This is a genomic window from Pseudomonas sp. P4_C1, assembly GCF_056402155.1.
Genome location: NZ_JBFUHY010000017.1, coordinates 1 through 56570, shown reverse-complemented (window position 1 = coordinate 56570; position 56570 = coordinate 1). Strand labels below are relative to the sequence as shown.

The window sequence follows — 56570 nt, the reverse complement described above, 5'->3', positions numbered from 1 at the left end:
TTCGGCCTGAGCATGGCCGAGTCGCGCCAACTCTCGGACTTCGGCGTGGTCAGCCTGCTGCTCAGCCACCAGCGCACCCTGCGCGATGCCTTGCAGGTCGTGGTGGATTATCGGCACCTGATGAACGACTCGCTGGCGATCTTCATCGAAGAGGCCGGCAAGATGGTGATCATTCGCGAAGAGGTGGTCACCGAAACGCCCATGCCCAGCCGCCAGGCCACGGAGCTGGCCATCGGCGTGATGTTCCGGTTGTGCTCGGCCCTGCTCGGCTCGCACTGGCACCCCTACAGCGTCAACTTCATGCACCAGCCACCGGACAACCTGCACCTGCATCGCCGCTTGTTCGGCTGCAACCTGGAGTTCGGCAGCGAGTTCAACGGCATCGTCTGCCCGGACGTCAGCCTCGACATGACCAACCCCAACGCCGACCCGGCCATGGCCCGCTACGCCCAGGGCTACCTCGACTCGCTGCAGAACCACGAAGGCGCCTCGATGCTGTTCGAGGTGCGCAAGGCCATCTACCTGCTGCTGCCCATGGGGCGCGCCACCATCGAACAGGTCGCCCAGAGCCAGGGCATGAACGTGCGTACCCTGCAACGCCGCCTCAAGGACGACGGCTGCGCCTTCAACGACGTGATCAACGACGTGCGCCGCGACCTGGTGCTGCGCTACCTGGACAACCCGAACTACTCCCTCAGCCGCATTGCCGACATGCTTGGCTACTCGATGGCGAGTTCGTTTACGCGATGGTTTATCAGCCAGTTTGGAATGCCGCCGGCGACGTGGCGGGCGCAGAAACAGGCGGGGGCGAAGTCGTCCTGACAGCCCGGCAAAAAAAAACGGCGACTGCTGGCACAGTCACCGAAAGCGCGAAATTAAAATGCAATCCCTGTAGGAGCGAGCCTGCTCGCGATGAGGGAGTGTCAGTCGACATCAATGCTGAATCTCGGACCGCTATCGCGAGCAGGCTCACTCCTACAGGTTTTGTGTCTGGCTGAAGACTAGAGCCCCCAGCGCAGCAACAACAGCACCAGCACCACCAGGAACACCGTCTCCCCCACCATCAGCAGAATCGGTTTGATCCCGACCGCCGCCAGCTCCTTGAGGCGGGTCTTCATGCCCAGGGCACTGATGGAAATCACCAGGCACCAGCGCGACAGTTCGTTGACCGATCCCTGCACCGCAGGCGCTATCCAGCCGGTGCTGTTGATGCAGGCCAGAATCAGAAAGCCGACGGCGAACCACGGCAACAGCGGCGGGCGCTTGCCGGTCGGATCGGCGCCTTGCATGCGGGTGATCATCGCCGCGGTGACGATCACTGGCAGCAGCATGGCAACGCGCATCAGCTTGACCACTGTGGCCGTGTCGCCGGTCTCGGTCGACATGCTGTAGCCGGCGCCGACCACTTGGGCCACGTCGTGGATCGTGGCGCCGAGGAATACGCCTGCGACCTGCGGCGACAACTCCAGCCAGTTGGCGATCATCGGGTAGACGATCATCGCCATCGTCGACAACGCCGAAACACCGATGACGGTGAACAGTGTGGCGCGTTCTTTCTGCGGATGGTTCGGCAGCGCCGCCGCCAGTGCCAGGGCCGCCGAGGCGCCGCAGATGGCCGTCGCGCCGCCGGTGAGCATGCCGAACAGGCGCTGGAAACCCAGGGCCTTGGCCGCGACCACCGAAACGCTGATGGTCACCACCACCAGAATCACTACCAGGGCTATCGGCTTCCAGCCCAGCGCCGCCATCTGCTCCAGGGTGATGCGCATGCCCAGCAGCGCCACGCCGATGCGCAGCACCGTGCGCGCAGTGAACTCGATACCGGCCTTGCACGGGCCGTCATCGGCGAGAAAATTCAGGGCCATGCCCAGCAGCAAGGCGAACAGCATGACCGGCGCACCGTAGTGCTCGGACAGGAACGACGCGGCGGCCGCCACGATCAGGCTGACGATAAGCCCCGGTGCCAGTTCGCGCGTGCGACTGTGGATACGGGTGAGAGCAATGGCGCTCATGGCGCGGACTCCTCGGATGCGATGACGATAAACGCCTGGCCGTCGATGTTCTCGACCGGGTAGTTGGTGACTTTGACCTGGGTGGAATTGAGCATGTAGCCGCTGCGCAAATCGAAGCGCAGGCCATGGGCGCAGCATTGAATCACCCGGCCCTCAAGGCGCCCGCCACACAGCGAGGCGCCCTGATGCGGGCAGCTGTCGTCGATGGCAAACAGCTGCCCGTCGACGTTGAACAGCGCCAGGCTTTTGTCATCGAATTCGAACAGCGCCCGGCCACCGGCCTGCGGGTGTTTGCCGGCAGGTACGGGAATGCGCCGGGTCATGCTGGCTGCCGCTCGCGGTCACTTTCCTTGAGGGCTTCGTTCATGGCCCCGAGCAGCGCCTGGGCAGGTTGCGCACCGATCACCGTCAGGCGACCGTCGAACTGAAAGCTCGGCACGCCACTGGTCGCGCCGGGGGATCCTGCAAATGGCGTGGCGTCGCCCTTCAGGCAATCGAGCACTTCGTTCGTGTCGACGCCGCAGGAGCGGGCAATGGCCAGCAAGGTCTCACGGCAACCGAGGTTTTCGCGTCTCAGGAAATAAGCGGCGAACAGGCGTTCGAGCAACATTTCACGCTGACTGGCATTGCCCAGTGCGCTGGCACGCTCGAACAAACGATGGGCGTCCGCGGTGTTGGGCATCGTCTCGATACGGCTGAGGTCGATGGCCAGTCCAACCGCCCCGGCAGCTTGCTGTACCTGGTTCTGACGCATGGCCACCGCGTCGGCATTGCCCAGGYGCTTGCGGTAGAAATCGGCGAAGGGTTCACCTTGTACCGGTATCTGAGGCAGCAACTGCACCCCGTGCCACGCCGTGGTGATCTGCACATCCGGGTGGCGGCTGCGAAACTGCACCTGCGCATGCTCCAGTTGGCGTTTGCCGATCAGGCACCAGGGGCAGATAAAATCGAAAAACACATCAATACGTAAACGACGACTCACAACTTCACCTCTATCCCGGCTTCACGGACAGGGTCAGGCACGCTCTGACCCTGAAGGCGGGCAATATCTTTGTGGTAATGACACTTGGCATAAAAGAACACCGCCGCCGCCGCGAGGCTGACCAGTGGCACCAGTTGAAACGCGGCATGCAGACCGATGAGGTCGGACACACGGCCAGTCAGGAACGGCCCGGGGGCCAGCCCCAGCAGGTTATTGGCCAGGGTCAGCGTGGCGAACGCCGTACCGTGGACGGAGTAATGGGTCAGGTTGGCAACCATCGCACCGGCGGGGCCAGTGGTGCCGGTGGCAATCGCCATGCCCAGACAGATCAGCGCCAGTTGCACAGGCCCTGCCGATAATGCGAACGCTGCCGACAGCAGCAGGCAACTGCCCAGGCAAAAACCAATGGCCAGGCTGACCTTGCGCTCCGGCGAGTTCCGACACAGGCGGTCGCTGAGCATGCCGCACAGGATCATCCCCGCGCCGCTGCACAACACGATGATCGCCGCCACGCCACCGGCCTTGTCGGTAGGCATGTCGTAGTAGCGGTTGAGGTAGCTGGGAATCCACACCATCACCGTGCCGCCGACGAACAACTGCAAGCCGCTGGCGACGTAGGTCGCTACCACCGAGCGGCTGGACCACAGCGTGCGCAGCGGACGCTTGACCGCGGCGGCCGTCTTGTTCGCAATCTGCGCGGCACGTTGTGGCGCAATGCGCGCTTCCTTGACGATGAGCGGATAGAGCACCGCCAGAAACAGGCCAAACAGCGACATGCCGGCGAACGACCAGCGCCAGCCCAGCTTGGCGGCAATCGCACCGCCCAAAGCCATGCCCAACACCGAACCGAACATGCCGCCGGCCATGAAGGCACTGGCCAGGGTGGCGCGCATGTGTTTGGGGAACACCGAGATCACCACGGCGATGCCCACGCTGCCGTAGGCGGCTTCGCCGACGCCGACCATGAATCGCGCGATGAACATCTGCTGGTAGTCCTGCGCCAGCGCGCAACCCAGGGTCGCCACGCTCCACAGGAACGCCATCAGCGCCAGGCTCTTGACCCGGCCGAAACGGTCGGCCATCAACGACAGGGGAAACGTCAGCAGGCCGACCATCAGGGCAACGATGCCGCTGAGCAGACCGAGCTGTCCGTCGCTCAACGCCCACTCAGTCTTGAGCAGCGGGAACACCGCGTTCAGTACCTGACGCGACATGTAATCGGAAATCAACAGGCCGAACGTCAGTGCAAAGACGATCCAGGCATATTGGCGCGCAACGCCGACTCCGCTGGAGTCGTCATCGTCAGCGGCGATTGGGTGAAAGGCCATGCAGCCTCCTCAAGAGCTTTGTTTTATTTTTGTTATCAAGCGTGTAACGGTCAGGCGGACGAGAGGTCACGGCCTCTCGTCCCGACCCTCGGTCAGCCGCGTTGCGGCACGCCTTTCTGCCCGGCCTTGCGGTTGGGGGCCATGCCGTTGGCCAACAGGGTTTCTTCGATGGTTTCGTACTGCACGCCGATGCGGTAGATCTCGCGGGCTTCTTTGCCGGTGGCGATTTCACGTCCCAGCTCATGGGCAATGCGCACGGTTTGCTGGATCTGTGCAACCGAGCCGAAACGATCGCCCTTGTGGTCAATGATAGTGTCTTCATTGCCTACGCGCGGGTGCATGCCCATGGCCATCGACATGGTGTTGAACGGCATGACGTTCTTGAGCAGCGATTCGGAGGTCACAGTAGAACCGTCCGGCGCGCGGTGGAGGAAGTTGAAGAAGTTGAACGGATTCGGACCATCGAAACCGCCGCCGATGCCGATCCAGGTCAGGTTCAACGGACCTTTGTAGACGCCCCTGCGCACCAGACGCTCAAGGGTTTCCAAGGCATGCATGCCGGTCAGCTGGAAGTGCGGCTGGATGCCGTTGTCCATCAGACGCTTGAGGTGCTCGGCAACCCAGGCCGGGCCAGCCGGTACGGTCATCTCGCTGTAGGCAGCCTGGATCATCGGGTTGGCCAGGGAGGTGCCTTCCAGGTATTCCGGATACAGCAGCTCCATGATGTTCATTTGCGTGGTGTTGATCGCGACCGTGACCTGATCCGGTTTCGGCGTCAGCTCGGCCAGCATGTGGCGGGTGTCGTCGGACAGCCACTTGGCCGCTTCGCCATCGCTTTCCGGAGCGAAGGAAATCGAACCGCCGACCTGGATGATCATGTCCGGCACGGCTTCACGTACACCGGCGATCAGCTCGTTGAACTTCGACAGGCGCTTGGAGCCCTTGCCGTCCAGCTCGCGCACATGCAGGTGCAATACGGTGGCCCCGGCTTCGTAGCATTCGACCGCTTTCTGGACTTGCTCATCCATGGTCAACGGGATGTCTTCCGGGAAGTCTTCGGGCATCCACTCCGGGCCGTACGGGGCCACGGTAATGACTACCTTTTCCATGTTTTCCGGGTGCAGGGAATCGTCGAAGAATTGCATGGTTACTCCAGTTCTTATGCCAGTTCTTATGATTGTTCCGTCCACCCGGGGTCGTGCCGGGTAGACGTGTTTACGAGTGCGAATGCTGCGAGTGCGGATGCCGGTGGCGTTCGATCAGAACGTCTTGTCGCCGATGATCCCGGCGCGTTCCATCTTGCGATGGCACGGCGGGTAATCCATGACGGCGTAGTGCTGGGTACTGCGGTTGTCCCAGATGGCGATGCTGTTGGGCTTCCAGCGCCAGCGCACCTGATACTCGGGGATGTACGCCTGGCTGATCAGGTAGCGCAGCAAATCACCGGCGCCGGGGTTGGCGTCCTGGCCGAAGCGCACCCGCTCAGGGGTGTGGTAGTTGCTGAAGTGGGTGGTGAACGCGTTGACGAACAGCACCTTCTCGCCGGTTTCCGGATGGGTGCGCACCACCGGGTGTTCGGCGTCCGGATACATCGCTTTGAGCGCCAGGCGTTTTTCAATCGGCATGGCGGCACCGAAGCTCGCTTCGATGCTGTGGCGGGCACGCAGATCGGCGATCTTGACCTTCACGTCTTCCGGCAAGTTCGCATAGGCCTGGACCATGTTGGCCCACATGGTGTCACCGCCGACCGGCGGGCATTCCACGCAACGCAGCACGCAACCCATCGGCGGTGCTTCACGCCAGGTGGCGTCGCTGTGCCAGGCGTTTTCGTAGCGGTCTGCCGGCTGGTCCGGTCTCTTGTAGATCTGCACCAGCCCCGGATGATCCGGATCGCTGCCGGCCACCGGATGATCCTCCAGCTCGCCGAAGCGTCGGGCGAAGGCAACATGCTCGGCGCGGGTGATGTCCTGATCGCGCAGGAACACCACGCGGTGCTTGAGCAACTGGGCGCGGATCTCGGCAAACAGGCCGTCGTCATGGACTGCGTCGGCGAGATTGACGCCGATCAGTTCGGCGCCGATGGAGCAGGTCAATTGTTCGACTTTCATGGCTGGCCGCTCCTTAAACGACGAAAATCGATGAGCCGGTAGTCTTGCGCGATTCAAGGTCGCGATGGGCCTGCACGGCGTCCTGCAACGCGTAGTGCTGGTTGATCTCGATCTTGATCCGACCGCTGCCGACGTGGTCGAACAGCTCACCGGCCAGGGCGGCTTTTTCCGCAGGGTCGCTGATGTAGTTGGCCAGGGCCGGACGGGTCAGGAACAGCGAGCCTTTCATCGCCAGCATCACCGGGTCGAACGCCGGGATCGGGCCGGACGCGGTACCCACGCAGACCATCAGGCCACGGGGTTTCAATGAATCCAGCGAACCCATGAAGGTGTTCTTGCCAACGCTGTCGAACACCACGTTGACACCCACACCGTCGGTCAATTCGCGAACGCGAGCGGCGACGTCTTCATGGCTGTAATTGATCGTATGGTCGCAACCGTGAGCCCGGGCGATTTCCGCCTTTTGCTCGGTCGACACCGTGCCGATCACGTTCAGGCCCAGCAACTTGGCCCACTGCGAAACGATCAGGCCGACACCGCCAGCGGCGGCATGCAACAGGATGCTGTCGCCCGGTTTGAAGTCGTAGATGCGGCGCATCAGGTACGAAGACGTCAGGCCACGCATGGTCATCGCGGCGGCGGTCTCGAAGCTGATGGTTTCCGGCAGCTTGATCAACGGCGCGGCCGGGATCAGGCGCTCGGTGCTGTAGGCGCCGAGGGTGTTGAGAAAACCGGTGTAGGTGACGCGATCGCCGACCTCGACGTTGGTGACCCCTTCACCAACGGCCTGGACTACCCCAGAGGCCTCGACGCCCATGCCGTTGGGCAGCGGGATCGCATAGGTACCGTTACGGAAATAGGTGTCGGCATAGTTCAGGCCGACTGCCACATGACGAAGCCGAACCTGGCCGGGACCGGGTTCGCCGACTTCGACGTCCTCATAACGCAGGACTTCGGGACCACCGGTTTCGTAGAAACGTACGGCTTTAGCCATTTTTCTTATTCTCCAATCTGCAATATGGGCGTGTTGCATCGAATTGCGTTGATTGGACTGTAGGACGAGGCCTGTCGGGACGCTTCTCATCAGACGACAATGGCTTTTCATTTGGTGACAGGCAGAAACAGGATCGCCCTGGCCGGCCCCGCCGCCACCTGCGCTATCATCGCCCGCCTCGATACCCCAAGAGTCTTGAACCTGGATGTCTGACACCCTGCCACTGCCCGACGATCACCAAGCCTTGCCCCCGGTCCTGGCCGGCCCGCTGCTGCGGCGTCTTGAGCCCACGCGGCTGGTGCTGTGGCTGGTGGGTTCCCGGGCGCTGGCGCTGACCTTGCGCTTGCAGGGCGTCGGCGATATTCGTCTGGATGCCGGGCAATGCACGGTGATTGCAGTGGGGGCTCATGCCTATGTGCACTTGATCGATGTGCAACTCGATTGCGCCCTGCCCCGGGACGAGTCGATCGACTATGACCTGCTGATCGATGGCACAGAAAAAGGCATTGCCGACTGGGCGCCGCATCTGCTGTATGGCGATGCCCATTGCCCGAACTTCGTCCTGCGCGCGCGGGTCGACCAGTTGCTGCACGGTTCTTGCCGCAAGCCGCATCACCCGGCGGCAGACGGCTTGCTCTGCGTCGACCGGTTGCTGGCGCAAAAGCACAACGCCAAGGATCGCCCGGCACTGCTGATGATGACGGGCGATCAGGTCTACGCCGACGATGTGGCGGGGCCGATGTTGCGGGCGATTCACGCCTTGATCGAGCGTCTGGGCCTGTTCGGGGAACAGCTCGAAGGCGCCGTGGTCAGCGACAGCGCCAGGCTCTACGAGCATCCGGCCAGTTACTACCACCGTGCCGATCTGCTGCCGGCACTGCAAAGCAATGAAACCCTGCGCGAGCGTTTTTTCGGCGGTGCGCGCAAGCCGATTTTTACCAGCAGCAGCGCCGACAACCATCTGGTGACCTTCGCCGAAGTCATGGCCATGTATTTGCTGGTCTGGTCGCCAACGCCCTGGACCTTGATCGCACCCCAGGCACCGACGCTGACGCCGGAAAGGCTCAAACGCTACGCCCTCGAACAGACGCGCATCGATGCCTTCAAGGCAGGTCTTGGYAACGTCGCCCGGGCACTGGCGCATCTGCCGACGCTGATGATTTTCGACGACCACGACATCACCGATGACTGGAACCTTAGCGCGCAATGGGAGGAAACGGCCTACGGCCACCCGTTCTCCCGGCGCATCATCGGCAACGCGCTGCTGGCGTACATGTTGTGCCAGGGCTGGGGCAACAATCCGGATGCGTTCCGTGCCCTGCTGAAAAAGGCTGGTGGGTTGAGCGCGAGCACACACCAGCGTCATCTCGACAGCACTGTTCAAGATGATTTGATCGGTGATCTGCTGAAGTTTCAGCACTGGCACTACGTGCTGCCAACCACCCCGGCCGTGGTGGTGATCGACACCCGCACCCGGCGCTGGCGCAGCGAGATGAACCTTAAGCAGCCTTCCGGCTTGCTCGACTGGGAATCCCTGAGTGAACTGCAACAGGAACTGCTGGACCACCCAAGTGCGATCATCGCTTCGCCAGCGCCGATCTTCGGCGTCAAGCTGATTGAAACCGTGCAGCGAGTATTCAGCTGGTGCGGTTATCCACTGCTGGTGGACGCGGAAAACTGGATGGCCCATCGCGGCGCGGCGCAGGTGATCCTGAATATTTTCCGGCACTCGCGCACACCGGGTAACTACGTGGTGCTGTCGGGCGATGTGCACTACTCCTTCGTCTACGAAGTGCTGATCCGCCACCACAAGGCCGGACCGCGCATCTGGCAGATCACCAGCAGCGGCATCAAGAACGAATTCCCGGCCACCCTGCTCGAGTGGTTCGACCGCCTCAACCGCTGGCTGTACTCACCACGCTCACCGTTGAACTGGCTGACCAAACGACGACGCATGCGCATCGTGCCGCATGTCCCGGAACACGCCGAAGCCGGTGAGCGGCTATGGAACTCGGCGGGGATCGGGCAGGTGTATTTCAATGACCTGGGGCAGCCGCAGACCATCTATCAGCACAACTCGAACGGCTCGCCGAAGACCCGGATGATTGCGCCAGAAGACAATGATTGAGGTAAAGAAGACACCACAAAAAACTGTGGGAGCGACGGTGCGGCGAGCAGGCTCGCACACACTGGATTTCTGGCGTGTACTTTTTCCAGATCCTGTGGGCCTGCCCGCGAAGTGGCCAGTTAAATATTGGGGGAATCCATTCTGTAACCCGCCCCCGGCGCACCTTCATGGAGTGCCACCTGAATGTTCGAATACAGGGCATTCGCCTCAGCAGTGGTGATTGATCGCGAACAATCACGCAGTACAACACGTAGTAGCACATTCTCCTGCCCCGGCAGCAATCCGAGGCGTTCGATGGCCTGCAGAGGCAGTTCTGTGAACGCCCAGCGCCCTTTGATCTGCATTTCCTCGATCCAGTCTGAACAATCGCCAGCTGCCTGCAACATCCTTTCAGTCAACACTTCCTCGCTCAGCCCCGGCGTTACCGCTAACGAAATATCACGAGTAATCGAAGGCAACCGAGAGACGGCGCGCCACGGATTCAGATCATGCATCTGTGCCTGTACTCGTTCGTTCTGATCACGTAGCAAACGAATATCCGGGATGCCTTTGCGCAGCATGGTCAAGCGATCCAATCCCATTCCCAGCGCCAGTCCTCCATGACGCAAAGGATCGATCTTCAGTCGCTCCAATAATGATTTGGCAATTCGACCGCACTCCAGAACCTCTACAGGGACGCCGTCATTCAACAGATTTACTTCGATCCCGCCCTCAGTGTAGTGATGCGGACTATCACTGTAGATCCAAGGCATATCAGGCACGGCAGATTTGAGGATATCGCCGACCAGGCAAAGCAAATGCTCATGCGTCGACAAATCAGGATCACCGAGCACCCAGATATCCATCTGATGCGGTTGCGCACAATGCCAACGATCCCGGCTGTCGCGACGAAAAGTGATACCAGGCGCGGCCAATAATATTGACTGCCCCGGTTGTCGTAGCTTGGCCGCTCGCTGAAGCGCAGACGGAATTTGGCTAGTGGTTTGCGTCCGTAACAGAGACCACTCGTCAACCCATCGTGTGTGTGCACTTCCAAGCGTAATCTCAGATGGGTCATAACCAAGCAATCCGTAGTTTTCTTCAGCGGAGACAATTCTCGGCCCCGTCTGCACTTGCGCTTGTGGCCAGCCTTTATCCGTTAACCCTTGAAGGACCTCCTTGAGCAATAATCGAATGGCGTGATCGGGTGTAGCGGGCTCTGTTAGATCAGCCAGTAACAAGGCTTGGTGTACGGATGTCTCTGTCAGATATTTCTTTGATTCCTGCACTACACAGCCCCTTATTAATAATTGAATGTAGGTCCCCCGTAAAAAGCCCCCCCATAGACCAAGCTAACGATTTCAGATCGTCCATCACAACAAAATTCGGTGGAACACTAAATTTTCAGAAGAGGACTACAGCCACTACTTACACAAATAACCAAGAACTTCTTACAAGACACATAACGAGCATAATTAATTCTAAGAAACTTAAAACCAACGGCGGTTGCAGGAGCTGAGTGCAATACGGTTATTGAATTGCAGCAGGGCCTAGAGACCTCAAGCTGACTGAGTTTGCTATTGGAGTAAACGACACAATCGCAAATAGCATTAACTACAAAATCAACTCTCAATTAAACGAAGGGATTAATGGCGCTCATATCGCAATTAGGGACGGTTCCTCTGGCTATCACATAGATTTCCTGAGCCCAGCAGTAAAGGTAAGCCTAACTCACAACTGAGCCAACCTGATCGCCCTCACTACAACCTTCCACATCACGGCAATGTCTAAAAACTGACACTATAAAATGGCTTACAGTAATGATGAGCAGTGACGCACGGCAAGTTACCGATGGACCTCAAGGCGCACAGGCCGGCGGATTCTGGTGTACCTGTAGGCTTGTCTGCGATAAGACCAGCACATCCAGCATCAATGCTGACTGAAGCACCGCTTTCGCGAGCAGGTTCACACCCACAATTGATCGGTGTCTCTCATGGACCTCACCCGAACTCTGATCATCGGTAATTCCGGTTCCGGCAAGAGCTGGCTGGCGCAGCGGCTGGCCGAGCAACTGCGTGTGCCCTGGACCGATCTTGACAGGATTCACTGGCTATCCGACGAACACAGCATCGCCCTCCCCCGAAATGAAGCATTGACCATGGCGCGGATCGCAGCCGAACAAGAGCGCTGGGTGATCGAAGGCGTGTATGGCTGGATCGCCTGCGAACTCCTGCCACAGGTGACTACGCTGATCTGGCTGAGCGTCGGGGACGAGGATTGCGTGGCCAACATTCGACAACGCGAGGCCGGGCGCAATGAGCAGGACCTGTTGCTGATCGCCTTGCTGGAGTGGGCGGGCAGTTATCACCAGCGGCAGGGGTCAAGTGGGTTTGCGGCGCATCAACGACTGTTCGAGGAGTTTTGCGGTGCGAAAATTCGTCTGCGGGATCGGAAGGAGATCGCGGCGCTGGTTCATCACTCGTAAATTTTCGCAGCTGTGGTCGGACAATCCTGATGGATGGCGTGTAGCTCAGAATGGGATTACATCAGTCACGGAAACGTCCTGAGGAACATTCGGCGATACTCGATACAAGCGTGGATGCACTTTCCACGTAACAACCACTCGTAGGTATCGCCTTGCCAACATGTACTCATTTCTGTACGTTCTCTGCATCAAGCGAGGACAATCACATGGAAACCATTAACTACACCAACGCTCGGGCACACCTGGCGCAAACCATGGACCGGGTGAATGAAGATCGCGCCCCGCTACTGGTAACGCGTCAGAAAGGCGAGCCGGTGGTGATGATGTCATTGGCCGAATACAACGCTCTCGAAGAGACGGCGTACCTGCTCCGCTCCCCCGCCAATGCCGAACGCCTGATCAAGTCCATCGCCAACCTGCGAGCGGGCAAAACCAAAACCAGGCAACTGATTGAAGAATGAATATCGAGTTCACCCCTGAAGCCTGGGACGATTATCTCTGGTTCCAGCAGAACGATAAGGCAGGGCTCAAACGTATCAATCTGTTGATCAAAGCTATTCAGCGTGAGCCTTTCGACGGCCTGGGAAAACCCGAACCGCTCAAGCATAACTTGAGCGGATTCTGGTCACGCCGGATTACGGCTGAGCATCGTCTGGTCTACGCCGTTGAAGACGGCGAAATACGCGTCGTGATGTGCAGATACCATTATTGAGATTGAGCAGAGCCTCAGCCCACTTTCACCACCCGACTCACCCCTCTGACAATCATCTCCACCTCCCGCTCATCAATGGTCAGCGGCGGTAGCAGGCGGATGGTTTTGCCCCGCGTGACGTTGATCAGCAAGCCGTGATCCCGGGCGGCGATCAGGCTCAGGTCGCGGATCGGTTGCTTGAGTTCGATGCCGATCATCAGGCCCTGGCCGCGGATTTGTGAGACGTGCGGGTTGCCCGCCAATTCTGTGCGCAATCTTTCGAGCAGACGTTCCCCCTGAAGCCGGGCGTTTTCCAGCAGCCCTTGTTCTTCAACGATATCCAGCACGGTGCAACCGACCCGGCAGGCCAACGGGTTACCGCCGAAGGTGCTGCCGTGGCTGCCCGGCGTGAAGAGTTCGGCCGCCTTGCCACGGGCCAGGCATGCGCCGATGGGCACGCCGTTGCCCAAGCCTTTGGCCAGGGTCATGACGTCCGGGACGATGCCTTCGTGCTGGAATGCGAACCACTGGCCGGTGCGGCCGATGCCGGTCTGGATTTCATCGAGCATCATCAGCCATGAGCGCCGGTTGCACAGTTCGCGCACCGCCTTGAGGTAGCCCGGTGGCGCCAGTTGCACGCCGCTTTCGCCCTGGATCGGCTCCATCAGGATCGCCACGATCCGCGAACCATGGGCCTGATGCACCTTGTCCAGCGCGTCGAGGTCGCCAAATGGCACTTTGACGAAATCCCCCGGCAGCTTGTTGAAACCCAAGCGCACCGCCGGGCCGTCGCTGGCCGACAAGGTGCCAAGGGTGCGGCCATGGAACGCGTTCTCCATGACCACCACCAGCGGCTGCTCGACGCCCTTGTGCCAGCCATGCAGCCGGGCGATTTTCAGTGCGGTTTCGTTGGCTTCGGCACCGGAATTGTTGAAAAACGCCCGGTCCATGCCCGCCAGCCGCGTCAGTTTCTGCGCCAGCCGTTGTTGCCAGTCGATGCTGTAGAGGTTCGACGTGTGCAGCAGCAACCCGGCCTGCTCAGTAATGGCGGCGACGATTTTCGGGTGGGAGTGGCCGACGTTGGTCACCGCCACGCCGGCGACCGCATCCAGGTATTCGCGACCGGCCTGATCCCACAGGCGAGTGCCCAGGCCCTTGTTGAAACTCAAGGCCAAGGGTTGGTAAGTGCTCATCAGGCAGGCGGCGGTCATGACATCAAGCTCCAGCAAGGGTCGGTGTTTTTGCAGTATGGTTAGCCACCAGAGCTGGATAAACACCGTAAAACTTCAATCATTTAAAAGCAGAGCTTGATAATGGATTTGTTCCAGGCAATGACCGTCTACGTCAAAGTGGTAGAGACCGGCAGCATGACCGCCGCCGCTTTGCAGTGCGAAATGTCCACGACCATGGTCGGCAATCACCTCAAGGCCCTGGAGCAACGGCTGGGTGTACGCCTGCTCAACCGCACGACGCGACGCCAGCGGCTGACCGAGTTCGGCGCCGCGTATTACCAGCGCTGTCTGGATGTGTTGGGGTTGGTGGCCGATTCCGAGCGCCTGGCCGAGCAGGCGCTGGACGAACCGAGCGGCATCTTGCGCATCACCGCGCCCTTGACCTTCGGTACCGAGCGCCTGGCGCCGGCACTGAGCGAGTTCAGCCGGCAAAACCCACGGGTGAAACTCGACGTGGTACTGACCAACCGACGCCCGGATCTGTTGGAAAACGGTCTGGACGTAGCGTTTCGCCTCGGCGCGCTGGAACCCTCCAGCCTGATCGCCCGCCCGCTGATCGACTACACGCTGACCATGTGCGCATCACCGGAGTACCTCGGCCGGCGCGGCACACCGCAGACACCTGAAGACCTGCGCCACCATGACTGCCTGTCCTTTGCCTATCCGGCCGGGGATGACTGGCAATCGGTGCAAAAGGAATGGCGCCTGGCCGGTCCCGAGGGCGAAGTCAGCGTGGGGGTCAGCGGGCCGATGCTGATCAACAGTTCGGCCGGACTGCATCAGGCAGCACGAACCGGCATGGGCATCGTGATGATGCCCGACGCCTTGGTCGAGCAGGACCTCAAGGACGGAAAGCTATTGGCCTTGATGCCCGACTACTGCCCGCCCAGCCGGCCGATGCACCTGGTCTATGCCCAGGATCGCCACCGTTTGCCGAAACTGCGGCGTTTCGTCGAATTCGCGGTACAGAGGTGGGGCAAGCACTCGTCGGCCGAATAGACCATGCAGTCGCTGATCACCATTTACATCCCCGCCTTCACCAGCACCGGCTGTTCCTGATAACGATTGGGGTACAGTTGTTTCAACTGCGCCACTTTCGGCAAGTCATTGATCACGATGTACGGATAGGTCGGATGCTCGGTCAGGAAATCCTGATGTTCCTCCTCCGCCGGGTAGAAACCGTTGAAGGTTTCAAGCTTGGTGACGATCGGCTTGTTGAAGGCATGGGCGGCGTCGAGCTGGGTGATGTAGGCCTGTGCGACCCGCTGCTGCTCGGCACTTTTGGTAAAGATCGCCGAGCGATACTGGGTGCCGCTGTCCGGCCCCTGGCGGTTGAGTTCGGTCGGGTTGTGCGCCACCGAAAAGTAGATCTGCAGCAAGGTGCCATAGCTGACCTGAGCGGGATCGAAAGTGACTTCGACCGATTCCGCATGGCCGGTATTGCCGTTGCTGACGCGCTCATATTGCGCGGTATTGGCCGCCCCGCCCGCGTAGCCGGAGACGGCGTTCTTCACGCCTTTGACATGCTGGAACACCCCTTGGACGCCCCAGAAGCAGCCGCCGGCAAACACCGCGGTTTCGCTGCGGGCCTGGGTGGTTTCGTCGAGGGCCGGCGGTGGAATGATTACCGCCTCTTCGGCACCACCGAAGGAGAAGGCCGAGCATTGGCTGATGATGCCGGCAGCTGCCAGCCCCAACAGGGTACGGCGCCAGGTAAAGAGGGTTTTCATGGGGCGAACTCCTGAAGCGTTGGAAAGTAATCAGCCGAAGGTGAAGGCGTAAGCCGACGCGCCCGGATCAAGAAACTCGATGCTGAAGGTCCGGTCGGTCACGCCGCCGCTCTGGCGCACCAGTTGATACAAGCGCTGGTCGATCACGGTGCCGCTGCCGTCGGGGGCCACGTCCATGCCGTGGTCGTCGCCCGGCGCCTTGCCGTCGATCAGCACCTTGAAGCGCACCGGTTTTCCATCGGCACCAGGGCCGAGCACCAAATGCAAATCACGGGCGTGGAAGCGATAGACGATGCGGCTGGCCGGTGCGCTGGCGGTGGCCCGTTCCGAGCCGACATGCCATTGGCCACCCAGGCTCCAGTCGTTGAGGGCCAGTTGCGCCGGCGGGTTGTAGGCAGCCACTTTGTCCGGCACCAGCGCGGTTTCCGGCACGAAGTGCTCGGCACGCTGATAGCCGACATAGGTTTCCGGCGACTGCACTTCGTTGTTGTCCGGGGCCATTTGCACGCCATCGGCCTTGGCGTTGATCAGCCCGTCGGCGACCTTGGTCGAACCGGCCTCACGCAGCAATTGCTGGATGACTCGCTCCGACTCGGCGTACGCGCCTTCGCCGAAGTGGTGATAACGAATGCGTCCCTGGGCGTCGGCAAAGTAATGCGCTGGCCAGTACTCGTTGTCGAAGGCGCGCCAGATCTTGAATTCGTTATCGATGGCCACCGGGTAGGTGATGCCCAGGTCTTTCATAGCCTTGGTGACGTTGCTGACGTCGCGTTCGAAGGCAAACTCCGGCGCATGCACGCCGATCACCACCAGGCCCTGATCGCGATATTTTTCGGCCCAGGCTTTGACATAGGGTAGCGAACGCAGGCAGTTGATGCAGGAGTAGGTCCAGAAATCCACCAGCACGACCTTGCCTTTCAATGCCTGGGCATCGAGGGGTGGCGAGTTGAGCCATTGCACGGCACCCTCCAGCGACGGCAGATTGCCTTCGACCGGCAAGGTGCCCGTGGATTTCTCGGTCACTTGCACCGCGCCCCCGGAGGTCGTGTTCTGCGCCATTATCGCCCCACTGTTACGCGGTAACTTGCCGGAAAGTTTCTCCACCAACGCTTGCTCGATACCACCGGTCGAAGCCGTGGAAAACCGCGCCAGAACCCCCGTATCCAGGCCCAGGGCAATCGCCGCCACACCGGCCAGCATTGCAGCGCCCAGGCCGCGACGCACCCATTCGCCGGCGCCAATGGAGCGCTTCATCGCGGTGAAGACTCTGCCGCCCAGCAACAAGGCCAGCGCGAGGGAAGTCGCGGCACCCGCTGCATAAGCCAACAACAAAAAGGTGGTTTGAATGCTCGCACCTTGCAGTGCCGCACCGGTCAGCAGCAGGCCCAGGATCGGTCCGGCACACGGCACCCACAACAGGCCCGTGGCAACGCCGATCAGAAACGAAGCGCCAGGACGTGGCCGCGCATCGGCGCCCGCCGCCTCCGACAAACGACTGCCCGCCGCCACCAATGGTCGAGTCAGGCGCTCAGCCAATTGTGGCAGCAACAACGTCAGACCGAACAACGCCACGAAAACCAACGCCAGCCAGCGCCCATACTGGTTGAGCTGCACCACCCAGCCACCGCCCACCGCCGCCAACGTGGCGACCAGCGCGAACGTCAGCGCCATCCCCACCAGCAGCGGCAATCCGCTTTTGACGAAGGGTTGCCCGGTGCGGGCGAAGACAAACGGCAGCACCGGCAGAATGCACGGGCTGACAATCGTCAGCACACCACCGAGATAAGCGAGGACCAGCAGCCACATGGCGATTACCTGCAAAAAGTGAGTGGAATGGAATCACACCGTCTTCGGCACGAACTTCATCGCCAGGCCGTTCATGCAGTAACGCAGGCCGGTGGGTTTCGGGCCGTCGTCGAAGACATGGCCCAGATGCCCGCCACAGCGCCGGCAGTGAACCTCTTCGCGGACCATGCCGAACGCACGGTCCTGGCGGGTCGCCACGGCCTTGTCCAGCGGCGCCCAGAAACTCGGCCAACCGGTGCGGCTGTCGAACTTGGTGGCCGAGGAAAACAACGGCAGGTCGCAACCGGCACAGGTGAAGGTGCCGTCGCGGTGCTCGTTGTTCAGCGGGCTGCTGTAGGCCCGTTCGGTGCCCTCTTCGCGCAGGATGTCGTACTGCTCATCGCTGAGGATGGCGTGCCATTCTTTGTCACTGTGGGTCACTTCGAATGCCTCCGCGGCGCTGGCCTCACTGATCAAAGCCGCGCCTGTGGAAAACTTCGGCAACAGGCCGATCGCCAGGGCCGTCATCCCCAGCCCGCCGCTCGCTACAAGAAATTGCCGTCGTGAAAACATGCTCGTCTCCCAAAAATCCAGGGGTGTTTCATGGAACACAGCCTAGGCTTTGGGTGATCGCCAAATCCTCACGGGAAGTTAAACAATTCGTGATAACTCGGACCCCAAAAAAACCGCACAATGCCTGTGCAAATGTAGGAGCGAGCCTGCTCGCGATGGCGGTGTGTCAGCCTCCATGAATATTGGGTGTGGATCCGCTATCGCGAGCAGGCTCGCTCCTACAGTGGCATTTCGCACAATGCGCCCATTGCACCGAAGGATTGAGCTGGATGGAACAGACCAAACGCGTCCTGGTGGTCGAGGACGATATGCATATCGCCGACCTGATCTGCCTGCACCTGCGTGATGAGCAGTTCGAGGTTGTGCACAGCGCCGATGGCGATGAAGGCATGCGCCTGCTGCAACAGGGCAACTGGGACGCACTGGTCCTCGACCTGATGCTGCCTGGAGTCGACGGCCTGGAAATCTGCCGCCGCGCCCGCGCCATGGCGCGCTACACGCCGATCATCATCACCAGCGCGCGCTCCAGCGAGGTGCACCGGATTCTCGGCCTGGAACTGGGTGCCGATGATTATCTGGCCAAGCCCTTTTCCATGCTCGAACTGGTGGCCCGGGTCAAGGCGCTGCTGCGCCGGGTCGATGCCATGGCGCGCAACCTGAAGATGGATGCCGGCAGCCTGCTCACCGACGGCCTGGCCATCGACCCGATCACCCGCGAAGTGTCCCTCGACGGACGGCGCCTGGACCTCACACCCCGGGAGTTCGACTTGCTGTACTTCTTCGCCCGCCAGCCCGGCAAGGTGTTTTCGCGCATGGACCTGCTCAATGCCGTTTGGGGCTACAGCCACGAAGGCTACGAGCACACGGTCAACACCCACATCAACCGCCTGCGCGCCAAGATCGAGGCCGACCCCGCGCAACCGGTGCGCATCCTTACGGTCTGGGGCCGTGGCTACAAATTCGCCACCGGTGAGGAGCCGCAGCCATGAGGCTGACCCTGACGCAACGCCTGTCCCTGGTGTTCGCCGTACTGCTGCTGGTGTGCTGCGGCACCTCGGCATGGCTGCAGGTGCGCTCCAACCAGATGCACGAGCAGGAAGTGGTGCAAGGCTTGTCCCGGGACCTGGCGCAGCACATCGCCAGTGACACGGTGCTGATGGACACCCAGGGCCTGATGCCCAATGCCGTGCGCGATCTGTTCAGCAAACTGATGCAGGTGAACCCCAGCGTCGAGGTGTACCTGCTCGACTCCGCAGGCAAGATTGTCGGCAGCGCCGCGCCCGAAGGCCGGATCCGTCGCGAACGGGTCGACCTGACGCCGATCCAGCGCCTGCTGCGGGGCGATGCTCTGCCCATCCTCGGCGACGACCCGCGCAGCGTCGATGCACGCAAGGTGTTCAGCGCTGCACCGCTGAAGGTTGATGGCAAGCCGGCCGGTTATCTCTACGTGGTTTTGCTCGGTGAAGATCACGACCGCCTGGCCGAACGCGGTGCGACCAGCGCGGCGCTCAACACAGCGCTGTTGTCCATCGGACTGGTGGCGCTGTTGTGCCTGATTGCCGGTCTCACCGCGTTTGCCCTGATTACCCGGCCGTTGCGCCGCCTGACCGAAACCGTCAGCCAGTTCGACATCGATGGCGTGCCGGTCACACCGGCCCTGCCCGTCGCGGTGGAAAAAGCCGCCAGCCACGATGAAATCGCCGTGCTCGATGCGGCGTTCCGGCAGATGCAGGCACGCCTGGGCGAACAATGGCGCTCGTTGACCCGCCAGGATCAGGAGCGCCGCGAACTGGTGGCGAACATCTCCCACGACTTGCGCACGCCGCTCGCATCCTTGCACGGTTATCTGGAAACCCTGTCGCTCAAGGACGCCACCCTGTCCCCCGCCGACCGCCGTCGCTATCTGGGCATCGCGCTGGACCAGAGCCGCAAGGTCGGTGGTCTGGCGCAGTCACTGCTGGAGCTGGTGCGACTGGAGCACGGCTTCGTGCAGCCAGTGCTGGAACGTTTTTCCCTGACCGACCTGGCCCAGGACATCTTCCAGAAATTCGAACTCACCGCCGAAGCGCGCAAAGTCGAACTCAAGGCCACGTTCGCGCCGAATGCCTCGGCGGCCTGTGCTGATCTCGGCTTGATCGAGCGGGTGCTGACCAACCTGTTCGACAATGCCCTGCGCCATACCCCGCCGGGGGGCGAGGTCGAACTGGGCCTGCGCCCGCAAGGGTCATACATCGAAGTCACGGTCAGTGATACCGGCCCCGGCATCGCCCCGGAACTGCGCGAAGGGTTGTTCCTGCGGCCGTTCAATATCGGCGGCGCACGGCGTGATGGCGGGCTGGGGCTGCGGATCGTGCATCGCATCCTGCAACTGCATGGGCGTGAGATTCAGCTGATCGATGTGCCGGGGCGCGGGGCGACGTTTCGTTTTTCATTGCCGATCGATGAGGAGACGGCGACTGCGTTGGCGGAGCGGTCGATGAACCTCAATACACCGCGGCAGGCCTGACGGACTGTGCTGTCTTTCAGTGCCCCATCGCGAGCAAGCTCGCTCCCACAGTATTTTTGGTTGTTCGCAGACCTCCTGTACACCCAAAAAACCTGTGGGAGCGAGCTTGCTCGCGATGACGTCAGCCAATACAACAAAGTTTTTCGATCAGTCGCGACTCCTGCGAAATCGCCCGTTGGCCTGTTGGGTCGTGACAACGCCGCCCCGGTCCAATAGATTAGTCGGCCCGAAAAAGCCCCCGGGCTTTCTCGCCCCTATTCAAGTTCAAAGAAGTAGTGAAATTTCAATGTCCGATTCCAACACCGCTGAATCCGTAGTCACCCTGTCGTCCAAAGCGGAATACGAAAACTCCATCAATCTTTCACAGCACGTGCCCCAGGCCAAGACCATCAGCGAGATGGTGCTGGACGCTTTCCAGTCCACCCGCGAAAGCGACCAGATCCGCGAACTGCGCGCCGCGATCCGCCAGGCCCACGACAGCTTCGACGATGACAAAGCCTACGAACTGATGGGCGAACTCAAGCAGCTCAAGGACGCCGAGGCCGCCGACATCGCCGCCCTCGAAGACCTGAGCAGCAAATTCCCGATCAGCCGCATCCTGTCCAGCTTCAAGGACGACCCGGCGTTCCAGGAAATCGTCTACGGCCTGGCCCTGAAGGTGCTGAACCAGACGCACCAGGCCATCAGCAACCCGAGCGGCGGCAAGAGCAAAGCCGCCAAGGCCAAGAAAGAAGTCGAAGTATTCACCATCAGCAAGGACGGCATCAGCGTCACCTTGCCGTTGCGCACCCCGCGCTCGCGCCTGAACGTCGACCGTGAAGCTCTGGAATTCCTCGGTTTCACCTTCGTTGGCGAAGGCGAGGAAGCGGAGCTGGAAAGCGAGACATTCCTGGACAACAGCGGCGCCGAGCAGGCCGTCAACCGCAAGAACATCATCACCGCCCTGCAACAGCAAACGGCGTTCGACGGCTATAGCATCGCCGCGCAGTAAGGCGCCCCTCGCCACAAGGTCCTCAGCGACTGACTCAAGAGCCCCGCCATCAGTGCGGGGCTTTTTATTGCCCGTGATTCGGGCAAAACCGCGATTACTCTTCCAGTATCGACGCCAGAACCACACTTCCCTTCACCCATGAGCACCACGGGTCCGCCAGCGGGGAGCGTCAACTCACTTTCCAGCCCAGACCTCGGTGGTGCAACTGCTGAGGTCATCATGAACACGCCCCCCTTGTATCGCCAATTGGCCAACCACTACCTGGACGCTATCCGCAGCGGCACCTTGAAAGCCGGCGAGCGCTTGCCCTCGATCCGGTTGATGATGGAAAAACACGCCGTCAGCCTGTCGACCGCCGTGCAGGTGTGCCGCGAGCTGGAAGACTACGGTGTGCTGGAAGCCCGGCCGCGCTCCGGCAACTACATTCGTCAGCCCGACACCGTGCCCAGGCCCGCCCCGATTGCCCTGGCGCCAACGCTGGATACCAGCATCTATGTCGGCATCCATGAACAGGTCTCAGCGGTGCTCAAGGCCAGTCAGCGCGCATCGATCAAGGTCAATTTCGCCAGCGCCTATTGCGCGCCCGAGCTGTATCCGCTGAAAACCTTGCAAGACAACATGATCAAATCACTGCGCTTGGACCCCTGCCTGCTGGGCGTCGCGGGCGGCGCCTGCGGCAACAGCGCATTGCGCAACATCCTGGCCCGTCGGGCACTTGCCAGCAGGACCCACCTGGACCCCGAGCGGATCGTGATCACCAACGGCGCCACCGAAGCGATCAATCTGGCCTTACGCGCGGTCACCCGCCCCGGCGACACCGTGGCCGTGGAGTCGCCGACGTTCTACGGTCTGCTGCAAATTCTCGAAAGCCTGAACCTGCGGGTGCTGGAGGTCCCGGCCTCGGCCCACACAGGGCTCAATCTGGCAGCCCTGCAACTGCTGCTGCAAGGCCCCGAACGGGTCAAGGCATTGATCGTCATTCCCAACCTGCAAAACCCGCTGGGCAGCATCATGCCCGACGCCAACAAGGCACGGCTGGTGAAACTGTGTGCCGAGCACAACACCGTGCTGATCGAGGACGACACCTACGGCGACCTGGTGGACAGCGAGCAGCCGCTGTCCACGCTCAAACATTGGGACCGCACCGACAACGTGATCTATTGCGCTTCGCTGAACAAAACCCTCGCCCCGGGCATGCGCCTGGGCTGGATCAGCGCCGGCAAATGGCATGACCGCGTGGAGATGTTCAAGCATGCGCAGTCGCGGGGGTGCGAGGTGTTATCGCAATTGGCGGTCAGCGAATTCATGCGCACACCGTCCTACGAACGTTACCTGCGGCGCTTGAGGAAAACCCTGACCCAACAACGTCAACAGATGAGTGAGGCGATTACTCGCTACTTCCCCCTCGGCACCCACGTGACCACTCCCCAGGGCGGCACGTTGTTATGGGTTGAACTGCCTCGCCGGCATTCGTCCATCACGCTTTTTCATGATGCGTTGAACGTCGGTATCCAGATTTCGCCTGGGGATATCTTTTCCAATGCCAATCGCTTCGATCACTTTGTGCGCATTGGTTGTGGCACGCCGTATTCGCCGCGGATTGATGAGGCACTGCAGACCCTGGGGCGCTTGCTACATCAGAGTTGAACGCGATCCTGTGGGAGCGAGCTTGCTCGCGATGGCGGTTTGTCAGACACATCAATGCTGGATGTGCTGCCCCCATCGCGAGCAAGCTCGCTCCCACAGGGGACTTTCGATGAGCACAAATTTCTGTGCAGCAGCAATCAACTGTGGGAGCGAGCTTGCTCGCGATAGCGGTGTATCAAGCACATCAATGCTAAATGTGCCGTCGTCATCGCGAGCAGGCTCGCTCCCACAGGATTAGAGGTGATCTTCAGAGCGGATTCTGGTGCAGGCAAATGATATGCGGGTCGTCATTCCAGTGCGGGAACCGCTCGGCGATCAACGGGTCGTGGCCGGGGATGACGTGGTCTTCGCTGTCGGCCAGGCGGTCGATCTCGGTGAAGGCTTCGAGGGTTTGCGCCAGGTCATCGAGAATCGGAAACGGGCTGCGCTCACGAATGTTGACCCACAGGTGCGCAGCATCCGAGGCCAGCACGATCCAGCCGCGCTCGGTATTGACCCGCACCACCTGACTGCCCGGCGTATGTCCGCCCACCGGGTGCAGGGTCACGCCGGGAAGCACCTCGACAACGCCTGTGTGCAAACGCATCCGCCCTTCGAACAACGGCGGCAGCGCCGACATCACATCCTCGACCTCGTAGGTTTTGTTCACCGTGCGATGGACCATTTTCGRCCCGGTGCAGAAACGCAATTCCGCTTCCTGCAGATGCACGGTCGCCTTCGGGAACAGCCCGAGGTTACCGGCATGATCCCAGTGCAAATGGGTCAGGATCAGGTGCTCGACCTGCGCCGGATCGATGTCCAGTTGCCGCAGGGATTCTTCCGGCAGGCGATACATCTGGCGATTGCGCCGCTGCGCCGTGGCCGGTTGAAAACAGGTGTCGACCACGATCACCTGCTGCGCGTTGCGGATGACCCAGAAGTAGTAATCCAGTGGCATCGGCGCGTTCGGATCACCGCAGCAGGCGTCGTAAAGAAAATTCTCCCTGGCGGTGCGCTGGGCATTGGCGCCGACACGGATAGCGAACACTTCGTACTCGGGAACTGACATACACACCTCCGGATTCAGGCCGCTGCGCTAGTTTTGAGGGTCGGACGGAAGTCGAAATCGATCTGCTCGCTGATACCCAGGTCTTGAGCCAACTTATGCAGGCCACTGTAGTCACGCATGATGGTCGCGTTCTTGTTGCTCTCGCGGGTGTCGGCAATGATCAGCGCCGCCTCCTCGACCCCAAGCTGCGTCAGAATCGCCTCCCACATGGAGTAGTCCTGAGCGATAAAAGCACTCAGCGCCACCGACAGGTTGCGTGCGAAAAATTCCCGCTGGGCCGGCTGCATGTTCGCGTACATGACCTTCGCCACTTCGGCCAGCACCTTGCTGTGCGCATATTCGTCGCGATTGTGCAGTTCGGCCACACGGCGGTTTTGCGGCTGGATGGTCTGATCGTCCGCCAGCAAGTCGAGATAGGCGTTGACGCTGATCTCAGCCACCACCGCAAAGGTGATCGCCGCCAGATCCCGCTGCCATTGCTCGGGCAGAGCTTCACGCTGGGCTTTAAGGCGCAGGTAAGTGACGGAGGGTGGCAAGTCCAGGTCCTGATCCAGCGCCCGATCCAGCCTGGTCCGCTCGATGGCCCGCAAGTGCATCAGCGTGTGGTAGTGCTCGTCGATCAGGGTCTGTTGCATGGCTTCGCGAAAATGCCAGTCGTCCTTGCCCAGGTACTGATCGGCGATGACGCTGAGTGCCGGGTTGACCACATGTTCTTCAGCAGTGACGGTGCGCAGGTTGTAGCCGATCCAGCCCCAAGTCACCACGCTGCTTTTGAGCTCTTCGCTCAGGGACTGGAATTTCGGGTGATGGAAGAACGGCACCATGCACTCCGGGTAATCCGGGCGCGCCGGGTCGAACACTTCTTCGACCTGGCCCCTGTCCGGCGAACACACTGTGGCGCGCTTGGTCCAGGCCTGGTTGAGCCGCACGATCAGTTGATGATCGACCTGGGCGATCTCGATTGCTGTTTGCATGACGCGATACCTGTAAGGCGCGTACCCGCCAAGGGGTACGCCAAAAAATTGAAGGTCGACGGAAAAATCAGGCCAGCCAATAGCGGGTCAGGTGGCGCGCCGGGTCAGTGTAACGACTGCGCGCATGAATCATTCGCCAGTTATCCCAAATCAGCAGGCAACCGTCGGGAATCAGCACCGGAACGTTGTGCTCGACGAAGTACGCTTCGCCGAGCACGGCAAACCTGGCCAGTGGAGAGGTGTTGTTGGTGACCAGCGACTGCTGCAAGGCTTGCTTGGACGGATTCACGTCGCCGTAGTGAAACTGGTTGTAGCTGAAGCGAAAAATATCCCCGTCCTCTGTAGGCGTGAGGATGTATTCCTTGACCCGCCGTTGTTCCGTTTCGCCCGGTTTGGCGGTGGCGACAAACTCTACCGGCGTGTCCTTCAGCCACTCACGCAGTTGCGGTTCACTGTGTTCGAGGGACTTGAGAAATTCGTAGCCGTCCACCAATCCGGTGTGCCCGCCACCGCACGTAGCCTGTTTATGGCAATGCAACGCCAGGTAGCGAGGTGGCGGTCCGTACACCGGCGCTTCAGTGTGCGGGCCGATGCCGTTCATGCTCTGGGAATACGGCAAGTCTTCGTAACCCGGCTTGCGGGTAATGGCAAAGGCCATCTGGCCGTTGAACTGCGGAATGATCGGGCCGAACTCCAGCAAGGTGCCTACGACATCATCGGCAAATTCGTCCGGAGTCAGCACCGTCCAGCCCAACGTCGACAGCTCTTCGTGACGATGGCCGAGCGAAATGCAATTTTGAGACGCAACAATCCCTTGGTCTGACATGGTGAGATTCCTGGCGGGTTATCCGGCGTTGACGGTGGAGGTGTACGCAGCGATGAAGTCGCGGCAGGCGCCACCCGGTCGATAGTGCTGCTCATCGATGCTCTGCACCGGGGTGATTTCGGCGGCGGTGCCGGTGAGAAAACACTCGTCGAAGTCGCCAAGCTCAGTAGGCAAAATCGTGCGCTCGACGACCTGGTAGTCCAGCGCTTTGGCCAGTTCGATCACGGTCTGCCGGGTAATGCCATTGAGAAAGCAGTCCGGGGTCGGCGTGTGCAAAGTCCGGCCTTTGACGAAGAACACATTGGCGCTGGTGGCTTCGGCAATGTGGCCGCGCCAGTCGAGCATCAGCGCATCGTGGTAACCCGTGTTCTCGGCATCGTGCTTGCTCAGCGTGGCGATCTGATAATGCCCGGAGGCCTTGGCTTCGAACGGGCTACTACTCGGTGGCGGGCGACGCCAGGCCGCGGTTTTCAAGCGGATGCCGGCCATGCGCGCCGCCGGGTCGAAATAGCTCGGCCACTGCCAGCACGCGATGGCCACGTGCACACGGTTAAAACGCGCCGAGGTGGAAATCATCTCGCTGCCGCGCCAGGCCACCGGGCGCAGATAACCGTCGACCACCTTGTTGCGTTGCAGCAGTTCCTGGCTGGCCGCCTCCAGTTCAGCCAGCGCATAGGGGATGGCAAAATCCATCATTTGCGCCGAGCGGTACAAGCGCTCGCTGTGCTCGCGCAGCTTGAAGATCCTGCCGTTGTAGACCCGCTCGCCTTCATACACGGTGCTCGCGTAATGCAGGCCATGGGTCAGCACATGCAACTGCGCCCGGGACCACTCGACGAACTCGCCGTCGAGCCAGATAACACCCTCGCGTTGATCAAACGGGATACTGCTCATATCCATATCTCCCCATTGTTCATGATTTTTCCTACGCCGTTTCCAGCAACACGGGTATCAATTCCGGCACGGCGGTGAGCTCGGTCTGAAAGAAGAACGCTCGCTCGCCGAAGGCCGGTTGCAGGTCGTCGAACCAGGTCACTTGCGGATCGAAGCGCGCGTAGAACGTGCGCAACACCCATTGCGGATTGCGTGCCTGGAGGAACTGCAAGACGAAGACTCTTTCCCCGGCGACGGTCTCGATGCCGTTGATCAACACCTTGCCGTAGAAGGTGCTCATGGACGGCCCACGCACCGTGCGCGCAAGCCCCGACACCGTGCGGTACGCGGCCTGGAAGATCTCGAAGGCCCGGGCCAGCGGCATCGCGAAGTAGTGACTGGGGCCGGTGTCACGCTCGACGAACATGTAATAAGGCACCGCCCCGAGCCGTACACCTTCGGTCCACAGCGCGGCCCAATCAGCGGGGTTTTCGTTGATGTGGCGGATCAGCGGCGCCTGCATGCGCACCGTCGCGCCCGTCGAGCGAATGCGCTCGACGGCTTGGCGGGCGATGGTCTGGCGGATCTCCACCGGGTGGTTGTAGTGACCCATGATCGACAGGTTTTTCCCCGCCGCGACGATGCGTCGGAACAGCTCCAGCAGTTCGGGCGCATCCTGGTCGCTGACAAAACGCTGCGGCCAGTACGCCACGGATTTGGTGCCGATGCGGATGTTCTTCAGGTGTGGCAACTCCAGCAGCGGCTCGATGTAACCGGCCAGCGAGCGGGTGTTCATGATCATCGGGTCGCCGCCGGTAATCAGCACGTCGGTCACTTCGGTGTGCACCTTCAGGTAATTGACCAGCTCCCGGGATTCACGGGCGTTGAACTTGAGTTCTTCTTCGCCAATGAACTGCGCCCAGCGAAAACAGAAAGTGCAGTACGCGTGACAAGTCTGCCCGGCACCGGGGAAAAACAGCACGGTCTCGCGGTACTTGTGCTGGATGCCCGGCAGGACTTTGCCATTGAGGGTGACACCGTTGTGGGTCAACTGCCCGGCCGGATGCGGGTTCATGCGCCGCCAGATCGCCTCGATCCGACGCTTGATCGCCGCGCTGTCATCCAGCTCGATCAGTTGCTTGAGCGAGGCATACTCCTCCGGCAGCAACATGTCCTTGTGGGGAAAGGTCATGCGGAAAACCGGATCGTCCGGAATGTTGTTCCAGTCGATCAGCGTGCCCAGCACGTATTCGTTGGTGCGAAACGGCATGACCCGGGCCACCACGGTCATGGCCTCCTGCAATGCCGGCGTCAGCTTGTGCCAGTAGGGTGAGTCGCGGATGGTGCGCGAGTTATAGGGTTTGTAGCGTTCGTGCTCCGACAGTCCTTGCATGGCCGCGCTCCTGGTGATTGCCCTGAGTGTTGTTAGGCGATGGCCGGCGCTTTGCGCTCTATGTCCATCCACGCCCGGACGCTGTCGCGATCCCACTGGCGACGCACATACGCCGCGAGCCGTGCCGGCACCGGATCGCCGTTGGCAACCAGTCGGTTGAGCATGATTGCAAGGTCAGTGTCGGCAATGCTCCAGTCACCGAACAGATGCTCGGCGCCCTCTTCCAGCAAACGGTCGGCCACATGAAACAGACGGTCGGTAGCAGCCCGGGCTTCGTCGGACAGCGGCGTGTCCTTCTTGCCGAAATACACCAGATCAAACGGACGCTCTTTGCGCACCACCAGCAGATCGCTGCGCAGCCAGGCCTGCAGTTGACGGGCACGGGCACGCTGCTTGATGTCTTGCGGGTAAATTCTTTTTGAAGCAGGAGCGAGTTCTTCCAGATACTCGGCAATGGCTGAGGATTCCGACAGCGCAAAACCTTCGTGAACTAACACAGGGATTTTGCAAGTCAGCGAAAGATCACGGTAATTTTCCAGATAGTTTTCACGCGACTTCAAGTCCAGCGTTACCAGATCAAAGGAAAGTTGCTTTTCCTTTAAAGCCACAAAAGCCGACATGGCAAAGGCACTGACATAGTCCGCCCCCAGATACAGCTTTAACTTCGCACTTCCCATAGAACACTCCATTTGCACTAAACACATTAATCCGTTGCATGTGAAGCGATCGTAGTAAGTTGCTTAAGCGCTGAACAGATACAGAAATTATCTATTTCTATCGATACAGAAATCAGAGCGTCAAATCGCCAGAGGGCATTTTTCAGGTGCGCAAAAACCAAAAAAGGGAGTCAGCGTATGCGGACTCCCTGGTGTGCAGCAGAAAGGAAATTACAGCGGGCGGGGGATCAGCCCAACGTTGTCGGCGTGGTTGGATAGCAATGCCATCTGCGGCATGTTGCTGAGGTTGAGCATTGCCAGCGGCTCGGTGGCGCTGGTGTTGACGAAGCCGTGACGGGTCCAGGCCGGTACCAGCAATACATCCCCGGGGCCGACGATTACCTCGTCTGCATCGCCCAGTGACAAGACGCCGCTGCCGCACTGGATGACGAACAGATGCCACCAGGCATGGGCATGACCATCGAGTGTTGAACCCGGCACCAGCCATTGCATGGACACCGCCATGCCGGGCGTCAGTTGGCAACCTTCGAGAGTATTATCGTGGGCCAGCGCAATAATATCGACGTCGCTGGCCTCAAGAATCTGGCGCATATCGCTAAGTTCGGCGCCTTTCCATACGCGAGGTTTGATCGGCTGCCGATCCAGACTCTGGCGAAAATCCTTATATGAAAAAAACGCACCCTGAACGTTAGTCATCTTCTGCTTCCAACTTATTCTGCCGAATTGAGTTACCCGACCTTAGGCGAACCCTTCAACAGTGTAAAGCCGAACAACTTCATTTATAACACCGACGGTCGCAACGCCACGATCATATCAACTTCAATCGCCGCATTTTTCGGCAACTGATAAACACCGACTGTAGTGCGTGTATGTTTCCCGGCATCTCCCAGTACGTGACTGAAAACATCCGATGCGCCATTGGCGACTTCACTGAGGTCGACAAAATCTTCCGTGGATCTCACATACACCGTGACCCGAATCAACGACTTGATCTTGTCCAGCGAACCAATGGCATCAACGATCAGCGCCAATCCGCGCATCGCACTGATACTGGCGGCCGCTTGCGCATCCGCCATGTCGAGGTCCAGTCCGACCCGCCCCGGATAGTGGATTTTGCCGTTCATGCGCGGCACCAGACCGCTGATATACAGTTCATCGTGATGACGAATCAGCGGCGCGTAATGTCCGCCAGCGGTGTTCTCGCCGTAGATGTCATAGTTGAATTCCCGTGCCAGAGCGATGAAACGCTCATCACAGGTCATGTGTGCATTCATTTACGTAACCCTCTTGATCAATACTGCAAAAAACATCGATCGCTGCTGCTTGATCCACGACTCAGCCCACAGCCCTCGCCGGTGCTGCCAGGCTGGAGATCCCGACCCTTGATTCAATGGCCTCGGCCAGACGCGTCAGGTCCAGGCTGAGGCGTTCGTACTGCTCGTTGAACAACACGATGTGGCCGATGAACGAGAAGTTGTCTTTCACCAGTGCGCTGACCGAATCGCCAATGCGCTTGGTCAGCACCGCTTCCACCAATTCGATGTTCAGCGACCGGGCCAGGGCCTGGATGTCCGGTACGTCCCGCAGGATGCCGCCGGTGTTCGCTCGCAACAGGCGTATGCCGCAGTAACCGCGTGGAACTGGATCATGGTTGGCGATGTAGCCTTCCACGGCCCAGCGGACCCAGCGCTCCCACGGGTCGAAGTCGATGAACGCCTTACGGGCCAGGTCCCAGATGTGCATACCACCGGGGCGCATGTTGGTTTCCACGGCCGAAGTGCGGTGATTGGCCCTGTGGAAAACTTCGTTGTGCCAGGCTCCGTTGTCCTGCGATACCAGCCCCGCCATGTGTCGACCGGCGGCCATCAGCCGCGCTTGTGCGTCCGCCGCCAAGGGCGCGGGCACCACTTGCTGGATCTCGGCGCGGTAGGCGCCATCGGTGGTGGTTTTTTCGGTGATCCAGGTACTTCCCGCAACATGGTCCCAGCTGTATTCACGGGCGTTCTGGATCAGTTCTTCAAGCACGATGCCGCCCTCGCGATAGGGTTTGAGGGCCTGCCATGCCTCGTCGCATTCGGATGGGTGCCGAATGACCCGGCAGCCGCGGCTGGCACCTTCGCAGGCAGGTTTGATGAACGCCTTGCCACCCAGTTCGATCACGCGCTGACGCAGTTCCGGCAGGCTCTCGATCCGGGTGGAAACGATCGGTCGGTAATCCTCGGGTGCCGCAGTGGCAGTCGCTTCGAGTTGGCGGAAAACCTGTTTGTCCAACCCCGCTCGCGCCTCGGCCGGGGTAATGCCGGGCAGGCCGAAATGGCTGGCCAGCGCCGCACCGAGCAGCACGCCGCGATCCGAAAACGGCAGCACGCCGATCAGTTTCCAGCAATCGGCATTCAGGCAACCGACCACCAGTTCGAGAGAGGCCGGTACGTCTTTCTCGGCCAGCGATGTACTGCAAACGTGATCAGCGACCTGATCGTCCTGGGGCTGAACCTGCTCGACCAGCAGGATCAGCCTGGCGTTGTACAGCGACTTGCACAGATCGCGCAGCTTCTGGATATCGTGAACCCGACTGCCGTTGTACCCCACCACTACTACGCACGAAGTCGTATCCATAAAACCCCCGACTTGCAAAGTGAAAACCGAAACGGCGATGACTCAGTCATGCAGCGACACGATTGATTTACGGTTGAGCCAGTACCAGACCAGAATCCCGCCAGCACCTATGGCTGCCAGCACCAGCGCGTTGTAGGGAGGCGGCATGACCCGCATGATCAACACGGTCAATCCGGCGCCGACGCCCAAAGACACTTCCTTGACGAACATGTTGTTCTGCTTGACCGAGAAGTAATCGAGGTGACTGAACGCGCACTCGGCAATGGACAGCAGCGCCACCCAGACCAGTGCGCCGACCAGGGTTTCGACGTGGAACGCAGCCGGTGAAGACAGCACCGCAAAACCGCCGACGATGATCCCGATGACCGTCAACACCTTGAAGCGCCCGGTGCTCTCGATCAGTTTCATCACCGGCACTTGCGCGAATACCACCACGGCGCTGTTGAGGATCAGCATCAGGCCGTACCAGGCCGGCAACTCGCCGGTCTTGAGCAGGATCGCTTGCGGCAGGATCGAGAACACCCCAAACAGCTTGATGCCCATGATGACGCCGGCGATCACCCACGGCAGTTTGTTGCGCCAGCCGCTGCCTTCCTGGCTGGCCGGGCGTGCCACCGCGGATTCGGTGGTGAAGGTCGCCCCCATGGCGATGGGCAGGCACAGCAGGACAAAACCGGCGGCGCCGAGAAAAAACATGGTTGGGGTCAATAGCGGCGACAGCAGGATCAGGCCAGCCAACAGGCTGCCCATGTTCATGGCCACGCGGTTATAGGCCGCGCCTTCCTTGGTCTGCGCCGCTTCGCTCTTGATCAGGTAACCGGCAATCGCGATGCCGTAGGCAAACAGCGCCGCGGCAAACATGACGACGCCCTGGTTGCGGGTGACCGCCAGCAGCACCAGGCCCATGGCGGCACACAGCAGCGTGACACTCAAGGAGCGGCGACCGAGTACCAGCAACGTCAGCGGCAGCAGTAACAACAAGGCCCGATACCCCAGGGCCAGAATGCTGTTGGTGGCGGTATCGAGCCAGACGTTGGCCTTGCCCAACACCGCGAACAGCGCCACGGCCGTGATGATTCGAATGGTGAACAACCGCAGGTTGATCACCGGTTTCGCCACGACGGCGGTCGTTTCTAAACTCATGCAGCACCTCATGAACCTTGGCGACTGAACGACCGGCAACAGGTCGACAATCCGAAAACACTCCAAAGCGATAGTAGAAAGAGATGCTTGTCTTGGTCAGAGCAAGTTCGTATAGAATCAAACGAACTTTACTGCCGGAGAGACCAGTAAAATGCAGGCTCAGCGAGCAGTGATCGCCGCTATCGAGTTCCAGCCGGGTGTGCCGCTGGTCCAGCAGATCGTCGATCAATTAACGGTGGCGATCAGTCAGGGCGGCCTGCCCCACGGCTCCAGGCTGCCGCCGATTCGCGAACTCTCCGACTTGATGCACGTGGGCAAATCCACGGTGGTCGACGCCCTGGACCGCTTGCGGGCCAAAGGCCTGGTGGTTTCACGCCAGGGGTCGGGGCACTACGTGCACCGTTCCAGCACCACCCTGCCGGCCAACGCCGGACCCGACCTGCTCCCGCAAGACACCCTCAGCGTGGTCCGCCGCGCGGTACTGCTGGACAATGGCGCGCTGCGACCGGGGGCCGGTTTTCTGCCGTCCTCCTGGCTGCCAGCCGAAGAATTGCTCAAGGCCGTGCGCGGGACGCTTCGCGCGACAAGCCTGCGCATGGGTGAATACGGCAACGCCAGCGGTTACCTGCCATTGCGCCAGGCCTTGCGGGTCAAGATGTCGACCTTGGGCATCGAGGCGCCGGTGGAACAGATCATCACCACCGCCAACACCGTACAAGCCATCGACATGCTGATGCGCCTGCTGGTCAAACCCGGCGACACGGTGCTGCTCGACGATCCGTGTTACTTCACGATGCACACCAATCTGGCCTGGCATGGCGCCAAGGTCATCACCATCCGCCGCGACTGCGACGGCATGGACCTGGACGCGTTCGAGCAATTGCTGATCACCCATCGTCCCGTGCTCTACATGACCAACAATGCCCTGCACAACCCGACCGGGCACTCGTTCACCTCAGCGCAGGTTTACCGCTTGGTGGAGCTGAGCCATCGCTACAACTTCCACATTCTCGAAGACGACTTGTACTGCGACATGCAGCAACGCCGAACGCCGCGCCTGGCCGCGAGCGGGCTGGACAATGTCTCTTACGTCTCCGGGTTCTCCAAGACCCTGACCGCCAACAGCCGCGTCAGCTTCGCGGTGCTGTCACCGCTACTGGCGGCGCGGATGGTGACGCTGAAAATGGCCTGCGGCGGCATGACCTCGGAAATGGCCGAGCAGATCATCTGCACCATGCTCAGCGACGGCAGCTACACCAAACACATGCGCCGCACGGTGGACCGGCTCTACGAGTCGAACAGCCGGGTGGCCGCGTGGCTGAGCGAGGCCGGGTGTTCGGTGTCGTCGTTGCCGGGGGAAGGGTTGTACATCTGGACGCGATTGCCGGAGGGGTTCAAAGCCGAATGCCTGGCCAGAAAGGGTCTGGAAATAGACCTGGTACTGGCACCGGGAACCTTGCTCAGCAAGGCGGCAGATGCCAATCAGTTTCTCAGGTTCAACGTGGCGCACAGTGATCATGTGCAGGTGCGGGAAAGGTTTTTCCGATTGCTGGACAAGTCCCAAAAATAATCGACCACCGCCTATCCCTGTAGGAGCGAGCCTGCTCGCGATGAGGCCGTCACATCCAGCATCAATGTCGCCAGACACACCGCCATCGCGAGCAGGCTCGCTCCTACAGGGGTTTGCGGTGTCCAAACACATACCGACCAGCACAAGGCCACGATTGTGCATTCCGATAGCCACACGCTAACTTCGACCCGTCGCTGCCAATTCAGCGACCGGGCCTGAGAACCCGGGTAATATATCGGTGCCTCAATGTCGAAACACGATTACAGACTTTTTGATCTGAGTTCGTGCAATGGCGGCTGTGCGTGGGAGACCTTCGGGTCTGCCGGTTTCTATATTTCCCGGTTCTCAGCCTGCGCATAGCTGCCACCCATTCGCCTGAGAACGAATGCAGCAGCTCCACTGAAATATAGGAGTTGTTCAATGACCAATCCCCAAGACCTGAAAACCATCGGCCTCACCCCTTTCTCCTACCTCGCTAACGAACCACTGTTTCGCATCAACGCCGGTGTCCCGGTCATCAACGCCCTCTCCCACGCCTCCGACCTGCTCCACCTCGCCAAACTGCTCGCCTCAGACGCCGCCATGGTTCGCGAGTCCGACCGACACGCCTGGGCCTCGCATTTTTTGCAGGACATGAGCAAAGCAATCATCGACGACGTGGTGAAGGTGCTCAATGCACCGTGTAACAACCGCACGTAAATGAAAAAGCCCCGCGATTCTTTTGAATGCGGGGCTTTCAGTTCACAGACAGGCGCACTAATCCCAATATTGGGTCTGACCGCGCACTTTTTCTTAAGCGGGCCAAGAAAATCTTAATATTTCGGGATTTTCTCAATTTTTTCTTAAGCGGACAGATATCGAATCCGCCTGTTAGTCCGCGTCGCCGCCATCGCGAGCAGGCTCGCTCCTACAGGGATCGGTGTGCACTCAATCCAATGTAGGAGTGAGCCTGCTCGCGATGGCGGCAACTCGGTCCAGCAGAAAGCACCCAACAAAAAGCCCCGCTCTTCTCTCGAAGGCGGGGCTTTTCTTTACAGCATCCGACGCTTAAGGCGCGTACGTCAGCAGCAACTCGCTCGGCACTTTGAAGTCCAGGGACATCATCACGCTCAACGCGGTAATGGTGAAGATCGAGAACACGAACAGCTTGCGTGCCCAGACCGTGTCATCCACTGCCTTGTAGCCGGTCCAGGCCATGTACAGCCAGTACATGCCCATGGCCGCGGCGACCGCGAGGTAGCTCATGCCGGCGTAGCCGCTGAAGGTCAGCATCAAGGTCGCCACGAGGAAGGCCAGGATGTAGATCAGGATGTGCTTCTTGGCCACCTGGATGCCGCGCTTCACTGGCAGCACCGGAATCGATGCGGCCAGGTAATCGTTGAAGCGGAAGATCGCGATGGCGTAGGAATGCGGCATCTGCCACAGGCTGAACATCACCAGCAGGGTCAATGCGGCCATGTCGAAGGTGTTGCTCACCGCGACGTAACCAATCACCGGCGGCATGGCGCCCGACAGACTGCCCACCAGCGTGCCGTGAACCGACTTGCGCTTGAGGTACAGGCTGTAGAAGCCGACATAGATCACGAAGCCGATGACTGCGAACAGCGCGGCCAACGGGTTGGCCACCTTGTACAACAGGGCAACGCCGGCGACACCCAGGACGGTCGCATAGATCAGGGCCAGTTTCAGGGAGATCAAGCCCTGGACCAGCACCCGGTTCTTGGTGCGCTCCATCTTCAGGTCGATGTCGCGGTCGATGCAGTTGTTGAACACGCAACCGGAGGCAACCACCAGGGACGTGCCGATCATCGCGGCCAGGAAGATGGCCAGATCGACATGCCCTTTGGAGGCCAGGAAAAATCCGCCTGCCACAGAAAGCACGTTACCGAAAATGATCCCCGGTTTGGTGATTTGGATAAAGTGCTTGAGGGACATGCGGACTTACCTCACTTCGCCATCATGAACGTGTGGATGCTGAACATGATCCACAACGACAAGCCAACCAGCAGGACGATCACGATCGCGGCGAAGACAAACGCAATCACGTTGTTTCGTTGCGCGGCCGAACGGTCCAGGTGCAGGAAGTACACCAGGTGCACCAGCACCTGGATGACGGCCATCGCGACGACGATCATCAGGGTGATCGACTTCGGCAGCGTCGGGTACATCACCAGACCGAACGGAATCAGGGTCAGGATCACCGACAGGATGAAACCGATGCCGTAGGACTTGACGCTGCCGTGACCGGCGTCGTGGCTGTCATGGCCATTTTGGGAATGAGCTGCGTTAGCCATTTACATAGTCCCCATCAGATAAACAACGGTGAATACGCAGATCCACACGACGTCCAGGAAGTGCCAGAACAGGCTCAGGCAGCTCAGACGGGTCTTGTTGGTCGCCGTCAGGCCGTTTTTCTGCACCTGATACATCATGATCGCCATCCAGATCAGACCGCTGGTCACGTGCAGACCGTGGGTGCCGACCAGGGTGAAGAACCCGGACAGGAAGCCGCTGCGGCTAGGGCCGTAGCCTTCGGAGATCAGCATGTGGAACTCGTTGATCTCCATGCCGATGAAGCCGGCACCGAACAGGAAGGTCATGGCCAGCCAGCCCAGGACCTGCTTCTTGTTGCCGCGGAAGAACGCCAGCATGGCGAAGCCGTAGGTGATCGAACTGAACAGCAGCAGAGCGGTTTCGCCCAGTACGTATGGCAGTTCGAAGATGTCGTGGCCCGACGGGCCACCCGCTACGTTGTTAACCAGTACCGCGTACGCCGCGAAGATCGACGCAAACAGAATGCAGTCGGTCATCAGGTAGAGCCAGAAACCGTATACGGTCATCTCGCCCGAGTCGTGGTGATGGTCATCATGCCCATGTCCATCGACATGGGTGTGTCCAGCATTGGTCACTAAGTTCGACATGGTTTAAGCCTGTTCCAACGAGGTTTCAACACGGGTGGCGGTGGCCGGGATTTTCCCTGCCGCTACCAGACGCTTGTGCTGCTCGGCTTCGATGCGCTCGATCACGTCGACCGGCACCATATAGCCTTGATCATCACGGGCCGCGTGGATCACGAAGTAGATCACGGTGCCGGCCAGGCCAGCGATCGCCAGCCACCAGATGTGCCAGATCATCGCGAAACCGAACACGGTCAACAGTGCGCCCATGACCACACCGGTGGCGGTGTTGTTTGGCATGTGGATCGGCTCGTACTTGGCCGGGGCCTTGTACGCGGTGCCGTTTTCCTTGGCTTCGGTGAACGGGTCGACAACGTCGGCTTTCGGCAGCACAGCGAAGTTGTAGAACGGAGGTGGCGACGAGGTCGACCATTCCAGGGTGTGTGCATTCCACGGGTCACCGTGTTCGCACATGTTTTCCGGCTTGTTGCGGTCACGCACGCTGACGTACAGCTGGATCAGCTGGCAAGCGATACCCACGGCGATCATCACCGCACCGAACATGGCGACGTACAGGTACGGCACCCACTCAGGGTTGGTAGTGGCGTTCAGACGACGGGTCATGCCCATGAAGCCCAGTACGTAGAGCGGCATGAACGCGACGAAGAAGCCGGTGATCCAGAACCAGAATGCAGCCTTGCCCCAGCCTTCGTGCAGCTTGAAGCCGAACGCTTTAGGGAAGTAGAAGCCGAAGCCTGCGATGTAGCCGAATACCGCGCCGCCGATGATCACGTTATGGAAGTGCGCGATCACGAACAGGCTGTTGTGCAGAACGAAGTCAGCACCCGGGATGGCCAGCAGTACACCGGTCATGCCGCCGATGGCGAAGGTCACCATGAAGCCCAGGGTCCACATCACCTGGCTGGTGAAGCGCAGACGGCCCTGGTAGATGGTGAACAGCCAGTTGAACAGCTTCACACCCGTCGGGACGGAAATCAGCATCGTCGCCAGACCGAAGAAGGCGTTGACGCTGGCACCCGAACCCATGGTGAAGAAGTGGTGCAGCCAAACCATGAAGCCCAGGATCGAGATCGCGCCCGATGCGTAGACCATCGAGTGGTGGCCGAACAGTTTCTTGCCGGTAAAGGTCGAGATGACTTCGGAGAAGATACCGAACGCTGGCAGGATCAGGATGTACACCTCAGGGTGACCCCATGCCCAGAACAGGTTCACGTACATCATTGGATTGCCACCAAGTTCATTGGTGAAAATGTGGAAATCCATGTAACGGTCAAGCGTCAGCAGTGCCAGGGTAGCGGTCAGGATCGGGAACGAAGCCACGATCAGGACGTTGGCCCAGGTGCAGGTCCAGGTGAAGATCGGCATGTCCATCAGCTTCATGCCAGGGGTACGCATTTTCAGCACGGTGGCCAGGAAGTTGACCCCCGTCAGCGTTGTCCCCAGGCCCGATAGCTGTAGCGCCCAGATGTAGTAATCCATCCCCACGCCAGGGCTGTATTGCAGGCCCGACAGCGGCGGATAGGCAACCCAGCCGGTCTTGGCGAATTCGCCGACGCCCAGGGACAGGTTGATCAGCACTACGCCGGAAACCAGCAGCCAGAAGCTCAGGGAGTTCAGGAACGGGTAGGCAACGTCACGCGCGCCGATCTGCAGCGGCACTGCAAGGTTCATCAGGCCGGTGAAGAATGGCATTGCCATGAAGATGATCATGATCACACCGTGAGCGGTGAAGATCTGGTCATAGTGTTCAGGTGGCAGGTAGCCAGGCGAACCCTCGGTGGCCATGGCCAACTGGGTACGCATCATGATGGCGTCGGCAAAGCCGCGCAGCAGCATGACCATGGCGACGACGATGTACATCACGCCGATTTTCTTGTGGTCGACCGACGTCAGCCACTCGGTCCACAGATAGGTCCACTTCTTGAAGTAGGTGATTGCAGCGAACAACGCCAGACCGCCGAGCGCGATCATGGAGATGGTCACCATGACAATCGGCTCGTGGAACGGGATCGCTTCCCAACTTAATTTACCAAACATCGTTTACTCCTCTGCCCCGGCAGCTGAATGCGAACTCATGTCCATCCCTTCCATTTGGGCCACTTCTTTCTCTGCTTTCTCGTGCTTGACCTTAGGGCCCGGTTTCATGCCTTCGTACTTGTCGACGATGGCCTGGAACATGCCTGGGGTAACCGAGGAGTAGAGCTCGACTGGGTTGTTCTGGCTTGGCTTGGAAAGGGCTGCGTATTCAGCTTGTTCAAGCTGTTTAGGTGCCTTTTTGACTTCACTTACCCAGGCGTCGAAATCTTCCTGGGAAGTTGCGATCGCTTTGAATTTCATACCGGTGAAACCAGCGCCGCTGTAGTTGGCGGAGATACCGTCCATTTCAGCGTTCTCGTTGGCGATCAGGTGCAGCTTGGTCTGCATGCCCGCCATCGCGTAGATCTGGCCACCCAGAGCAGGGATGAAGAACGAGTTCATCACGGCGTCGGAAGTGATCTTGAAGTTGACCGGGGTGTGCGCCGGGAACACGATCTTGTTGACCGTGGCGATGCCTTGTTCCGGGTAGATGAACAACCACTTCCAGTCCAGCGCGACCACTTCGATGGTCACAGGCTTAACGTCGGACTCCAGCGGCTTGTACGGATCCAGGGCGTGGGTCGACTTGTAGGTGACGTAACCCAGGGCAATGATGATCAGCACTGGAACAGCCCACACCGCGATCTCGATCTTGGTGGAGTGGTTCCATTTCGGGGTGTAGGTGGCATTGGTGTTGGACGCGCGGTATTTCCAGGCGAACAGGAAGGTCATGACGATGACCGGCACCACGACCAACAGCATCAGCAGCGTTGCGGTGATGATCAGGTTTCGCTCGTCCAGACCAACCTGGCCCTTGGGATTGAGCAAGGTCATGTTGCAGCCTGACAGCAACAACGTGCCGATCAGCGGCAATAAGCCTAGTAGTCTGGGGTACCTGTTTTTACTCATCTCACGACCTCTAAAGCAGCTTGCGCAATGCAGTTGGGTTTTGATCGCCAACACTTCACCCTGCCAAGGGTTGGCATTTTTCTTGGATTGAATAAGGGCATGCCCGTCGCGCGTCAGACGCTTTACGACAAATCCCGGGCCTGCGGTGAGTTCTTATTCGAATTCGTGGTCAAAGGCCTTGTTACAGACCAATTCCATTTGGTGCGGGTAGTTGGAGACTCCGACACCTGGGCATCGCATGAAGCCACCAGACCTCTCGACACCCTGTTTCTGCTCACGTCTGGTTAAGATTTGAGCAGTGCCGGGGATTCAGTGCGGGCGATTGTAGATATGTAACGCCCTATAAACCATGTCTCATCCCGAAATAATTTTTATCCGAACCGGCAACAATCATTAACCGTTCTCGCAAAAGTGGCGCATCTTATCGAAATTAATTCTCAACAAAAACACCATAATAAGTAGGTCTTCCACCCACAGTTCAGACAGTATCGGCCCCCTCTTCACTGCCCTTTACCTTGCCCGAGGCCCGATATGACGGGGGCTCCGGCCGTTCGTCAGCCCCTGTTAAAACTGCCTGCTCGCGTTCGGAATGGAAAAAACCGCAAGCCTGTAAAACAGCCCGATTTCGTTACGTTTCCATGCACCAATCCGGCTTCCTCGAACGCCCTGCGACACTGACTCTGTGACAACATGTCGCACATGTGTCGCACCCTTGATTGCCACCCGTCACAGTCTTTTTACCCGACCTCTGAAATGTGCTCTGCACGACAAAAAAAGCCCCGGCCCTCTCTGCGAGGACCGGGGCTTTTTTGTCCGACAATGCGTGGCGGCAGATGACCTCAGCGCAGCGCTTTGCGGTTACGCGATGTTAGCAAAGGCACCAGCACCACGATCAGCACGAAGGCGACCAGTGCCCACTGTGCCAGCGACAGACCGAGGATCGGCGGGTATGGCGTGGAGCAGAAACCATCGACCTGGAAACCCAACGGAAAGATCTTCGCCAGCGGCAAATCATCGACAATCGGTTGCAGCACATCGATGCCGCAACTGACCGCCGGATAGAACTGCGTGAAGACGTGATGCCCGGCGACGCCTGCGCCGGCCAGCGCACAGATCACCACCAGGGTTTCGAACACCGTGATACTGCGACGGCTGCGCATGGCGGCGCCGATGAAGGCGAAGATCGCGATCAGCAGCAACGCGTAACGTTGCAGGATGCACAGCGGGCAAGGGGCCTCGCCCAGAACAATTTGCATGTACAGCGCACCGCCGATCAGCGCCAGGCAAATGATGCCCAACAACACCAGATAGCGCCGTTCACGCCCCAACCGCATGGATTCATCGCTCATCGCGTTTCCCTTGAAAATTTCGAGTGCCCGCCAGTCTACACGCTGGCCCGGACCTTTGAGAGTCTGGTGCATGTGAGGGGGATTCGGGGGAATAGACGATAAGGCGGTTAAGGAGGGATTAACTTTCTGGTGTTTTTTTCAAATCAATACCGAGGTGAAGCAATCGCTGGCAAGCCAGCTCCCACAGGGATTTGTATCGATCCAGATTGATGTGGACGACACAAAACCTGTGGGAGCGTGGCTTGCCCGCGATGAAGGCGACGCGGTGAGGCTGGCTCACCGCCGCAACCCCTTACTCCAGCGCCGCTGCCGGCCCGAAGAACTCATAACGGCTTTGCTTCTCCGGCACGCCAAGGGCTTTGAGGTGGCGCTTGATGGACGCCATGAAACCTTTCGGTCCCAGGAAGTAAGCATCCAGGTCACGCTGCTCCGGCAGCCATGCATGCAACTGCTGCTGACTCAACAAGCCAACCTTGTGCGCCGCCGGACTCACGCCATCATCCTCGGCGTAGCAGTAGAAGCGCTTGAGCTGCGGGTGACGCTCGGCCAAACCATCGATCCAGTCGCGGAACGCGTGAACGCTGCCATTGCGCGCGCAGTGGATGAAATGCACCGGCCGCCGAGTCTCCAGCGCCGCTTCGAGCATCGCCAGGGTCGGGGTGATGCCGACGCCGCCGCTGATCAGCACCAGCGGCTTGTCGCTGGCGGTCAGGGTGAACTCGCCCGATGGCGGGAACAACTGGATGCTGGCCCCGACATGCATCTGGTCATGCAGGTAATTCGAGGCGCGGCCACCGGCTTCACGCTTGACGCTGATGCGGTATTGGCCTTTGTTCGCCAGCGCCGACAGCGAGTAGTTACGGCGGATCTCTTCACCGTCGAGGATCAGTTTCATGCCGATGTACTGGCCGGGTTCCGCCACCAGGATCGGGCCTTTGTCCGCGGGTTCGAAGTAGAACGAGGTGATCTCGGCGCTCTCCTCGACCTTACCGGCCACGATGAATTCCCGCGCCCCGCGCCAGCCGCCGGGGGCCTGTTCCTTCTGGTCGTAGATGCTGGTTTCGGCACCGATCAGGATATCCGCCAGTTGGCCGTAAGCCGCGCCCCAGGCCGCGATCACTTCAGGGGTGGCGATCTCTTCGCCCAGCACTTCGGCGATGGCCCGCAGCAGGCAGGTACCGACAATCGGATAGTGTTCCGGCAGGATCTGCAGGGCCACATGCTTGTTGATGATCTTGGCCACCAGGTCGCCCAACTGGTCGAGTTGGTCGATATGGCGCGCATACATCAATACGCCGTTGGCCAGGGCACGCGGCTGATCACCGCTGGTCTGGTGAGCCTGATTGAACAGCGGGCGGACTTCCGGGTATTCGGAGAGCATCATGCGGTAGAAGTGGGTGATCAGCGCTTCACCACCGCTTTCGAGCAGTGGCACGGTGGATTTGACGATGGCACGATCTTGAACACTCAGCATAAGGTGACTCCTGGTCTTCTTGGATTGCTAACGGACTACCCTATGACTATCAGCTTCCATGCCAACTATTTAGTCCTTATAAATCAATAAGTTAATAACTTAATAGTCATTTAGACACTGCCTGACTTATAGTCATACCGACTACACGGAGTCACTATGACTGCAAAACCCCTGCTCACCGCCCTGTTGCCCCTGGTCTCCGACCTGTCCCGCGAACTGCCTGAAGGCGAGCGTTATCGCCGCCTGCTGGAAGCCATGCGCGCCCTGCTGCCATGCGACGCCGCGGCTCTGCTGCGTCTGGACGGTGAATGGCTGGTGCCGCTGGCCGTCGACGGCTTGAGTACCGATACCCTCGGTCGGCGCTTCAAGGTCAGCGAGCACCCGCGTTTCCAAGCGCTGCTAAGCGGCCCAGGCCCGACCCGTTTCGCTGCCGACAGCGACTTGCCCGATCCGTATGACGGTCTGGTCGATGGCCTGGATGATCATCTGGAAGTCCACGACTGCATGGGTTGCCCGTTATTCATCGACGAGCGCCCATGGGGCCTGCTGACCCTCGATGCCCTCGATCCGGAGCGCTTCGAACCGATCGAGCTGGATGCCCTGCAAGCCTTCGCCAGCCTCGCGGCCGCCACGGTCAACGCCGCCGAGCGCATCGAGCGGTTGAACAACCGGGTCGAAGACGAGCATCAGCGCGCCGAGGTCTACCGCCAGGCCAGCGGCCAGCAGACTCGCGAGATGATCGGCCAGAGCAAGGCCCACAAGCGTCTGGTCGAAGAAATCAGTCTGGTGGGCGGCAGCGACCTGACCGTGTTGATCACTGGCGAAACCGGGGTCGGCAAGGAGTTGGTGGCCCAGGCCATCCATGCCGCCTCGCCCCGCGCCGATAAACCGATCATCAGCCTCAACTGCGCCGCGTTGCCCGATACCTTGGTGGAAAGCGAGTTGTTCGGTCATGTTCGCGGCGCCTTCACCGGAGCGATGAACGACCGCCGTGGCAAGTTCGAACTGGCCAATGGCGGCACGCTGTTTCTCGATGAAGTCGGTGAGTTGTCGCTGACCGTGCAGGCCAAGTTGCTGCGAGTATTGCAGAGCGGTCAATTGCAGCGACTGGGCTCGGACAAGGAACATCAGGTCGACGTGCGCCTGATCGCGGCGACCAACCGCGACCTCGCCGAAGAAGTGCGCAGCGGCCGTTACCGCGCCGACTTCTACCATCGCCTCAGCGTTTATCCGCTGCTGGTGCCGGCCCTGCGCGATCGCGGGCGCGATGTGCTGCTGCTTAGCGGTTACTTCCTGGAGCAGAACCGCTCGCGCATGGGCCTCAACAGCCTGCGCCTGAACAGCGATGCCCAGGCTGCGTTGCTGGCCTACGACTGGCCCGGCAACGTGCGCGAGCTTGAACACCTGATCGGCCGCAGCGCCTTGAAAGCCCTGGGCAACTGCAAGGAGCGGCCGAAGATTCTCAGCCTGAGCGCAGCCGACCTGGACTTGCCCAATGCCAGCGTTGAAGYCGCCGCCGAGCAACCTGCCGCCAGCGTCATGCAACTGGTGACCGGCGATTTGCGCGAGGCCACCGAGCGTTATCAGCGTCAATTGATCGGTGCCTGCCTGGAGCGGCACAACCACAACTGGGCAAGCGCGGCCCGTGAGCTGGGCCTGGATCGGGCGAACCTGGGGCGGATGGCCAAGCGGTTGGGGATGAAGTGATGGCCCCATCGCGAGCAAGCTCGCTCCCACAGGTGGCCGAGGTGAACACAAATGTTGTGTCCCCTGAAATCCACTGTGGGAGCGAGCTTGCTCGCGATGGCGTTCTACCACTCACTGAATTACTAAAGCCTGCCCCAAACAAGTCGATAACCCGGCATCGAAGTCATTGGCAATCCCGGGATTGCCCGTCACCTTTTTCCAGAGAAGGTTCCTATGTCCTCCACCAAAGCCCGCGCAGACTCACTTTCGCTTCTGCTGTTTACCTTGCGCAGCGGCAAGCTGATGGCGATCAACCTGCTCAAGGTCAGTGAAATCATTCCCTGTCCGCCGCTGACCCGGCTGCCGGAGTCGCACCCCCACGTCAAAGGCATCGCCACCCTTCGCGGTGCCTCGCTGTCGGTGATCGACCTCAGCCGTGCCATTGGCGAGCGCCCGCTGGAAGACCCGAACGGCGGCTGCCTGATCGTCACCGACGTCAGCCGCTCCAAGCAGGGCCTGCATGTGCAGGCCGTGAGCAAGATCGTCCATTGCCTGACCACCGACATTCGTCCGCCGCCCTTCGGCTCCGGTGGTTTGCGTGCCTACATCACCGGCGTGACGTCGGTCGATGGCACCCTGGTTCAGGTGTTGGACATCGAAAAAGTCATCCACGGCATCGCCCCGGCACAAATCGAAATGGCACCGACCGAACTGAGCATGGAAGACGCCGAACTGCTCGGCAACGCGCGCATCCTGGTGGTCGATGACAGCCAGGTCGCCTTGCAGCAATCGGTGCATACCCTGCGCAACCTCGGCCTGCAATGCCATACGGCCCGCAGCGCCAAGGAAGCCATCGACTGCCTGCTGGACCTGCAAGGCACCGCGCAACAGATCAACCTGATCGTCTCGGACATCGAAATGTCGGAGATGGACGGCTACGCCTTCACCCGCACCCTGCGGGAAACTCCGGATTTCGCGCATCTTTATGTACTGCTGCACACCTCGCTGGACAGTGCGATGAATGCAGAGAAAGCACGAGTGGCGGGAGCAAATGCGGTGCTGACCAAGTTTTCATCGCCGGAACTGACCCAGTGTCTGATCACCGCGGCCAAGGCTGTCGCCGAACAAGGTTATTGAGTGTTGACCGAAGATTACTGCTGGCTGATGCGACGCGACCTCTCTGTCGTCATTCCGCCTCCCGATTGGCCGGTCGGCCTGCAACTGAGTGAATACCGCCCCGAACTGGGCGCCGCCGTGCACCGCCTGATGGAGCTCGGTTATCTCGACGGCGGTGGGCGCGTAGCCGCACTGGACATGTGGCAACGGCAGTTCGAAACCGATCCGGAATATGACCCGGCCCTGTGCCTCATTGCCCAGGATGCCGAAGGTGTGGTGGGTGTGTGTCAATGCTGGACCAGTGCCTACATCAAGAACCTGGTGGTGCATCCGCGGTTTCAAGGCCGGGGATTGGGGCGTGCGCTGCTATTGCAGGCGTTCAAGGTGTTCCAGCAGCGGCGTGAAAGTTTCGTGGACCTGAAGGTACGTGAAGACAACCTTCGGGCGCGGCGCTTGTATGAAAGCGTCGGGATGCGCGCAGTCCGCCGGGAGCCGGTTCCGCTCTGATACGACGCCATCGCGAGCAAGCTCGCTCCCACAGGTTACCCGTCGTACACAAAATCCGTGGCCACACTCGACCACTGTGGGAGCGAGCTTGCTCGCGATGGGGCCTGCACATCCACTTCAAAACCTTGAGGCATACTCACCCTTCGGCCACAGCACCAAGGATGCCTGAACCATGAAAGTAGCAACCCTGACTATTCTCTGCCTCACCGCCCTCGCCACCCAAGCCCACGCCTCCAGCCCCGACGCCTGGGCAACCTACGACAAAGCCGTACTCGCCAGTTGCACCAAGGCCAGCGCCCTGAAGGACAGCAAACCGGTCGGCACCGCCGCGCAGTTCGATGACCGGGTCGGCTACACCGCGCTGCTGCTCCAGGGCCAGTACCCGCAAAAACACATGAAAGGCGCGCAAGGCACTGAATTGTGTCTCTACAACAAAAAGAGCAAAACCGCGTACGTCGCCGAATGGGACTCCATCCGCCCGGCCGGCAAGGCCAACTGAGTGGCGCATAATTTGCTTCGATAGCGGCTTTTGTGGCGGCATTCTGTCGCCGTTTCATGCCCTGTGATGCGAATCAACGCTCAATGAATACGACGTTTTCCTGTGTAGGCTGCGGCAAATGCTGCAACGACCACCATGTACCCCTGACCTTGAGCGAAGCCCGGATGTGGGCCGCCGACGGTGGTCAGCTGATCGTGCTGGTGGAAGCGTTTCTGGGCAACGGCCTGGGTCTGCCGATGCAACAACGGGAACACGCCAAACGCCGTTCGGCGGCGGTGCGCAGCGGCGAATCCGACGCGTACGTGGCCATCACCTTCGCCGCCTACAATGTCGGCCCCTGCCGGAATCTTGACGAAGACAACCGCTGCCGCATCTACGAACGCCGGCCGTTGGTGTGCCGCATCTATCCGATGGAAATCAATCCGCACATACCTCTGAACACCGCCGTGAAGGAATGTCCGCCTGAGTCGTGGGAAACAGGGCCGGAGCTGATTGTCGGCGGTAATCTGGTCGACCAGGAGCTGGTGCATCTGATCCAGCGCTCACGCGAGGCGGATCGCGACGATATTCAGACCAAGGATGCAGTTTGCGCGCTGCTGGGTATTCGCACGACGGCCCTGAAGGGTGACGGGTTTACCGCTTATCTGCCCGATATGGCGGAGTTTGCTGCAATCGTCGACGACCTGGCCGGGCAAACGTTGCCGGAGTGGGGCAGCGAATGGCTGTTTCATGTGTCGGACGATGATATTGCGGAGCAAGTGCTGGCCGCCGGTGCGCAAGTGGTGGCGGATGCGCCGGCGAATTATGCGTTTATTTCGTTGCGGGCGGCTTGATCAGGAAGTTGCATCGCCCTGAATGGCCTCATCGCGGGCAAGCCCGCTCCCACAAGGATCACCGATGAACACATATTTTGTGTACGACGATGATTACTGTGGGAGCGGGCTTGCCCGCGATGACGGCGGCGCTGTCATCGCAAAGTCCGGATTTAGCGCTTACCCATCGACCGACGAGTCCCCGGCGGTGCCATGCCTGGGGTCTTGGTGTGGCCGTTCTTGGCGCCGTTCTTGTACCACGGCTGGTTGGAGCCCTTGGCGGCCGCCAGATCACCCGGCTTGAACGGGAACTTGAAGGCCGGGATCTCGGCTTTGGTTTCGCTGTCGGCGCTGGAGTCGACGCTGTCTGGCAGCTCTGCCTGCACGTCGCTCAGGGCGTCGGCGACCGGCGGTTGTTTCGGGGAAGTCATGAAAGCTCCGGGTGGTGCATGAAGTGTCGGGCCCGGTGAGTGAGCCGCATGTCACAGTATAAGAAGTGCGGCAGTATAACTGGATGACGCCCCGCAAGCTGCAAGCTTGCATTGACCGCCTGACGACTCGCACAAATCCCGCGAAGAATGTTAGCGTGCTCATCATTCTTCACCGCCCGACGAGTGCGCCTCCCATGAAAAAGACTGTCCTGGCTTTCAGCCGCGTCACCCCGGAAATGGTCGAACGCCTGCAACAAGACTTCGATGTCATCGTGCCGAATCCGAAAAACGGCGACATCAACGCCCAATTCAACGAGGCCCTGCCCCACGCCCACGGCCTGATCGGCGTCGGTCGCAAACTCGGTCGCGCCCAGTTGGAAAACGCCGCCAGGCTGGAAGTGGTGTCCAGCGTCTCGGTGGGCTACGACAACTATGACCTGGCCTATTTCAACGAGCGCGGGATCATGCTGACCAACACGCCGGATGTGCTCACCGAAAGCACCGCCGACCTGGCGTTTGCCCTGTTGATGAGCAGCGCCCGTCGCGTCGCCGAACTGGATGCCTGGACCAAGGCCGGGCAATGGCAGGCCACTGTCGGTGCACAGCTGTTCGGTTGCGATGTGCATGGCAAGACCCTGGGCATCGTCGGCATGGGCAATATCGGTGCGGCCATCGCCCGACGCGGTCGCCTGGGATTCAACATGCCGGTTATCTACAGCGGTAACAGCCGCAAGAACGAACTGGAACAGGAACTCGGCGCACAGTACCGCAGCCTCGATCAATTGCTGACTGAAGCTGATTTCGTCTGCCTGGTGGTGCCGCTCAGCGAGAAAACCAAACACTTGATCAGCCATCGTGAACTGGCGCTGATGAAGCCAAGTGCCATTCTGGTGAACATTTCCCGTGGTCCGGTGGTGGACGAGCCCGCGCTGATCGAAGCGCTGCAAAACAACCGCATTCGGGGTGCAGGGCTGGACGTATACGAAAAAGAACCGCTGGCCGAGTCGCCACTGTTCCAGCTGAAAAATGCCGTGACCTTGCCGCACATCGGCTCGGCCACCCATGAGACCCGCGATGCCATGGCCAACCGTGCCCTGGCCAACTTGCGCAGTGCCCTGCTGGGCGAGCGACCGCAGGACCTGGTCAACCCGCAAGTCTGGAGGGGTTGAAGTCAAAACGGGCAGGAGCGACAAGCGCCTGCCCGTTCAATTTAAAAGAATTACTTTCAAGCGACTAAATAGCTCTCTTTATACATATCCTGCAATTCAGTCGACAACCAAACCATAAAACCACGCGATAGACTCTCCGTATTTGCCCGGACACTACAAGGACAATAACGGAGACCGCCCACTTGCCACCATTCACAACAAGCCAGGTCATTCGACTCAGCAAAGCCACACTGATGTTATTTGTCAGCCTGTTTGGGTTGCTGATGCTTTACAACAACTTCACGGACTACTCGAGCAACTATGAATACATTGCTCACGTCCTGAGCATGGACACCACCAACGACCGTCACAGATACAGCCACAGGGCTATTACTTCAGCCATAGTGCACCACCGCATCTACTGGCTGATCATTACACTTGAAGTGGTCTACACCCTGTTTTGCCTGCTTGGAACCTATTACCTGTACAAAAATATCAACACATGCCAGGAACAATTTCACGAAGCCAAAAAACCTGGATTAATCGGATTGTTGATCGCCCTTTTCCTCTATTACGTAGGCTTTCAAGTAATCGGTGCTGAATGGTTCAACATGGATGACTCGAGCGCATGGAACTATCAGGACAGGGCCCGGAATATTATTGATTTCATTTTTCCGTTATTGATATACATCGCAATAAAAATCGAGCGCTGAGTCACTCGGCGCTCGACGCCCTCCCTCAGGCCAACTTGCCGTTACCCAGCACCGGCGACACTTGGGGTTTACGAAACACCAGTACGTTCCCCGACATCACCAACACCAGCCCCAACAGCGCCGGCACCGTCCATTGATAGCCCTCGGCGAACGCTGACACGTTGAGCGCCACCACCGGAAATAGCACCGTACAATACGCAGCCCGCTCAGGCCCCATGCGGCCTACCAGCGTCAGGTAGGCGGTGAAACCGATTACCGACCCCGGAATCACCAGGTACAACAGTGACCCGATGTAACGCGCGCTCATTTCCATGTCGAAGGGAATGCCCTTGACCAGACACCACACCGAGAGCATCGCCGCCCCGTAAGCCATGCCCCAGGCATTGGTGGTCAGCGGTTTGAACCCGGCCTTCTGTTGCAGGCTCGAGAGCATGTTGCCCGCCGAGAAACACAAGGTGCCGCACAAGGCCAGACCGAGACCGAGCAGGGTTTCCGGGCTGGCGGTACGCCCGGCCAATTCCGGCCAGAACAACAGGCCCAGCCCAAGCAGGCCCAGCGCGCCACCCATCAGCACATTGCGGGCGATTTTCTGACCGAAGAACACCCGCGCGTTGAGGGCATTCCACAGGGTCGCGGTGGAAAACACCACAGCCACCAGGCCGCTGGGGATCCACTGGCTCGCGGTGAGGAAGCACATGAAGTTGACGCAGAACAGGCACAAGCCCTGAGCCAGGCAGATCAGGTGCCCGCGACGGTTCATCACTTGCAAGCGTCGGCTGAGCAGCAGGATCACGAACAGCACCAGCGCAGCGAGCCCGAAGCGATAGACGATCGACACGGGAATGGCCACCACGCCGAGTTGCCATTTCAAGGCAATCCAGGTGGTGCCCCAGATCAGCACGGTCAGCAAGTACAAAGAAAGGTTCATGACAAAGGCTCCTCGATAGGTGCCCAGTGTCCGGCGCCACTCCCTGGCGCACTTGCATAAACTTGCGCTTTTGTCTGGCGACAGGCTGGCAGGCGCACGTCTACGGAGTAGGATGCAGGGCGTTGGATGCAGGTGTTAGAGAGCAACGATCATGGCTGCACTGGATACCCTACAAGTCTTTCAAGCCCTCAACCGCTCGCCGAATGCTCGCCTCGAGCACAGCGCCGAGCTCGGTGACGGTTTGTCTGCAGCCTTGTGGAGCAATCACCACGATGCGCAGGATTACGAAGCGCCCAGCCACCACACGTTGTCCTGTTACCTTGCCGGCGGCACCGGCACCTTTCGCCGCGACCAGCCCGGCAACAAGGGGGGGCCGGATAAACTGTGCGTCCTGCCGGCCGACCACCAGTCAGGCTGGGTGATCAATGGCGATATTCGCCTGGCGCACCTGTATTTCAGCCCCGAACAATTTGCCCTCGGTTGCGTCACCCTGCTCGATCGCGAACCACGGGAAATGCAACTGCGCGAGCAGACCTTTCTCGATGATCCGCAGCAGGCGCTGCTCTTTCGACAGTTGATCACCCTGAACTGGGACGAGCCGGGCGAGCGCCTGCTGACCAGCAGCCTGGCCCACGAACTGCTCAGCCATGCCCTGCTCAGCCAGGTGAATGCCCGGCAAGGCCTGCGTCTTAAAGGTGGGTTGGCCGCGCATCAGCGTCGGCATCTGGTGGAATACATCGACAGCCATCTGGACGACGCCATCAGCCTGGGTCAATTGGCGGCGTTGTGCGCGTTGTCGGAATACCACTTCGCGCGGATGTTCCGCGAAAGCTTCGGCTTGCCGCCCCATCAGTATGTGCTGGCACGACGCCTGAACCGGGCGCGGGAGTTGCTGCGCACGACCTCGCAACCACTGGGGGAGATTGCACTGGCTTGCGGCTTTTCCAGCGCCAGCCATTTCACCAATCGCTTTCGCCAGTCACTTGGCGGGACGCCCGGTGAGTATCGACAGGCGTTTTTGCGCTAGGCCCGGAATTTTCGGCGCCTCAATTGCCGCCTTCACGGGCAAGCCCGCGAAGAACGATAACGCGGTCTATCGTCAGAACTCCAAGGTGCTCGACAACGTCACCTGCCGCGAGTCACCCATCGACACAAAGAACCGACTTGCCGCCGAGGTGTAGTAAGTGCGATCAAACAGGTTCTTCACGTTGAGCTGGAACTTGACCTTCTGCCCTTCGACTTTGGTGTCGTAGGTGGCGAACGCATCGGCCACGGTGTAGCCCGGCAGGTCGAAATCGTTCACCGCGTTGCCCGCGCGCTCACCCACATAACGCGCCCCGGCGCCGACCCGCAGTTGGTCGCCGCCGACGATGGTGCCGAAGTCATAGACGGCCGACAGCGAGCCGCTGTTCTTTGCCACGTTTTGTAGTTGATTACCCTTGTAAACAGGGTCTTCGGTGACTTCGGCATCGGTGTAGGCGTAGCTGCCGATCATGCTCCAGCGATCGGTGAGCTGACCGCTCAAGTCCACTTCAAGGCCACGGGAACGCACTTCGCCGGCGGCACTGTAAATTGTCGTCGGGCCTTCGGCGTTGGCCACCAGCACGTTGCGTTTCTTGATGTCGAACAGCGCGATGTTGCCAGTGACGCGGCCCGGCAGATCGAGCTTGGCACCCAGCTCCCAGGACTTGGCTTCTTCCGGCGCGATGCCGCCGTCAAGCACGGTGCTGCTGCCGCTCAACGGCGCAATGGTCGAATTGGGTTTGAACGATTCGGTGTAGCTGCCGTAGAACGACAAGGCGTCGGTGTACTTGTACACAAGGCCCGCGCGCGGTATCCATTTCTGCCCGTTGCTGTCGGTGTTGGCGTGGAACGGCACGCCTTTGCCGGCGTACTGGTCGTACGCCTGGAAGCGCGCGCCGGCCACCAGAATCCATTGGTCGTTGAGGTGGATGGAATCCTGCAGGAACACCGAATCGCTGCGCAGTTCATCGGTCTGCGCGCTGTCGGCCGCACTGACAGTGGTGCCCGGCACTTCCTGGCCATAGATCGGGTTCACATAGCTGAACTGGGTGCGGCTTTTCTGGCGGATCAGGTCTTCGCGGAAGATCTTGCGGTATTCGTCATCGACGCCGAACAGCAGGTCATGCTGCATGCCGAACACATCCACGTTGCCTTCGAGGCTGGCGGTGGTGAAGCGGTCGGTGCTGATCGCATTCCGGGTGCCATCCATGCTGCGGGTCAGGGTGCCCTTATTGGTGTCGATGGCAGTCACGCGCACCTGGCTGGCGTCGTAGGTTTCGCGGTTCCAGCTGTAGCCGAAATGGGCCTTCCAGTTGTCGTTGAGCTCGTGATCGGCCTCGAAGTGATAGAGGTCCGAACGCCCTTCCATGTTGTTGAACGGCTCGTCGAGACGTTCGTTGCGCGAGATGTCCAGCGGATGGTTGGTCCGTGGATCGATCAGCGTGCCGCGGTCGAACGGCGTGAGGAATTCGCGGTGCTCATAGGAGAACAGCAACTTGGTGCTTTCGCCGTACCAGGCCAGCGACGGCGCGATGAGGCTCTCGCGATGCACACCGAAGTTGCGCCAGTAATCTTCGTCTTCATAGTCCAGCACCATGCGGTAGGCCAGCCCGGAATCGCCGAGGGCACCGGTGCTGTCGAGACCGCCGCCGCTGCCGTTCTTGCCGTCGCCATAGCTCGAACCGCGCGCAGTCAGTGCGTTGTAATGCTCAAGCTCGGGCTTCTTGCTGACCATGTTGACCACGCCACCCGGATCCTGGATGCCATAGAGCAACGAGGCAGGCCCCTTGAGCACTTCGACCCGGTCGACGCTGGCGTTGAGGCCACGGCCCTGCACGATCGGCATGCCGTCGCGCATGATCGAGCCATTACGGTTGTCGCCAAAGCCGCGGACCATCACCGAATCCTGGGTGCTGCCCAAAGTGTTGGCCTGGGTGATGCCGCTGACATTGGCCAGAGCGTCATCGAGATTGCGTGGCGCCTGGTCGCGGATGACCTGGGCCGGGACGACATTGATCGTCTGCGGGATGTCCTGAATCGGGGCCGAGGAGCGCATCACCGAAGAAGTCGGTGGCGGCTGGTAACTCATGGACTCATCCATCACCGAGGTAATGGTAGTCGCGCCCAGGTTCAACGCACCTTCGGTCGGCCGTGGTTCCAGTGCAATGGTATGCCCATCGGTGCGGCGGAAGGTCAATCCCGAACCACTGAGCAGACGTTGCAGGGCCTGTTCGGCGCTCATCTGGCCATTGACCGCCGGCGCATTGAGGCCGTACGGCGCTTCATCGGTGTAGACGACACTGATGCCGGTCACCCGGCTGAAATCACTCAAGGCCTGGGGCAGGGGTTTGGCGGCCAGTGCGAAATTGAATTGCCCACGCGACTGACTGCTGCCCGCCTCTGCGGCCAGCGCCACGCTCAGCGGCAACAACGCCAATGCCGAAAAGCTCAACGCAGACACACCCAACCATTGTTTGACCGAACCCGATTTTGCCCTGGACTTCATGACTCATGACCTGTGTAGAACCGCAACGGATGCGAATGACTCGCAGTTTCAGTCACTACACGGATGGCAGTCGGGTTTACCTCATCACATTCTGAATATATTTTTTCTTGAGTGATTGGGTGTCTGATCTGCCGCCATCGCGAGCAAGCTCGCTCCCACAGGTTTTGAGTCGGCCACAATATTGGGGCAACACATAACCTGTGGGAGCGAGCTTGCTCGCGATGGGGCCAGCAGCATCAACGCAAAATAATCAGCTGCCCCAAAACCTGATGCTGCTCAAACCCCAACACCCCCTGCAACGAGCTCAACACCGCCTGCGGATTCCTGCTCTGAAAGCTGCCACTGACCCGCCGCGTCGCCAGTTCATCGCTGAGTATCAAGATCCGTCCGGGGTAATAGCGCGCCAAATCCAGCACCACATCGGCCAACGTCGCCTTGTAGTAATTGAGCCAACCCTGACGCCATGCCAACTGCGCTTCGCTGTCCACCGCGTGGAATTTTTCCGCCGAGCCTTCGCCGTAGGCGACTTGCTGGCCGGCGGTGAGAATTTGCTGCTCGGCGTTCTTGTCCGCCGTTACGCCAACCCGCCCGGACAACACCGTGACCTGTGCACCACGGGACTGCAAGCGGACCTCGAACTGCGTGCCCAGGACCCGCGCCTGCCCCTTCTCGGCGTCCACTACAAACGGCTCGCCGGTATGGGTGACGCTGAAAAATCCGGCGCCGCGGCGCAATTGCACATGCCGTTCGCCGCGACTGAAATCCACAGCAATGGCACTGTCGGCATCCAGGGTGACTTGCGATTGATCGGCCAAGGTCACCGTGCGGATTTCCCCTGGCGCCGAGACATAATCCGCCCCCAGGTCATCCATCCAGCGCGACGGTTGCCAGCCGGTGCCGAGGCTGATCATCAACAGCAGGCACGCGGCCATCGCCAGCGCACCTGACCAGCGTCCGACCGTGCTGCGCCGCGAGCGTTTCATGGCATTGAGATAGCCTTGCAAGGCAAAAGCGTCTTCATCGGCGAGCGTGCGCGCCGGCCCTTCGCTCAACTCCCACAAAACCTGCGCCTGGACATACGCCTGCGCATGAGCGGGATCGGCTCGCAACCAATGGCTGAACGCCGCCTGATCACCACTGCTGGGCTGATCATGCAGCAGGCTCAGCCAGGCCAGCGCGGCCTGCTCCTGAGCGGGCGTCGGGGTGACGCGTTCGAAGTGGTTCACGGTGCTTTCCCTGGCGTTCGTGTTTCGGGCTCCCGAAGGCTGGCCTTGCAGGCTTCGAGGGCGCGCATCATATGTTTTTCCACGGCACTTTGGGACAAACCCATGGCCTTGGCGATCTCGGCGTACTTGCGGCCGTGAATGCGATTGAGCAAAAAGATCTGCCGCGTGCGCTCCGGTAATGCGCGTAACGCCGCTTCAACGTGACGCAAATCGTTGCCCGCCTCCAGCGCCGCTTGCGGTCCGCTGCCATGGCTGTCCGGTGGCTCGACCATCAAGCCTTCGCTGGCCCGGACCCGCGTGCCTTCACTGCGCAAATGGTCGATGGCGATATTGCCGGCGCAGCGCAGCAGATAAGTGCCGAGCTCCTCGACCTGCACCAGCGGCCGCCGCCAGAAACGCAGGAACAAGTCCTGCACCAGGTCAGCCGCCGTCGCCCGGCAACCGACGCGCCGACTCACCAGCGCCTCCATTTGTGAGCGCTGGGAGAGAAACACCTGGAGAAAATGCGCACGGTCGCCGCGCTGTTCGTCGCGTTCGATATCGTGGGGGTCGGGGGGCATTGTGATCATCGTTCATGTTTCGACCTGAAAACCAGGGAGGCCACGACAGCGTCAGGGGGCCGGCAAGGCCGCAATATTAATGATAAATATTCTCATATGCAAAAGTATCAGCCCATGCCCCATGGAATCCAAAAGCCACCGAATCGAGTAGGAGGCGGATTTACATCCGCCGTCCTCTCACACCACCGTACGTACGGTTCCGTATACGGCGGTTCAGGTTAAGCGGTTAAGCCGGGTTATCGTGTCCAGTATTGAGACCAGCCCGAGTCGATCCCAGAGTTTCTTCGGCAGCGCCTGATTCATATGGGGTGCTCCCGAATTCCACCAAGGGCCTCGACGCCTCGACCGTTGAATGCTGAGTGACAAGCACGGGCTTCGTTGAGCCCTAGACGCATCAA

General features: G+C 60.1%; 55 protein-coding genes and 2 pseudogenes (1 of these 57 running past the window's edge). 22 read left to right on the top strand and 35 right to left on the bottom strand.

Features of this window, described 5'->3' with window-relative positions:
• A protein-coding gene (locus AC1DU9_RS13400; RefSeq protein ID WP_223460166.1) for an AraC family transcriptional regulator crosses the window boundary here: on the top strand, window positions 1-822 show its 3' portion. The gene continues 195 nt to the left of window position 1, outside the view; only the last 822 of its 1017 coding nucleotides appear in the window; the start codon falls outside the window, past its left edge; its stop codon occupies window positions 820-822.
• Window positions 823-1001: 179 nt separating this feature from the next.
• Here AC1DU9_RS13400 and AC1DU9_RS13395 read toward each other — a convergent pair whose 3' ends face one another.
• The 7 genes from AC1DU9_RS13395 to AC1DU9_RS13365 all read right to left on the bottom strand — a co-directional run bounded on the left by AC1DU9_RS13395 (window position 1002) and on the right by AC1DU9_RS13365 (window position 7424).
• Window positions 1002-2012, bottom strand: a complete 1011-nt coding sequence (locus tag AC1DU9_RS13395; protein ID WP_223460164.1) for a YeiH family protein — start codon at window positions 2010-2012, stop codon at window positions 1002-1004.
• Window positions 2009-2335 (bottom strand): Rieske (2Fe-2S) protein, encoded by a 327-nt coding sequence (locus AC1DU9_RS13390; RefSeq protein WP_477810291.1) that lies wholly within the window; start codon window positions 2333-2335, stop codon window positions 2009-2011. The genes AC1DU9_RS13395 and AC1DU9_RS13390 overlap by 4 nt, the downstream gene beginning before the upstream one ends.
• Window positions 2332-2994 (bottom strand): DsbA family oxidoreductase, encoded by a 663-nt coding sequence (locus AC1DU9_RS13385; RefSeq protein WP_477810290.1) that lies wholly within the window; start codon window positions 2992-2994, stop codon window positions 2332-2334. Before AC1DU9_RS13385 ends, AC1DU9_RS13390 begins: the two co-directional genes overlap by 4 nt.
• Window positions 2991-4322: an MFS transporter gene (locus tag AC1DU9_RS13380; RefSeq protein WP_477810289.1), complete on the bottom strand. Its 1332-nt coding sequence runs from the start codon at window positions 4320-4322 to the stop codon at window positions 2991-2993. The genes AC1DU9_RS13385 and AC1DU9_RS13380 overlap by 4 nt, the downstream gene beginning before the upstream one ends.
• 92 nt (window positions 4323-4414) lie before the next feature.
• Window positions 4415-5467 (bottom strand): beta-keto acid cleavage family enzyme, encoded by a 1053-nt coding sequence (locus tag AC1DU9_RS13375; RefSeq protein WP_223460156.1) that lies wholly within the window; start codon window positions 5465-5467, stop codon window positions 4415-4417.
• Window positions 5468-5581: 114 nt separating this feature from the next.
• On the bottom strand, window positions 5582-6430 hold the full coding sequence (locus AC1DU9_RS13370; protein WP_477810288.1) for a TauD/TfdA dioxygenase family protein: 849 nt from the start codon (window positions 6428-6430) through the stop codon (window positions 5582-5584).
• 13 nt (window positions 6431-6443) lie between these two features.
• Window positions 6444-7424, bottom strand: a complete 981-nt coding sequence (locus AC1DU9_RS13365; RefSeq protein WP_218429410.1) for a quinone oxidoreductase family protein — start codon at window positions 7422-7424, stop codon at window positions 6444-6446.
• Between the two features lie 205 nt (window positions 7425-7629).
• On the opposite strand from AC1DU9_RS13365, the gene AC1DU9_RS13360 reads away from it, so the two are divergent.
• Window positions 7630-9552, top strand: coding sequence for an alkaline phosphatase D family protein (locus tag AC1DU9_RS13360; protein ID WP_477810287.1), 1923 nt, complete (start codon window positions 7630-7632; stop codon window positions 9550-9552).
• Between the two features lie 119 nt (window positions 9553-9671).
• Here AC1DU9_RS13360 and srmL read toward each other — a convergent pair whose 3' ends face one another.
• The gene (srmL, locus tag AC1DU9_RS13355; protein WP_477810286.1) at window positions 9672-10820 is read right to left on the bottom strand and encodes a PheS-related mystery ligase SrmL; all 1149 of its coding nucleotides are present in this window, start codon (window positions 10818-10820) and stop codon (window positions 9672-9674) included.
• 248 nt (window positions 10821-11068) lie between these two features.
• Between srmL and AC1DU9_RS13350 the strand changes: the two are divergent.
• The 4 genes and pseudogenes from AC1DU9_RS13350 to AC1DU9_RS13335 all read left to right on the top strand — a co-directional run.
• Window positions 11069-11272: pseudogene (locus AC1DU9_RS13350) on the top strand (CgnE/CgnB domain-containing protein); the annotation flags it as partial.
• 252 nt (window positions 11273-11524) lie between these two features.
• Window positions 11525-12016, top strand: coding sequence for a P-loop NTPase family protein (locus AC1DU9_RS13345; protein ID WP_477810285.1), 492 nt, complete (start codon window positions 11525-11527; stop codon window positions 12014-12016).
• A gap of 206 nt (window positions 12017-12222) precedes the next feature.
• Entirely contained in the window at window positions 12223-12477 is a 255-nt protein-coding gene (locus AC1DU9_RS13340) for a type II toxin-antitoxin system prevent-host-death family antitoxin (RefSeq protein WP_218429407.1), read from the top strand.
• Window positions 12474-12728 carry a Txe/YoeB family addiction module toxin gene (locus AC1DU9_RS13335; RefSeq protein ID WP_015093589.1) on the top strand — a complete coding sequence of 85 codons (255 nt, stop codon included), beginning with the start codon at window positions 12474-12476 and terminating at the stop codon, window positions 12726-12728. The genes AC1DU9_RS13340 and AC1DU9_RS13335 overlap by 4 nt, the downstream gene beginning before the upstream one ends.
• 14 nt (window positions 12729-12742) lie before the next feature.
• Here AC1DU9_RS13335 and AC1DU9_RS13330 read toward each other — a convergent pair whose 3' ends face one another.
• Window positions 12743-13918, bottom strand: coding sequence for an acetylornithine/succinylornithine family transaminase (locus AC1DU9_RS13330; RefSeq protein ID WP_477810284.1), 1176 nt, complete (start codon window positions 13916-13918; stop codon window positions 12743-12745).
• 102 nt (window positions 13919-14020) lie between these two features.
• On the opposite strand from AC1DU9_RS13330, the gene AC1DU9_RS13325 reads away from it, so the two are divergent.
• A complete protein-coding gene (locus tag AC1DU9_RS13325) occupies window positions 14021-14938 on the top strand; it encodes a LysR family transcriptional regulator (RefSeq protein ID WP_477810283.1) in 918 nt (305 codons plus the stop codon).
• Between the two features lie 23 nt (window positions 14939-14961).
• On the opposite strand, the gene msrA is transcribed toward AC1DU9_RS13325, so the two are convergent.
• Genes msrA through msrB form a run of 3 tightly spaced genes read right to left on the bottom strand, consistent with a single transcriptional unit; the run spans window position 14962 to window position 18027 of the window.
• Window positions 14962-15669 (bottom strand): peptide-methionine (S)-S-oxide reductase MsrA, encoded by a 708-nt coding sequence (gene msrA / locus AC1DU9_RS13320; protein ID WP_223460140.1) that lies wholly within the window; start codon window positions 15667-15669, stop codon window positions 14962-14964.
• 30 nt (window positions 15670-15699) lie between these two features.
• Window positions 15700-17475: a cytochrome c biogenesis protein DipZ gene (locus tag AC1DU9_RS13315; protein ID WP_477810282.1), complete on the bottom strand. Its 1776-nt coding sequence runs from the start codon at window positions 17473-17475 to the stop codon at window positions 15700-15702.
• Window positions 17476-17508: 33 nt separating this feature from the next.
• The gene (gene msrB / locus AC1DU9_RS13310) at window positions 17509-18027 is read right to left on the bottom strand and encodes a peptide-methionine (R)-S-oxide reductase MsrB (protein ID WP_223460136.1); all 519 of its coding nucleotides are present in this window, start codon (window positions 18025-18027) and stop codon (window positions 17509-17511) included.
• A gap of 269 nt (window positions 18028-18296) precedes the next feature.
• Between msrB and AC1DU9_RS13305 the strand changes: the two genes are divergently transcribed.
• From AC1DU9_RS13305 to AC1DU9_RS13290, 4 genes are all read left to right on the top strand, one after another.
• Entirely contained in the window at window positions 18297-19016 is a 720-nt protein-coding gene (locus AC1DU9_RS13305; protein WP_008000098.1) for a response regulator transcription factor, read from the top strand.
• Window positions 19013-20533, top strand: coding sequence for a sensor histidine kinase (locus AC1DU9_RS13300; protein WP_477810281.1), 1521 nt, complete (start codon window positions 19013-19015; stop codon window positions 20531-20533). The genes AC1DU9_RS13305 and AC1DU9_RS13300 overlap by 4 nt, the downstream gene beginning before the upstream one ends.
• A 286-nt stretch (window positions 20534-20819) precedes the next feature.
• Window positions 20820-21524: a hypothetical protein gene (locus tag AC1DU9_RS13295; RefSeq protein ID WP_108218291.1), complete on the top strand. Its 705-nt coding sequence runs from the start codon at window positions 20820-20822 to the stop codon at window positions 21522-21524.
• A 219-nt stretch (window positions 21525-21743) separates the two neighbouring features.
• Entirely contained in the window at window positions 21744-23171 is a 1428-nt protein-coding gene (locus AC1DU9_RS13290; RefSeq protein WP_477810280.1) for an aminotransferase-like domain-containing protein, read from the top strand.
• A gap of 247 nt (window positions 23172-23418) precedes the next feature.
• On the opposite strand, the gene AC1DU9_RS13285 is transcribed toward AC1DU9_RS13290, so the two are convergent.
• From AC1DU9_RS13285 to AC1DU9_RS13240, 10 genes are all read right to left on the bottom strand, one after another.
• Window positions 23419-24219 carry an N-acyl homoserine lactonase family protein gene (locus AC1DU9_RS13285; protein ID WP_477810279.1) on the bottom strand — a complete coding sequence of 267 codons (801 nt, stop codon included), beginning with the start codon at window positions 24217-24219 and terminating at the stop codon, window positions 23419-23421.
• A 14-nt stretch (window positions 24220-24233) separates the two neighbouring features.
• Window positions 24234-25193 (bottom strand): diiron oxygenase, encoded by a 960-nt coding sequence (locus AC1DU9_RS13280; protein ID WP_477810278.1) that lies wholly within the window; start codon window positions 25191-25193, stop codon window positions 24234-24236.
• 67 nt (window positions 25194-25260) lie between these two features.
• Window positions 25261-26019, bottom strand: coding sequence for a TauD/TfdA family dioxygenase (locus AC1DU9_RS13275; RefSeq protein ID WP_477810277.1), 759 nt, complete (start codon window positions 26017-26019; stop codon window positions 25261-25263).
• Between the two features lie 18 nt (window positions 26020-26037).
• Window positions 26038-26913 carry a branched-chain amino acid aminotransferase gene (locus tag AC1DU9_RS13270; RefSeq protein WP_477810276.1) on the bottom strand — a complete coding sequence of 292 codons (876 nt, stop codon included), beginning with the start codon at window positions 26911-26913 and terminating at the stop codon, window positions 26038-26040.
• Between the two features lie 31 nt (window positions 26914-26944).
• Window positions 26945-28285, bottom strand: coding sequence for a KamA family radical SAM protein (locus tag AC1DU9_RS13265; protein WP_477810275.1), 1341 nt, complete (start codon window positions 28283-28285; stop codon window positions 26945-26947).
• Window positions 28286-28317: 32 nt separating this feature from the next.
• The gene (gene yfcF, locus AC1DU9_RS13260; protein ID WP_477810274.1) at window positions 28318-28962 is read right to left on the bottom strand and encodes a glutathione transferase; all 645 of its coding nucleotides are present in this window, start codon (window positions 28960-28962) and stop codon (window positions 28318-28320) included.
• Window positions 28963-29172: 210 nt separating this feature from the next.
• On the bottom strand, window positions 29173-29658 hold the full coding sequence (locus tag AC1DU9_RS13255; RefSeq protein ID WP_223460115.1) for a cupin domain-containing protein: 486 nt from the start codon (window positions 29656-29658) through the stop codon (window positions 29173-29175).
• 83 nt (window positions 29659-29741) lie between these two features.
• Window positions 29742-30236, bottom strand: coding sequence for a RidA family protein (locus AC1DU9_RS13250; RefSeq protein ID WP_218429393.1), 495 nt, complete (start codon window positions 30234-30236; stop codon window positions 29742-29744).
• A gap of 61 nt (window positions 30237-30297) precedes the next feature.
• Window positions 30298-31578: an ATP-grasp domain-containing protein gene (locus AC1DU9_RS13245; RefSeq protein ID WP_477810273.1), complete on the bottom strand. Its 1281-nt coding sequence runs from the start codon at window positions 31576-31578 to the stop codon at window positions 30298-30300.
• A gap of 42 nt (window positions 31579-31620) precedes the next feature.
• Window positions 31621-32721: a hypothetical protein gene (locus AC1DU9_RS13240; protein WP_477810272.1), complete on the bottom strand. Its 1101-nt coding sequence runs from the start codon at window positions 32719-32721 to the stop codon at window positions 31621-31623.
• A 151-nt stretch (window positions 32722-32872) separates the two neighbouring features.
• Here AC1DU9_RS13240 and AC1DU9_RS13235 point away from each other — a divergent pair, with 151 nt between their 5' ends.
• Window positions 32873-34291 carry an aminotransferase-like domain-containing protein gene (locus AC1DU9_RS13235; RefSeq protein WP_477810271.1) on the top strand — a complete coding sequence of 473 codons (1419 nt, stop codon included), beginning with the start codon at window positions 32873-32875 and terminating at the stop codon, window positions 34289-34291.
• Between the two features lie 420 nt (window positions 34292-34711).
• Window positions 34712-34990 carry a DUF3077 domain-containing protein gene (locus AC1DU9_RS13230; RefSeq protein WP_223460107.1) on the top strand — a complete coding sequence of 93 codons (279 nt, stop codon included), beginning with the start codon at window positions 34712-34714 and terminating at the stop codon, window positions 34988-34990.
• A gap of 348 nt (window positions 34991-35338) precedes the next feature.
• Here AC1DU9_RS13230 and cyoE read toward each other — a convergent pair whose 3' ends face one another.
• The 5 genes from cyoE to cyoA are packed head-to-tail and all read right to left on the bottom strand — an operon-like array spanning window position 35339 to window position 40194.
• Window positions 35339-36226: a heme o synthase gene (gene cyoE / locus AC1DU9_RS13225; RefSeq protein WP_223459108.1), complete on the bottom strand. Its 888-nt coding sequence runs from the start codon at window positions 36224-36226 to the stop codon at window positions 35339-35341.
• Between the two features lie 11 nt (window positions 36227-36237).
• Window positions 36238-36585, bottom strand: a complete 348-nt coding sequence (gene cyoD, locus AC1DU9_RS13220) for a cytochrome o ubiquinol oxidase subunit IV (RefSeq protein WP_110660133.1) — start codon at window positions 36583-36585, stop codon at window positions 36238-36240.
• On the bottom strand, window positions 36586-37212 hold the full coding sequence (locus tag AC1DU9_RS13215; RefSeq protein WP_223460105.1) for a cytochrome o ubiquinol oxidase subunit III: 627 nt from the start codon (window positions 37210-37212) through the stop codon (window positions 36586-36588).
• A 3-nt stretch (window positions 37213-37215) separates the two neighbouring features.
• A complete protein-coding gene (gene cyoB / locus AC1DU9_RS13210; RefSeq protein WP_223460103.1) occupies window positions 37216-39246 on the bottom strand; it encodes a cytochrome o ubiquinol oxidase subunit I in 2031 nt (676 codons plus the stop codon).
• A 3-nt stretch (window positions 39247-39249) separates the two neighbouring features.
• Window positions 39250-40194, bottom strand: a complete 945-nt coding sequence (gene cyoA, locus AC1DU9_RS13205) for a ubiquinol oxidase subunit II (RefSeq protein ID WP_115948065.1) — start codon at window positions 40192-40194, stop codon at window positions 39250-39252.
• Between the two features lie 27 nt (window positions 40195-40221).
• Here cyoA and AC1DU9_RS13200 point away from each other — a divergent pair, with 27 nt between their 5' ends.
• The gene (locus tag AC1DU9_RS13200) at window positions 40222-40482 is read left to right on the top strand and encodes a hypothetical protein (protein WP_223460101.1); all 261 of its coding nucleotides are present in this window, start codon (window positions 40222-40224) and stop codon (window positions 40480-40482) included.
• Between the two features lie 551 nt (window positions 40483-41033).
• On the opposite strand, the gene AC1DU9_RS13195 is transcribed toward AC1DU9_RS13200, so the two are convergent.
• Both AC1DU9_RS13195 and hmpA read right to left on the bottom strand, forming a co-directional pair.
• Window positions 41034-41543 carry a disulfide bond formation protein B gene (locus AC1DU9_RS13195; protein WP_223460099.1) on the bottom strand — a complete coding sequence of 170 codons (510 nt, stop codon included), beginning with the start codon at window positions 41541-41543 and terminating at the stop codon, window positions 41034-41036.
• Window positions 41544-41835: 292 nt separating this feature from the next.
• Window positions 41836-43017 (bottom strand): NO-inducible flavohemoprotein, encoded by a 1182-nt coding sequence (gene hmpA / locus AC1DU9_RS13190; RefSeq protein ID WP_223460097.1) that lies wholly within the window; start codon window positions 43015-43017, stop codon window positions 41836-41838.
• A gap of 156 nt (window positions 43018-43173) precedes the next feature.
• Here hmpA and norR point away from each other — a divergent pair, with 156 nt between their 5' ends.
• From norR to AC1DU9_RS13165, 5 genes are all read left to right on the top strand, one after another.
• A complete protein-coding gene (norR, locus tag AC1DU9_RS13185; protein WP_477810270.1) occupies window positions 43174-44724 on the top strand; it encodes a nitric oxide reductase transcriptional regulator NorR in 1551 nt (516 codons plus the stop codon).
• A 213-nt stretch (window positions 44725-44937) separates the two neighbouring features.
• The gene (locus tag AC1DU9_RS13180; RefSeq protein ID WP_223460093.1) at window positions 44938-45840 is read left to right on the top strand and encodes a chemotaxis protein CheV; all 903 of its coding nucleotides are present in this window, start codon (window positions 44938-44940) and stop codon (window positions 45838-45840) included.
• A gap of 27 nt (window positions 45841-45867) precedes the next feature.
• The gene (locus tag AC1DU9_RS13175) at window positions 45868-46326 is read left to right on the top strand and encodes a GNAT family N-acetyltransferase (protein ID WP_223460322.1); all 459 of its coding nucleotides are present in this window, start codon (window positions 45868-45870) and stop codon (window positions 46324-46326) included.
• 172 nt (window positions 46327-46498) lie between these two features.
• A complete protein-coding gene (locus AC1DU9_RS13170; protein WP_223460091.1) occupies window positions 46499-46825 on the top strand; it encodes a hypothetical protein in 327 nt (108 codons plus the stop codon).
• A gap of 83 nt (window positions 46826-46908) precedes the next feature.
• Window positions 46909-47658, top strand: a complete 750-nt coding sequence (locus tag AC1DU9_RS13165; protein ID WP_477810269.1) for a YkgJ family cysteine cluster protein — start codon at window positions 46909-46911, stop codon at window positions 47656-47658.
• 152 nt (window positions 47659-47810) lie between these two features.
• On the opposite strand, the gene AC1DU9_RS13160 is transcribed toward AC1DU9_RS13165, so the two are convergent.
• Window positions 47811-48068, bottom strand: a complete 258-nt coding sequence (locus AC1DU9_RS13160) for a hypothetical protein (protein WP_223460087.1) — start codon at window positions 48066-48068, stop codon at window positions 47811-47813.
• A 194-nt stretch (window positions 48069-48262) separates the two neighbouring features.
• Between AC1DU9_RS13160 and AC1DU9_RS13155 the strand changes: the two genes are divergently transcribed.
• Complete coding sequence (locus AC1DU9_RS13155) at window positions 48263-49237, top strand: 2-hydroxyacid dehydrogenase (protein WP_223460085.1); 975 nt, start codon at window positions 48263-48265, stop codon at window positions 49235-49237.
• A gap of 182 nt (window positions 49238-49419) precedes the next feature.
• A complete protein-coding gene (locus tag AC1DU9_RS13150) occupies window positions 49420-49929 on the top strand; it encodes a DUF2165 family protein (protein WP_223460083.1) in 510 nt (169 codons plus the stop codon).
• Between the two features lie 25 nt (window positions 49930-49954).
• Here AC1DU9_RS13150 and AC1DU9_RS13145 read toward each other — a convergent pair whose 3' ends face one another.
• Window positions 49955-50857 carry a DMT family transporter gene (locus tag AC1DU9_RS13145; protein ID WP_477810268.1) on the bottom strand — a complete coding sequence of 301 codons (903 nt, stop codon included), beginning with the start codon at window positions 50855-50857 and terminating at the stop codon, window positions 49955-49957.
• A gap of 151 nt (window positions 50858-51008) precedes the next feature.
• Between AC1DU9_RS13145 and AC1DU9_RS13140 the strand changes: the two genes are divergently transcribed.
• Window positions 51009-51884: a helix-turn-helix domain-containing protein gene (locus AC1DU9_RS13140; RefSeq protein ID WP_223460079.1), complete on the top strand. Its 876-nt coding sequence runs from the start codon at window positions 51009-51011 to the stop codon at window positions 51882-51884.
• A 72-nt stretch (window positions 51885-51956) separates the two neighbouring features.
• Here AC1DU9_RS13140 and AC1DU9_RS13135 read toward each other — a convergent pair whose 3' ends face one another.
• The 4 genes and pseudogenes from AC1DU9_RS13135 to AC1DU9_RS13120 all read right to left on the bottom strand — a co-directional run.
• A complete protein-coding gene (locus AC1DU9_RS13135) occupies window positions 51957-54386 on the bottom strand; it encodes a TonB-dependent siderophore receptor (RefSeq protein WP_477810267.1) in 2430 nt (809 codons plus the stop codon).
• A 236-nt stretch (window positions 54387-54622) separates the two neighbouring features.
• A complete protein-coding gene (locus AC1DU9_RS13130; protein WP_477810266.1) occupies window positions 54623-55612 on the bottom strand; it encodes a FecR family protein in 990 nt (329 codons plus the stop codon).
• Window positions 55609-56181: an RNA polymerase sigma factor gene (locus AC1DU9_RS13125; protein WP_223460073.1), complete on the bottom strand. Its 573-nt coding sequence runs from the start codon at window positions 56179-56181 to the stop codon at window positions 55609-55611. The genes AC1DU9_RS13130 and AC1DU9_RS13125 overlap by 4 nt, the downstream gene beginning before the upstream one ends.
• A 204-nt stretch (window positions 56182-56385) precedes the next feature.
• A pseudogene (locus tag AC1DU9_RS13120) lies at window positions 56386-56570 on the bottom strand (group II intron reverse transcriptase/maturase); the annotation flags it as partial.

Bases quoted from the DNA above. Each gene is read 5' to 3' on its own strand.
- AC1DU9_RS13240 (WP_477810272.1), bottom strand. From the start codon at position 32,721: ATGAGTTTAGAAACGACCGCCGTCGTGGCGAAACCGGTGATCAACCTG.
- AC1DU9_RS13375 (WP_223460156.1), bottom strand. From the start codon at position 5,467: ATGCAATTCTTCGACGATTCCCTGCACCCGGAAAACATGGAAAAGGTA.
- cyoD (WP_110660133.1), bottom strand. From the start codon at position 36,585: ATGGCTAACGCAGCTCATTCCCAAAATGGCCATGACAGCCACGACGCC.
- AC1DU9_RS13195 (WP_223460099.1), bottom strand. From the start codon at position 41,543: ATGAGCGATGAATCCATGCGGTTGGGGCGTGAACGGCGCTATCTGGTG.
- cyoB (WP_223460103.1), bottom strand. From the start codon at position 39,246: ATGTTTGGTAAATTAAGTTGGGAAGCGATCCCGTTCCACGAGCCGATT.
- AC1DU9_RS13180 (WP_223460093.1), top strand. From the start codon at position 44,938: ATGTCCTCCACCAAAGCCCGCGCAGACTCACTTTCGCTTCTGCTGTTT.
- AC1DU9_RS13200 (WP_223460101.1), top strand. From the start codon at position 40,222: ATGCAGTTGGGTTTTGATCGCCAACACTTCACCCTGCCAAGGGTTGGC.
- AC1DU9_RS13380 (WP_477810289.1), bottom strand. From the start codon at position 4,322: ATGGCCTTTCACCCAATCGCCGCTGACGATGACGACTCCAGCGGAGTC.
- AC1DU9_RS13145 (WP_477810268.1), bottom strand. From the start codon at position 50,857: ATGAACCTTTCTTTGTACTTGCTGACCGTGCTGATCTGGGGCACCACC.
- AC1DU9_RS13365 (WP_218429410.1), bottom strand. From the start codon at position 7,424: ATGGCTAAAGCCGTACGTTTCTACGAAACCGGTGGTCCCGAAGTCCTG.
- AC1DU9_RS13235 (WP_477810271.1), top strand. From the start codon at position 32,873: ATGCAGGCTCAGCGAGCAGTGATCGCCGCTATCGAGTTCCAGCCGGGT.
- AC1DU9_RS13300 (WP_477810281.1), top strand. From the start codon at position 19,013: ATGAGGCTGACCCTGACGCAACGCCTGTCCCTGGTGTTCGCCGTACTG.
- AC1DU9_RS13135 (WP_477810267.1), bottom strand. From the start codon at position 54,386: ATGAAGTCCAGGGCAAAATCGGGTTCGGTCAAACAATGGTTGGGTGTG.
- AC1DU9_RS13315 (WP_477810282.1), bottom strand. From the start codon at position 17,475: ATGTGGCTGCTGGTCCTCGCTTATCTCGGTGGTGTGCTGACGATTGTC.
- AC1DU9_RS13390 (WP_477810291.1), bottom strand. From the start codon at position 2,335: ATGACCCGGCGCATTCCCGTACCTGCCGGCAAACACCCGCAGGCCGGT.
- cyoE (WP_223459108.1), bottom strand. From the start codon at position 36,226: ATGTCCCTCAAGCACTTTATCCAAATCACCAAACCGGGGATCATTTTC.
- msrB (WP_223460136.1), bottom strand. From the start codon at position 18,027: ATGTTTTCACGACGGCAATTTCTTGTAGCGAGCGGCGGGCTGGGGATG.
- AC1DU9_RS13170 (WP_223460091.1), top strand. From the start codon at position 46,499: ATGAAAGTAGCAACCCTGACTATTCTCTGCCTCACCGCCCTCGCCACC.
- AC1DU9_RS13125 (WP_223460073.1), bottom strand. From the start codon at position 56,181: ATGATCACAATGCCCCCCGACCCCCACGATATCGAACGCGACGAACAG.
- AC1DU9_RS13175 (WP_223460322.1), top strand. From the start codon at position 45,868: ATGCGACGCGACCTCTCTGTCGTCATTCCGCCTCCCGATTGGCCGGTC.
- AC1DU9_RS13280 (WP_477810278.1), bottom strand. From the start codon at position 25,193: ATGCAAACAGCAATCGAGATCGCCCAGGTCGATCATCAACTGATCGTG.
- AC1DU9_RS13305 (WP_008000098.1), top strand. From the start codon at position 18,297: ATGGAACAGACCAAACGCGTCCTGGTGGTCGAGGACGATATGCATATC.
- msrA (WP_223460140.1), bottom strand. From the start codon at position 15,669: ATGAAAACCCTCTTTACCTGGCGCCGTACCCTGTTGGGGCTGGCAGCT.
- AC1DU9_RS13395 (WP_223460164.1), bottom strand. From the start codon at position 2,012: ATGAGCGCCATTGCTCTCACCCGTATCCACAGTCGCACGCGCGAACTG.
- AC1DU9_RS13270 (WP_477810276.1), bottom strand. From the start codon at position 26,913: ATGAGCAGTATCCCGTTTGATCAACGCGAGGGTGTTATCTGGCTCGAC.
- cyoA (WP_115948065.1), bottom strand. From the start codon at position 40,194: ATGAGTAAAAACAGGTACCCCAGACTACTAGGCTTATTGCCGCTGATC.
- AC1DU9_RS13335 (WP_015093589.1), top strand. From the start codon at position 12,474: ATGAATATCGAGTTCACCCCTGAAGCCTGGGACGATTATCTCTGGTTC.
- AC1DU9_RS13160 (WP_223460087.1), bottom strand. From the start codon at position 48,068: ATGACTTCCCCGAAACAACCGCCGGTCGCCGACGCCCTGAGCGACGTG.
- AC1DU9_RS13230 (WP_223460107.1), top strand. From the start codon at position 34,712: ATGACCAATCCCCAAGACCTGAAAACCATCGGCCTCACCCCTTTCTCC.
- AC1DU9_RS13295 (WP_108218291.1), top strand. From the start codon at position 20,820: ATGTCCGATTCCAACACCGCTGAATCCGTAGTCACCCTGTCGTCCAAA.
- AC1DU9_RS13370 (WP_477810288.1), bottom strand. From the start codon at position 6,430: ATGAAAGTCGAACAATTGACCTGCTCCATCGGCGCCGAACTGATCGGC.
- yfcF (WP_477810274.1), bottom strand. From the start codon at position 28,962: ATGGGAAGTGCGAAGTTAAAGCTGTATCTGGGGGCGGACTATGTCAGT.
- AC1DU9_RS13140 (WP_223460079.1), top strand. From the start codon at position 51,009: ATGGCTGCACTGGATACCCTACAAGTCTTTCAAGCCCTCAACCGCTCG.
- AC1DU9_RS13255 (WP_223460115.1), bottom strand. From the start codon at position 29,658: ATGACTAACGTTCAGGGTGCGTTTTTTTCATATAAGGATTTTCGCCAG.
- AC1DU9_RS13275 (WP_477810277.1), bottom strand. From the start codon at position 26,019: ATGTCAGACCAAGGGATTGTTGCGTCTCAAAATTGCATTTCGCTCGGC.
- AC1DU9_RS13345 (WP_477810285.1), top strand. From the start codon at position 11,525: ATGGACCTCACCCGAACTCTGATCATCGGTAATTCCGGTTCCGGCAAG.
- AC1DU9_RS13245 (WP_477810273.1), bottom strand. From the start codon at position 31,578: ATGGATACGACTTCGTGCGTAGTAGTGGTGGGGTACAACGGCAGTCGG.
- AC1DU9_RS13290 (WP_477810280.1), top strand. From the start codon at position 21,744: ATGAACACGCCCCCCTTGTATCGCCAATTGGCCAACCACTACCTGGAC.
- AC1DU9_RS13155 (WP_223460085.1), top strand. From the start codon at position 48,263: ATGAAAAAGACTGTCCTGGCTTTCAGCCGCGTCACCCCGGAAATGGTC.
- AC1DU9_RS13265 (WP_477810275.1), bottom strand. From the start codon at position 28,285: ATGCAAGGACTGTCGGAGCACGAACGCTACAAACCCTATAACTCGCGC.
- AC1DU9_RS13325 (WP_477810283.1), top strand. From the start codon at position 14,021: ATGGATTTGTTCCAGGCAATGACCGTCTACGTCAAAGTGGTAGAGACC.
- AC1DU9_RS13330 (WP_477810284.1), bottom strand. From the start codon at position 13,918: ATGACCGCCGCCTGCCTGATGAGCACTTACCAACCCTTGGCCTTGAGT.
- AC1DU9_RS13250 (WP_218429393.1), bottom strand. From the start codon at position 30,236: ATGAATGCACACATGACCTGTGATGAGCGTTTCATCGCTCTGGCACGG.
- hmpA (WP_223460097.1), bottom strand. From the start codon at position 43,017: ATGCTGAGTGTTCAAGATCGTGCCATCGTCAAATCCACCGTGCCACTG.
- AC1DU9_RS13340 (WP_218429407.1), top strand. From the start codon at position 12,223: ATGGAAACCATTAACTACACCAACGCTCGGGCACACCTGGCGCAAACC.
- AC1DU9_RS13215 (WP_223460105.1), bottom strand. From the start codon at position 37,212: ATGTCGAACTTAGTGACCAATGCTGGACACACCCATGTCGATGGACAT.
- AC1DU9_RS13165 (WP_477810269.1), top strand. From the start codon at position 46,909: ATGAATACGACGTTTTCCTGTGTAGGCTGCGGCAAATGCTGCAACGAC.